We start from the raw sequence: 57,235 nt of genomic DNA, 5'->3' as shown, positions 1-57,235 counted from the left end.
CTCGGCGACGGAGTCGTCCCCGAGGGCGGGGAGCACGAGGCCCGCCTCGCGGTCGCGAACTGCCCCGAACGTGCGATCGACGTCCTCGGGGAGGCGTGAGATGACCGCGGACGACCGCTTCGGCAAGGACTTCCGGGACGAGCGGGCCAGTCGTCCGCTCGGCACGCGCAACGAGGTCGTCACCGGCCCGGTCTCCGACTGGGCGACCGACTTCTCCCACCTGGAACCGGAGTGGGCCGCCGACCCGTACCCGATCCAGGACGACCTGCGGCGGCGCTGCCCGGTCGCGCGGACCGAGCGGTTCGGCGGCGGCTGGCTGCCGACCCGCTACGAGGACGTGGCGGCGGTCGCCTACGACACCGAGCGGTTCACCTCCCGCTCGGTCGTCATGAGCAACTTCCGGCCGCCGCGCGAGGTGGAGCCGGTCGGCGTCACGCCGCCGATCTCGTCCGACCCGCCGTTCCACCACGACGCGCGCAAGCTGCTGCTGCCCGCGTTCAAGAAGTCGGCGGTGGCGCGGCTGGAGTCCGCGACCAGGGCGTACTGCCACGAGCTCATCGACTCCTTCGAGGGCCGCGAGACGGTGGACGCCGCGCAGGAGTACGCGCAGCACATCCCGATGCGGGTCATCGCCGACATGCTCGGCTTCCCGCCCGAGGACGGCCCCCGGTTCCGCGAGTTCGTCGAGAACACCCTCGAAGGAGTCAACCTCCCCCCGGACGAGCGCATCGCGCGCATGGACAAGCTGTTCGACTACCTCCTGGAGCAGATCCGCGACCACGTCGCGAACCCGCGCGACGACCTCACCACCTATCTGATCGAAGCCGAGTTGTACGGGCGCAAGCTCGACCCGTCCCACGTCTCGGGGACGATGGCGCTGCTGCTCATCGCCGGGATCGACACGACCTGGAGCGCGATCGGCGCCTCGCTGTGGCACCTGGCGAGGACGCCGGCGGACCGCGAGCGCCTCGCCGCCGACCGGTCGCTGCTGCCGACCGCGATGGAGGAGTTCCTGCGCGCCTTCGCGCCCGTCACGATGGCGCGCCTCGTGAGGGAGGACATGACCTGGCGCGGCGTCGAGATGAAGGCCGACGACTGGGTCCTGCTGTCGTTCCCCGCCGCCAACCGCGACCCGGCCCAGTTCGACCGCGCGGACGAGATCGTCATCGACCGCGAGGTGAACCGGCACGCCGCCTTCGGCCTCGGCATCCACCGCTGCGTCGGCTCGCACCTGGCCCGCATGGAGCTGCGCGTGGCGCTCGACGTCTGGCTGGAGCGCGTCCCGTCCTTCGCCCTGGCCGACCCGGCGGCGGTCACGTGGGCCGCCGGCCAGGTCCGCGGCCCCCGCACCCTCCCCGTCCGCATCACGTAAGGCGTTCGGCCAGCCGGGGGAGCAGGCGCAGGGCGTTCCCCCGGTCGACGGCGCGGTGGGCGCGCTCGTCCAGCACCGGGTCGCGGTCGAGGTCCCGGGTGTTCAGCGCGACCTCGCGGGCGGAGTTCGCGGGCCAGTCGGTGCCGAACAGGACGCGGTCGGCGCCGACGGCGGCGATCAGGGACGGTGCGGCGTACGGGGACACCGGCAGGGCCGTGTCGTAGTGGAAGCGGCGGAGCGCCGGACGCATCCGCGCCGGGAGCGGGCCGCCGTCCTCCCGGGCCGAGCGCTCGGCGCGTCCCGCCATGTACGGCAGGAACCCGCCGCCGTGCGACAGGACGACCGACACCCGCGGGTACCGGTCGAGGGTCCCGGCGGCGATGAGGTTGAGCGCGGTGCGGGTGGTGTCGAGCAGGTAGTCGGCGAGCCAGTCCCCGACGCCCGGCGCCTCGGGCAGGCCCTTGGGGGCGACCGGGTGGACGAACACGACCGCGCGGCGCTTGTCGAGCTCGGCCCAGAGCGGGTCGAACATCGGCTCCCCGAGGTAGTGCCCGGCGGCCGAGGTGTTGAGGAGGACTCCGTCCGCGCCCAGGTCGTCCAGCGCGTGGGCGAGCTGCCGCACGGCGAGGTCCGGGTGGAGCATCGCCACGTTGGCGAAGAAGCCGAACCTCGTGGGGTGCTCGCGCACCAGCTCGGCCAGCGACTCGTTGCACACCTGGACGCCCGAGGCGGCGATCCCCCGGTCCAGGAACACCTCGGCGGGCACCGGCGCGGACGCCACCCCGGCGGCGATGCCGTTGGCGTTCATCGTCCGCAGGGTGCTCGGCAGCGTCCACTGGGCCCAGGACGGTCCGCCGGTCGGCGGGAGGAGGCCCTGCTCGACCGCCCACTCCCGCATCCGGGGCGGGACGGCGTGATGGTGGGTGTCGATCCTGCCGCGCGGCCGCCGGGGGGCGGCGGCCGCCTCACCTGCCGGAACGGCGGCCGCGGCCATCGCCAGGCCGGCCACCTGCAGGGCGCGGCGGCGGGTCGTCTCGGGCATGCGCGTCTCCCTCACTCGTTCGATGCGCCGCCCACCAAGCTCTCTCATACGAGAAAGTCTCAAGTGGGACTATATCAGAGGCCCCTAAACTGGGGCCATGCTCGACGACCTGCTCGAACGGCTCCTGTCCGAGGACGGCGACCCCGCCGTCCGGCACGTGGGGCTCGGCATGCTGCTGGCCTCCGCGCACAACCGGAGCCGGGCGAGCATGAACGGCGAGCTGGGCCGGCTGGGGATCGACGTGCGCGAGTTCAGCATGCTGCTGGCGCTGGAGATGTACGGGCCGTCCAGCCAGCGGCGCCTCATCGACCTCACCGGCATCGACAAGTCCACGATGGTGCGCATCGTCGACGAGCTGGAGGACGGCGGCCTGGTCCGGCGCGAGCGCGCCCCGCAGGACCGCCGGGCCCACTCGATCAGCCTGACCCCGGACGGGACGCGGACGCTGGAGAGCGCCCGGCGCGCGGGGGCCGACGTGGGCGAACGGCTCTTCGGCCACCTGGACGGCGACGACCGGGACCGTCTCGTGGACCTGCTTCGCCGGATCGCCGAGCACGCGGACGAGGGCTGACCGGTCCCGGCACCGCACCGGCGCCGCGGGTGGGTGCGTGTCGTATACGAGGGCTGTGGCGCTGAGTAAGAGAGAGGTCACGCGGTATAGAAGCTCGCAGCGCCGTACAGGAGAGTGCACATGATCCTTATGCCGGGCCGGTCGTCATGAGCAGCGCGGACGAGGTCGTCGTCCACGAGACGCTGCCCGTACGCGTCCTGGTCGGGCCGGGTGCGAGCGATCTCGTCGCGGACGAGGTCGCGCGGATCGGGGCGGAGAGGGTGCTGCTGGTCGCGGCGCCGTCCGCCGCCGGGCCCGCCGACCGGATCGCCGGGGCGCTCGGAGGACGGCTCGCGGCGCGCTTCGACCGTCCGGCGCCGCACACCCCGGTCGCCGTGACGGCGCGCGCCATGGAGGACGCCGCGGGCGCGGACTGCGTCGTCGCGGTCGGCGGCGGCTCCGCGATCGGCCTCGCCAAGGCGGTGTCGGCGCGGACGGGGATGCCGCAGGTCGCCGTGCCCACCACCTATGCGGGCTCCGAGATGACGCCCGTGCTGGGCGAGACCGAGGACGGCGTGAAGACCACGCGCCGCGCCCCCGGCCTGGCTCCCGGCACGGTCGTCTACGACCCGCGCCTCACCCTGGGCATGCCGTCCGGCCTGACCCGGACCAGCGCGATGAACGCGCTCGCCCACGCCGTCGAGGCCCTGTGGGCGCCGGACGCCACGATGGTCACCGACGCGCTGGCGGCCGAGGCCGTCGCCGGCATTCTGGGCGCGCTGCCCGAGGTGCTGGACGACCCGACCGGAATGGAGGGGCGCGCGCGCCTCCAGTCGGCCGCGTGGCTGGCCGGGATCTGCCTGGCGCAGACCCGGATGGGGCTGCACCACCAGCTCGCGCACGTCCTCGGCGGCGCGTTCGGTCTCCCGCACGCCGAACTGCACACGATGCTGCTCGCGCACGTCATGGCGTTCAACCTGCCGTCGGCGCCCGCCGCCTCGGCCCGGCTCGCCCGGGTGGCCGGGCCGGACCCGGTCGCCGTCGTCGCCGCGCTGGCCCGTGCGCACCGGGGCCCGACGCGGCTGTCCGCTCTGGGCGTCCCCCGCGAACGGCTCCGCGAGATGGCCGGGCGGGTGGCGGCCGATCCCTACCCCAATCCCCGGCCGCCGGACGCCGACGCGGTCGCGGAACTGCTCGACGCGATGTGGTGAACGGCCCGGTCCGCGCAAGGACTTGATCACGATCGTGTCGTTCCGCTGCCGTGGTCCGGCCGTTGTCCTACGCTCACACCTCATGCGTGGACCATTGGTGCGAATCACGTCCGTCCTGCTTGCCGGGACGTCCCTGCTCGCCGCTCCCGCCGCGCACCCCGCGGCCATGGCCGCCGCCAAGGCAGGCGCCGCCAAGACCGACCTGGGCAAGGACCTCGACGCCATACTCGCCGACGGCCGCCTCGAAGGCGCGACCGTCGGCGCGGTGGTGCGGGACGCCCGGACGGGCGCCGTCCGCTACTCGCGCGGCGCGACGGCGCAGGTGATGCCCGCCTCGAACATGAAGCTCTACACGTCGGGCGCGGCGCTGTCGCTGCTCGGCCCCGGGTACCGGTTCCGCACCGGCGTGTACGCCCGTGGAGTGTCCGGCTCGACGGTCAGGGGCGACCTCTACCTCAGGGGGACCGGCGACCCGACGACGCGGGCCGCCGACTACGACCGGCTCGCCGCCCAGGTGGCGGCGCGGGGCGTCCGGCGCGTCGAGGGCGACCTGGTCGCGGACGACACCTGGTTCGACGCCGTCCGCACGCCCTCCCACTGGGACCCGACGGACCTGCAGTACTACTACGCCGCGCAGACGTCCGCGCTGACCGTCGCGCCCAACGCCGACTTCGACGCCGGGTCGGTCGAGGTGTCGGTGCGGCCGGGCGGCGCCGAGGGCGACCCGGTCGAGGCGGGGCTGTCCCCGGCCACCCGCACCGTCAAGATCGACAACAGGGCGGTCACGGGCGCGCCGGGGTCGCCGTCCACGCTGGCGGTGAACCGGGCCGTCGGCAGCGACACCATCGTGGTGAGCGGCTCCTACCCGGCGGGCGCCGCGCCCTACACGACCCTGCGGACGGTCGACAATCCCACCCTGTACGCGGCGGACGTGTTCCGGAGCGCGCTCCAGGCCCACGGCGTCGAGGTCGAGGGCGTCACCGAGCGCGGCAGGACACCGCGGGGCGCCGCCGCGCTCGCGGTCCGCTCCTCGATGCCGCTGTCGCGGCTGATGGTGCCGTTCCTCAAGCTCAGCAACAACATGGTCGCCGAGACCCTGGTCAAGGCCATCGGCCGGGAGAAGGCGGGCATGGGGAGCTGGGAGGCGGGGCTGCCGGTGATCGAGAGGTATGCCGGCCGCCAGGGCGTCCCCACCGGACGGCTGGAGATGGCCGACGGCTCCGGGCTGTCGCGCGAGAACCGCACCACCGCGCAGGACGTCAGCACCATCCTGAAGAAGGCGCAGAGCGCGCCCTGGTTCCCCGCCTGGTACCGGGCTCTGCCGGTCGCCGGGGACCCGGACCGCCTCGAAGGCGGCACGCTGCGGTCGCGGATGCAGGGCACCCCCGCCGCGGGCAACGTGCACGCCAAGACCGGCACGCTGACCGGCGCCTCCGCGCTGTCGGGCTACGTCACCGACCCGTCCGGGCGGCGGCTGGTCTTCTCGGTCGTGCTGAACGGCTACCAGGGCGCCGCGCCCAAGGACATCGAGGACAGGATCGCGGTCCGGCTGGCCGGGGGAGACCCCGCCGCCGTCCGGACGTTCCGCGTCTCCGGGAACTCCCCGCAGCTGGAGTGCTCCTGGATCGGGCGCTGCTGACCGCTGACCCTGCTGACCGCTGCCCCCGCTGACCGTCGGCGAGGCGCGTCCCGCTGACGGCGGAACGCGCCTCGCCGGCGCGGGTCATCCCTGGTCTCTGGGCACGTAGAGGCGGATGTCGTCGACGAACGCCTCACCCTCGTAGTAGTTCAGGTGCGGGTCGCCGATGATGAAGGAGTCGGGATAGGCCGAGCCCTTCGGCCAGCTGTGCTCGGTCGTGTACGTCCCGGCCGGGCCCTTGTGGACGAGCCTGCGGTCGAACCGGCCGTCGTACTCGCCGGGCGTCTGGTTGTAGTGCCAGATCGGGCGCCCGTTCTCCACGAAGTCGTGGTGGACGCGCAGCGTGGTCTGCCCGGTGTGCAGGAACGGGCCGCTCATCTCCAGCGTGTACCCGGTCCGGTCGCGCTCGATGGCGAACCGGTAGGCGGCCTTCGGCAGCAGTTCCGGCCGCAGCTCGGCGCTGGTCAGGTGCCCCTCGAACCGGCCGCCCGGCCCGTACCGCCGGTCCATGGACGCCTCTCCGCAGGCGGTCTTGGCGTAGTACTCGTTGCTGATGTTGTTGTTGGCGGTCTCGCGGAACAGGTCGCCGCGCGGGAACAGCGCGTTGACGCCGTTGAAGGTGCCCTCGAACGTCCGGTACATCTTCCGGGTCTTCGGGTTGCAGGTCGCGGCGTTCTTCCAGCGGGCGTCGTCGCTGTAGTAGCCGTCCATGATGACCTTGCGCCGGAAGTGGATGCCCGGGTTGCCGTGCGGCGCCGGGGTCGCGTAGTCGAGGATCGTCAGGTAGTAGAACCCGTTCTCCCGCGTCACGTCGGGGTACTGGCACCGCGACCTGCCGGGCAGGGCGCCCTGGAACGTCCACGGGTACCGGGTCTTGCACGGTTCCATGGTGTAGCCGTTGTGCCTGCCGTCGTAGTCGAACGTGCCGTTCCGCTTGCCGCCGAACTGGATGCCGCGCAGCGTCATCTCCACCCGGTAGTACCGGGGCAGCGGGCGGGTCGGCCGGATCAGGACCCCCGCGTCCCAGCTCGGCTCGGAGATCCGCCCGGCGGTCCGCCCGCCCGGCAGCGACACGGCCGACAGGCCGGGCCGGGAGTCGGGGCGCCCGTCGCGGTCCTTGTCGACGGCGGCGACCTCCGCCGTCAGCCACCCCCGCTCCCCGAAGGCGACGCGCTTGCGGAACACGTTGAGGGTCTTCATCTGCCGTTCGAACAGCGGCCCGCTGAGCCTCCGCCACGCCTCCCCGTCGTCGTCGAACGCGTCGACGTGCCACGGGCTGCGCGGCCCCTGCGGGTCCAGCCGCCACGGCGCGCCGTCGACGCGCAGCGGCCGGTCGAACCGCTCCCGGGCGACCAGCTTCCACTGGCCGCCCGCGGAGGCTCCGACCGGCCATCCCGCGGCCGCGATCGCGACGGCGGCCGCTCCCACGGCCACGCCCGCCACTTTCCTGCTCATCCTCAAGACGCACACCCTCCCCGTGGAGCGCGACCGCGCTCCGTCCCTGGACGTCGCAACGCACGGGGATTATATGAATACAGAGAGTGACGTTCGGGGAGGCTGGCCCTGAGCGGGTCAGCGCTGGGACAGGTAGCGCTCGGCGGTCTCACGCAGGCGCGCGTGGATCCCGTCGTAGGCGGAGACGCCCGGCAGAGCGGTCTTGGGGAGCTTCGCGAGCATCGTGTAGTTGGTGTCGACGACATTGCCGGCCGGGGCGAGCCCCGCCTGGCTGACGAGCTGGTACGCGTCCAGCTCGTCCAGGCCGAGCAGTGCGGACGTCCAGGTGACCAGGTCGTGCTGGCTGATCCGGAACGCGTCCTCCAGCGGGCGGGCCGAGCCGGTCGACATCAGGTGGAGGTCGTCCTCCAGGCGCGGCCACGCGGGCGCCGCGCCCTTGACCAGGTCCACGACCACGACGGTGTTCATGGCCGCCTCCACGGCGGTGCCGCAGACCTCGCCCTCGCCCTGGCGGCAGTGGCCGTCGCCGATCGAGATCATGCCGCCCGGGACGTTGACCGGGAAGTACGCCGTGGTGCCCGCGCGCATCTCCGGGGTGTCCATGTTGCCGCCGTGCGCCCCCGGGGTGATGCTCATGATCACCTCGTTCGCGGCCGGGGCCACGCCCACGGTGCCGTGCATGGGGTCGAGCGGCAGATCGATCTCCAGGTCGCTCGCGCGGGCCCGGAAGCGGCAGATCCCGCGTTCGGCGTCCACGTCGTACATCCACACCCGCTCCGGCAGGGCCGGGTGCAGCATCGCCGTCGTGTGCGTCGCGGTCAGCGCCCCGAAGTGCGGGAAGGTGGACGAGACCGCCCAGTCGCGGGCGGGGCGGATGTCCACGAAGTGCACCGCCACCGCGTCGCCGGGCTCGGCGCCCGCCACCGCGATGGGGCCGGTGACGGGGTTGAGGTAGGGGAAGGCGCACACCTGGCTCGGCAGGTCGTCCACCCCGCGGACCGCGCCGCCGAAGCAGTCCTCGGTCGTCAGCTCCACGACGGTGCCGGGCGCGACGGTGAGCGCCGCCTCCCGCCCGCCGAACGCGAAGCCGGGCTCGGCGTCCCCCATGGAGACCACGTCGAACGTCACTTCTCGTCCTCCTCTTCGATGCCGGCCAGCGCCGGACGGCGCTTCATGAGCAGCAGACCGACCAGCAGCACCACTCCGATGCCGAGCCACAGGAAGCCCAGCTCCTGCGCGGCGACCTTCGCGTTGACCACCACGTAGCCGAGGATGCCGAAGCCGATCACCGGTGCGATCAGGTGGCGCCACCAGTCCCGGCTGCCCGACCGGACGACGTAGTGGACGACGACCGAGACGTGCAGCACCAGGAACGCCGTCATGGCGCCGAAGTTGACGAGCGAGCTGAGCAGCGTGATGCCGTCCTCGCGCTGCTCCATGTAGAGGCCGAGGCCCAGCGACACGGCCGCGACCACGAGCGTCGCGTTGACCGGGACCTTCCGCCGGGGGTGCACCTTGGCGAGGAACTTCGGCAGCTGCCGGTCCCGCGCCATCGCGTACAGCAGCCGGGACGTCGCGGCCTGCGCCACCAGCGAGTTGGCGAAGCCCCACGCGATCGCGGTGGCGAGGGCGGTCAGCTTGGCCAGCCACGCGCCGCCGGCGACCCGCGCGGCGTCGTAGAAGGCGACGCCGTCCGCGTCCCCCTCCTTGATCAGCTTGTCCGGGTCGGTGACCAGCAGCGAGGCCACCCAGGTCTGGACGATGAACAGGACGCCGACCAGCAGCAGCGCGGCCACCATCGACCGCCCGATGGCGCGGGCGGACTCGCGGTTCTCCTCGGCCAGCGTGGAGATGCCGTCGAAGCCGAGGAAGCTCAGCACCGCGATCGACACGGCGCCGAACACCAGCCCCCACGAGAACGTCCCGCCGTTGTAGATCGGGGTGAGGCTCCCGCCGCCGTGGCCCTTGCCCTGGGCGAGCGCCACCAGGCCCACCACCAGGAAGATCGCCAGGATGACCAGCTCGGCGACCAGCATGATCCGGTTGATCCGCGCGGTCATCTCGATGCCGAAGAAGTTGACGACCGTGTTGAGCACGACGAACGCGATGAGCCAGAGCCACACCGGGACGCCCGGCACGAGCGAGTTCATCGCCACGCTGGCGATCAGGTACAGCAGGGACGGCACCAGCACGTAGTCGAGCAGGATCATCCAGCCGGACAGGAACCCGACCGGCGCCGTGATGCCCCGCCCGGCGTAGGTGTAGACCGACCCGGCCATCGGGAACGCCCGCGACATCTGCGCGTAGGAGCCGGCGGTGAACAGCATGGCCAGCATCCCGATCGCATAGGCGAGCGCGACCATGCCGCCCGACCCCTGGAAGACGCTGCCGAAGATGCCGAACGGCGCGATCGGCACCATGAAGATCAGTCCGTAGACCACCAGGTCCTTGAACGTGAGAGAGCGTCGCAGCTCCTGGGTGTACCCGTAGCGCTCGATGCCCTCGGGCTGCGCCGAGTCGACGGCCATGCTTCCTCCTCTGACCGCGCGGACGCGGGTGGATCCCGCTCAGCGGAGCCTAGAGGTAATCTTTTCAAATGGAAAGGTTTCGTCTGGTAAAGATCAGAGGCGCGTGACCACGGTGAGGTCCAGGCCGTCCGCCCTGGCCAGATAGCGTTCCGGCCGCGGCGGCCCGAGCGGCGCGGCCGCCCAGGCGTGCCGGGCGACGGGGTCGGCGCCCGCCAGCAGCCGCGCCGAGGCGGCCCTCCCATGCCGCACGCCCAGCATCCCCGCGGCGGCCAGGGCCGCCAGCAGGTGGACGCCGTCGTAGCAGCCCTCCGCGTAGACGTCGAGGACGGGCGCGACCTCGCCGAACGCCGAGCGGTACCGCTCGGCCAGCGCGATCTGCCGCTCGTCGCCCTGCCCCGCGAACGACCGCATCGCCGAGTACAGCTCCCCGGTGTCGTCGCCGCCGGAGGCGAGCAGGACGTTCTCCTCCAGGGCCCCCGACAGCCGGACGACCCGGGCCGACAGCCGCGAGGCGGCGAACACCCGGTTGAACACGACGAGGTCCCGGCCGACCAGGCTGAGCAGGATCGCCTCCGCGCCCGTGCGCGCCAGCGCGTCCACGATCTCCTCGAAGCGCGCCTCCGGGTCGTCGCCCGGCGCCCAGGGGAAGGGCACGAGCCGGTCGAGGACCACCTCGCCGCCGGCCGCGCGGACCAGCCGCGCTCCCGCCCGGTGCACCGAGCGCGGCCAGATGTAGTCGCTGCCCACCAGCGCCCACCGCCGCAGCCGCAGCCGCGAGCTCAGCCAGTCGAGGGCGGTGCCGAGCTGCCGCTCCGGCGAGTCGCCGAGCAGGACGACGCCCTCCCGCCGCGCCCCGCCCTCGTGCGGCGGCGTGAACACGTACGGCGCCCGCCCGGCGAGCGCCGCCTCCAGGCCCCGGTGAACGTCGCTCGTGTGGAAGCCGACGAACGCCTGGACGAGCCCGGTGTCGGCGAGGAACCGCGCCTCGCCCGCCACCGCTCCCGGCGAGCGTCCGGCGTCCACCGGCACCAGCTCGACGGCGCGTCCCGCCGCCCCGCCGGAGGCGTTGACCTCGGTCGCGGCCAGGCACGCGGCGCTCAGCCCGGACGGCCCGGTCAGCCCGAGCGGCCCCGACAGCGGCAGCAGCAGCCCGAGCCGCAGCACGGCGGGATCAGGGCCGGCGACCAGCACTTCCGTGCTGTCCCGCACCACCGAACGCATCACCGCCGAACCCTTCATGACCAGGTCATCTATGCTATCCGCTACGGGTGACCGGCAAGGGAGGCGACTTGGTGGCCGAGCAGCACGACGCGGTGGCGCGTACGGCGGCGAGCGATCTCGTCGACATCCTCACACGCACCCAGCGCAGTCTGGCCCGCGACCTGGGCGCCCGTCTAGAGCAGGAGGAGGGCGCGACGGTCGAGCAGTGGCGGGTGCTGCGCGCCCTGGCCGAGGCCGAGGACGTCTCGATGGGCGAGCTCGCGGTCATCGTCGAGATCCCGCACCCCACCCTGACCCGGCTCGTGGACGCCCTGGTCGACTCCGCCTGCCTCTACCGGTCCCACTCCAGCCGCGACCGCCGCCGGGTGTCGGTGCGCGTCTCCGACCTGGGCCGCGCCAAGCTGGAGCGGCTGGAGGCGCTGGCCCGCGCCCACGAGCAGGCCCTCGCCGAGCGGCACGGCCGCGACACGGTCCAGAACCTGTCGGCCCTCCTGTCCGACCTCTGGAAGGGCATCCGCTGACCCGGCGCCCGCCCGCGGGTGCGTGAAAGCTTTCATGACGCGGGTGACCGCGGACCGAGGCGCGTCTACGATGCGCATGGGAGCGCTCCCAATCCGGCCCTTCCCGCAACCGGAACGGAGAACGCGATGCGACACGACCGCGCACGCCGTGCCCTGACAGTCCTGCTGGCGGCCCTGCTCATGCCGGTGCTGGCGCCCGCCCTGTGGTCCGGCACGGCGTCGGCGCACGGATCGGTGATCGATCCGGCGTCCCGCAACTACGGCTGCTGGCTGCGCTGGGGCGGCGACTTCCAGAACCCCGCCATGCAGCAGAAGGACCCGATGTGCTGGCAGGCGTGGCAGGACAACCCCAACGCCATGTGGAACTGGAACGGGCTGTACCGCAACAACGTCGGCGGCGACCACCAGGCGGCGATCCCCGACGGGCAGCTGTGCAGCGGCGGCCGGACCGAGGGCGGGCGGTACCGGTCCATGGACGCCGTCGGCCCGTGGACGACCACGGACATCGGCACCACGTTCACGATCAACCTGTACGACCAGGCGAGCCACGGCGCCGACTACATCCGCGTCTACGTCACCCGCCAGGGGTACGACCCGCTGACCCGGCCGCTGCGGTGGAGCGACCTGGAGCTGGTCCGGGAGACCGGCCGGTACGCGCCGAGCAACAACTACGTGGTCGGCGATGTGAGCGCACCCGGCCGCAGCGGACGCCACGTCGTCTACACGATCTGGCAGGCGTCGCACATGGACCAGTCGTACTACATCTGCAGCGATGTGAACTTCGGCTGACCGCTCCCGCCCGCCGGACGCCGCCCGCCGGACGGACCGTGCCCCGTCCGGCGGGCGTGCCTACGCCCTTTTGGTGGCCGTTTGTCGGGGGTCGGCCGTAGGGTCGGGGCCATGTCGCGGCGGCGTTTCGATCAGGCCATGCAGCTCATGCGGACGAAGGAGCCGCGGGTCCGGGAGGACGCGTTCGACTTCCTGCGCGAGCACGCCGACGCCTACGTGGGCGAGCTGATCGAGGAGTTCGCGGCCGAGCGCGACGACCCCGGCCTGCGCTGCTGGCTGCTCGAACTGATCGCCGAGGCCCGGTCGCCGGAGGCCCTGGAGGTGTTCCGCGGCCAGCTCGAAAGCCAGGACGATTCACTGCGGTTCTGGGCGGTGCGCGGCCTGGAGATGCTCGACACCCGCGAGGCCGAGCAGGCGCTCGAAGAGGCGTACGCCAACGGCTGGGTCTTCTAGCGCCCCGACCCGGAACCGCCGGCGGCGCGGGAGCCGGTCGGCCCCCGCGCCCTCGCGTCACCCCAGGCGGGCCTCGATGGCCTCGATGATCCGCGGACGCATCTCCGCGGCGCCGATGACGGCGTCGACGGAGCCGACCTCGACCGCGCGCCGGATGTCGTGCACGCGGTCGAACTCCGCGGCCACCTCGCCGAGCTTCTCCGTGCGGACCGAGGCGCGCAGCTCGTCCAGCTCCGCGGTCAGCGTGGCGCGGGCGGGGCCCGTGGACGCCGCGACGCGGGTCTCCAGCTCCCGCACCCGCGGGTCGGCGGCGGTCCGGGCGTTGACGTCGGCGGCGAACACCGCCGCGGCGGCCGGCGCGCCGCCGAGCACCGACGCGAACGACCCCTCCAGCGCGAGCACGGTCATGTTCGGGTTCAGCGCCTTGGAGAACACCACGAACGCGCCGCCGTGGTACCGGGAGATCACGCAGAACACGATGGGCCCGCGGAAGTTGACGATCGCGCGGCCGATCTCGGCGCCGTACTCCAGCTGGAGCTGCCGCATCGACTCCGGCGAGCCGTCGAAGCCCGACAGGTTCGCCAGCACCACCAGCGGCCGGTTGCCGCTGGCCGCGTTGATCGCCCGGGCCGCCTTCTTGGACGACTTCGGGAACAGCGTGCCGGCGGTGTAGGCGTCCGGGCCGTCGGTGGGCGGGAAGCCGCGCCGCGGCACCGACTGCGACTCGATGCCGAGCAGGCACACCGGCATGCCGCCGAGGTGCACGTCCTGCACCACCGCGGTCTCCGCGTCGGCCATGCCCGCCCAGCGCTCCAGCACCGGGTGGTCCTGGTCGGACAGCGCCCGCATCACGGTCCGGATGTCGAACGGCTTCTTGCGGTCCGGGTTCGCCTCGGCGGAGAAGATCTCGCCGACGGTGGTGAAGTCGCTGCCCTCCAGGACGTGCGGGAAGGCGGAGACGTCGCGCTCGAAGGGGTCGCTCGTGCCGGCGCGGCGCGGTCCGGGCTCCCCGGGCGCGACGTAGGTGTGGTCGTAGTGCGACATCAGGACGTCCCGCGCGGCGATGAGGTTCGGCGCCCAGTACTGCGCCTGCCCGTTCGGGCCCATCACCCGGTCGTAGCCGCCGATGCCGAAGTTGTCCTCGGCCGACACGCCGCCGGAGAAGTCGAGCGCCTGCTTGCCGGTGAGCACCATCGCCGAGTCCGGCGTCATGACGAGCACGCCCTTGGTGTGCATGAGCATCGTCGCCTCGGCGTTCCAGTACGGCTGGGCGCCGACGTTGATGCCCGCGACGACGACGTTGATCTCGCCGCCGTCCTGGGTGAACTCGACGATCCGCTTGAGCGCCGCCGCCACCCAGTCCATGTTCTCCGTGCCCGACTCCATGGAGATCCGGGCGCCCGAGGACAGCGCGTACCACTCCAGCGGCACCCGCATCCGCTCGGCCAGGTCCAGCGCGGCGATCACTCGGCGGCACTCCGGTTCCGACAGCGCGCCGAGCGACTTCGTGGGGTCGCCGAGCAGCACGACCCGGGTGACGCCCTGCGGGTGCCGCCGGGTCCGCTTGGTGACGACGCCCGCGACGAGAGCCGCGGTGTTGCGCCCCTTCGGCCGGTCGACCGGCACGAGGACGTTGTCGTCGTCGAGGTCGTGCTCGACGAAGTCGCCGAGCAGGCCGGTCAGCTCGTACGGGTACACGGTGTTGCGGCTGCTCGCGCGGAGCACCTTCTGCCGGTAGCCGTCGAGCGGCTCGACCGGCTCGTCCGACGGCGCGCCGACGGTGAGCCGGGTGCCGCCGGTGGCGTCGAAGGAGATCCTGACGGCGACCTTCATCGGCTCGCCCGTCCGCGGGTCGCGCTGCCGCGCGATGAGCAGGACCTCCTCCAGCCCGGCGCCCGCGGCCGTCGGCAGCATGCGGTTGGCGATCCGCTGCAGTTCCGCGCGGGTGAGGTCGCTCACCGGCCAGACGTAGATCACGATGCGGTTGGTGGGGAACCGCTTCTTCGTCGGCCGCCGCGCCTGCGCCCGGCGGATCGAGTCCAGGCAGGTGGCGAGGGTGAACTCGGCCGTCGGCAGCGAGCGCAGCCTGCCGTCGCCGTCGCGCAGCGCCGTGAGGTCGCGCACCTGCGCGAACGCGACGAGCCGGTCGTCGGACGGGTTGTCGCGCGCCACGCACTGGAAGAGGTAGACCTCCTCGTCCGAGGACGGCAGCCGGGTGAGGTCGAACTTGTGCAGCCGCTCCATCTGCATGCGCTGCGCGATGAACGGGTGCAGGCCGCGGATCAGCCGCTCCTCCGCCATGCCCCCCACACCCCCCGGATCGCTCCGCTCCTCCGTCCCGCCGCCCTCGGCCGGGCGGAACGTGAAGTGGTGGTGCATCACGGCGCCGCTGCTGCCCGCGACGGTGGTGGTCAGCCGCCGGACCCGCGGCGGCAGCGGGTGCGCGTTGACGACCTCCTGGAGCGCGGCCGCCATCGCGTCGTGGTCCTCCGGCTGCCGCTCCCAGGACAGGTAGACGTCGGCGTCCACGTCGTCGCCGCCGTCCGCCAGCTCCGCGAGCCCGCGCAGCGCCGCGCCGAGGGAGTCGAAGCTCACCGCGGAGGAGGCCAGACACGAGCCGGCGCGCTCGGCGACCACGAACTCGCAGCCGCCGGCCTCCCGGGTGCGGACGCCGGTGAGGCCCTTGTTGCCGTAGTACCGCCGGGTGAGCACCTCCAGCATCACGGCGTTGTTCCGGTTGCCGCGCACGAGCCGCTGGCCGAGCACCCGCACCAGCGGTTCGGTGCTGCGCACCATCTCGGCGATGAGCTCGTCGCGCTCCGGCGCGTCCGGGTGCTCGTCCAGGTGCCGCAGGTTCCGGCGGACGCGGGCGTAGACCGCGGCGCGGTTGCGGCGCAGCAGCGGCTGGGCGAACCAGGCGAACACCACGCCGCACGCGAGGTCGTAGACCACCGGGAACCGGACCTGCGTCGCGGCGATCAGCCGCTCCAGCGCGAGGCCCGCGGACTCGCGCAGCGCGTCCTCCGGCGGGGGCTCGCCCAGCCACTCGCGGAGCAGCGCGGCGACCGCCGAGGCGTCGGCGGACGTGCGCTGCTGCGCGAGGAAGATCCGGAACACCGCCGCCTCGAGCTCGGGGGTGCGGTCGAGGTCGGTGACGCCGTAGTGGCCGAGCGCCTTGGCGAGCTTGGCCTGGAACGCCTCGGGCAGCCCGGCCCGCTCGACGTCGAGGCACTGCAGGTAGGTGTGGAAGTACTCGCGGGCGCTGTGCACGTGGCCGCCGTCGGTGCCGTCCCCGCCCGCCGGCCGGTCGCGGCCCAGCTCGGCGAGGTCGGCGAACACGTCGAAGAGCGCGATCTCCTCGGCCACCGGCCGGTGGCCGTCCGCGGCGGCGGCCCGGCGCGCGGCGAGGTAGTCGTCCAGGGCGCGGCGCTCGTCGTGCGGGTCGACGTCGAAGCCGAGCAGCAGGCCGCGCAGGTCCTCCAGGCCGCGCCGGGTGCGGTCCCGCGCCGGGGCGGCCCCGGGCGCGGCGGGCAGGTCGAGCGGGGCGGCCCCCGCCGCCGCGGTGTCGGCGGCCTCGGCCTCGTCGGCGAGCGGCTCCAGCCGCAGCAGCGGCGCACCGGTCTCCACCTGGCTGCCGACGGAGACGACGCACTCCTTCAGCCGCGCCTTGAACGGCGCCCGCAGCACCGTCTCCATCTTCATGCTCTCCAGCACCAGCACCGGCGCGCCCGCCTCGACCTCGGCGCCGACCTCCAGCGGGGTGGCGACGACGAGCGCGGGCGCGGGCGAGCGGACGACGCCGCCCTCGTCCCGGCTGACCCGGTGCGCCACGCCGTCCACCTCGACGAAGTGGATCGGCCCGTGGGTGCCGGTGAGCAGGCGGTACCGGACGCCGTTGACGGTGATCTGGCCGAGGTGCCGGTCGAAGCGCTCGAGTTCGACGTCGGCGGTGCGGACGTCGGCGCCCGCCTCGACGGCGACGCGGAACCGGTCCGCGCCGGTGCGGGCCACGCGCACCCGGTAGCTCGCGCCGCGGAGCTTGAGGTCCAGCGGCCGGCCGCTCTCGTGCCGCGCCTGGGGGCGCCCTCCGGACGCCGTCGACAGCAGCCGCTGCCGCTCGGCGCCCTCCGCCTCCTCGTAGGCCTCGATGGCGGCGGCCGCGAGCGCGACGGCGGAGTGCCGGTGCGAGACGAGCCCGCCCTCGGCGCGGACGCGGTCGATCCAGCCGGTGTCCGCGCTCGCCTCGACCACCTCGGGCCGGTCGAGCAGGTCGAGCACGAAGCTCTTGTTCGTCGCGCCGCCCTCGATGATGACCGTGGTCTCGGTCATCGCGCGGCGCAGCCGGCCGAGCGCCTCGTCCCGGTCGCGGCCGTAGGCGATGATCTTGGCGATCATCGAGTCGAAGTCGGCGGGGATCGCGTCGCCCTCGCTGACGCCGGTGTCGACCCGGATGCCCGGCCCGGCGGGCAGGTCCAGGCGGGCGATGCGGCCCGGCGAGGGGGCGAAGTCGCGGTCGGGGTCCTCGGCGTTCAGCCGGGCCTCGATCGCGTGCCCGCGCTCCACCGGCGGCGCGCCTTCGAGCCGGCCGCCGGAGGCCACGTGCAGCTGCGCCTTGACCAGGTCGAACCCGGTGGTGGACTCGGTGATCGGGTGCTCGACCTGCAGGCGGGTGTTGACCTCCAGGAACGCGAACATGCGGTCGCCGGGGTGGTAGAGGAACTCGACGGTCGCAGCGCCCCGGTACCCGACCGCGACGGCGAGCCGCTCGGCCGACGCCTTCAGCTCGGCGGTCTGCTCGGCGCCGAGCACCGGCGACGCCGACTCCTCGATGATCTTCTGGTTGCGGCGCTGCACCGAGCAGTCGCGCACGCCCAGCGCCCACGCCGTCCCGCCGTCGGCGATCACCTGCACCTCGACGTGCCGGGCGCCGGTGACCAGGCGCTCCAGGAACACGACGCCGCTGCCGAACGCCCGCGCCGCCTCCTGGCTGGTGCGCTCGTAGGCGTCCGCCAGCTCGGCCTCGCTCGTGATGACGCGGATGCCGCGCCCGCCGCCGCCCGCGGTCGCCTTCAGCATCAGCGGGTAGCCGATCTCCGCCGCCGCCGCGAGCGCGTCGTCCAGGGAGTCGACCGCGCCGCGGCTCCACGGCGCGACCGGCACGCCGACCTCCTCGGCGATCAGCTTCGCGCCGATCTTGTCGCCGAGCCGGCGCATGGCCTCCGGGCTCGGCCCGACGAAGGCGATGCCGATCCGCTCGCACAGCTCCGCGAACGCCGGGTCCTCGGCGACGAAGCCCCACCCGACCCACGCGGCGTCGGCGCCGGTCTCCACCAGCGCGCGCTCCAGGACCTCCAGGTCCAGGTACGGCCGGGCCGACGCGGGCCCGAGGTCGTAGGCCAGGTCCGCCTCCCGGACGAAGGTGGCCGTCCGGTCGACATCGGTGTACAGGGCGACGGTCTCGATCCGCGTCCCGCTCTCCGCGGCGATGTCCCGTACGGCGTGGATGAGGCGCATGGCGGCCTCACCCCGGTTCACGATGGCGACACGACTGAACACCCGACCGAGCCCTCCTGTTAGACGATTGCGGCGCCGGGACACGGCGCACCCGGACACTGTTCACCTTTCCGCCCAGAGGGCGGCGGCGCCATGCCGCCGACAACGCACGCTGCGCCGCTCCAGTTGTAGGAAACCTGCAAAAGCCGTCGCCTACGCTGCGCGGGCACCGAGCGGCGCACCGGCGCCGGAAGTGATCAGGATACGGATGCCCGCTCCGGTTCCCGGTGATGCCCGGAGCGGGCCGGACGGCCGCCGAAGCCGGACAGGACCGCCTCCAGCAGCGGCAGCGCGCGCCCAGCCCGCTTCGCACGGATGACCAGGTCCCAGGCGGGCTCGAACTTCTTCCAGCCCCCGGCGTAGGCGGCGTGCCTGGCCTTGCCGCGCAGGGTCGGCTTGGTCGCGGCGCCGCGCAGGATCGAGCCCCACCGGTAGAAGTCGCGGTAGGCGCGCCAGTAACCGTCCTCCAGTTGGCGGGCGGTCATCTTGGCGGGCTTGAAGACGACCGTACGGGTGTCGTACCGGTCCCAGTCGGAGTGCAGGAGCCGGTCGGCCTTGGCCATGCGGTCGTAGAGGCGAGTGCCCGGATAGGGGGTCAGGATGTGGAAGGTCGCGGTCTCGATGCCCTGGCCGACCGCCCACTCGACGGTGCGGTCGAACACCGCCGGGTCGTCCTCGTCCATCCCGAACACGAAGCTTCCGTTGACCATCACGCCGTTGTCGTGCAGGCGGCGGACCACCGCGCCGTAGTCGCGGTCGATGTTCTGCCATTTGCGCTGCTCGGTGAGGTTGCCGGCGTTGACGGTCTCGAAGCCGACGAACAGGCTCCGCAGCCCGGACTCGACGGCCTTCTCCAGGAGCCCGGGGTTCAGCACCGCCTTCACCGTCCCCGCCGCCTGCCAGAGCCGCCCCATCCCGCGCATGCCGTCGAACAGCGCGGACGCGAACCGGGCGTTGCCGAACAGGTGGTCGTCGAGGAAGTACAGGTGCCGCCCCGGCAGCCGGTCGATCTCGGCGAGCGCCGCGTCGACGGTCTGGGTGTAGAACGACTTGCCGCCCTCGAAGAACGCCTCCTTGTAGCAGAAGTCGCACACGTGCGGGCAGCCGCGCGACACCACGATCGAGTTCGGGACCAGGTAGCGCTCGCGGGCGATGAGGTCGCGGCGGACCGGCGGAAGCCCGGCGAGCGTCCGCTCGGCGGAGTCGTAGCGGGCCGCCGGGCGCCCGGCGCGCAGGTCGGCGAGGAAGCGGGGCCAGGTGTCCTCGCCCGGCCCGCAGAAGATCGTGTCGGCGTGCCGGGCCGCCTCGTCCGGGAGCGAGGTGACGTGCAGCCCGCCCAGGCAGACGTGCGCGCCCCGGGCGCGGTAGAGGTCGGCCAGCTCGTAGGCGCGCCGCGCCGAGGTGATGTAGACCTGGATCACCACGAGGTCGGGCTCGTCGGAGGTGTCGACCTGCTGGACGTGCTCGTCGGTCAGCGTCACCTCGTCGTCCGGGTCGAGGTAGGCGGCGAGCGTGGCCAGCCCGAGCGGCGGGAACAGCGAGTACTTGATCGGGCGGAAGAACGGCGACGTCGCCTCGGTCAGGGCCGGGAGGATCATCTTCACGCGCATGCCTCATTGGACGCCGCCCCGCCGCGCCGGTGGCGTCCGCCGTGTGCGGATCGTGTGGAGATCCCGTGCCCCCGGCCGTGCTCAGTCCCCGTGCCCCGGGCGTGCTCAGTTCGCGGTGCGGAGGTCGGGGAGCGGGCGCAGGCCGGGCGCCAGGGCGAGGGTGACGGCCACCGAGGCGGCGGCCATGATCGCCATCGCGGCCGCGGGGGACGTCGCCTGGGCCGCGCCGCCCGCCAGGGCCGCGCCCACCCCCTGCATCGTGAGCATCCCGGACGAGTGCAGGCCCAGGGCGTGCCCGTGCATGGCGACCGGTGTGAGCGCCATGAGGCGTTCCTGCAGCAGCAGCGTCGCGGCATAGCCGACGGAGGCCGAAAGGACGGCGGCCGCGGCGAGGGGGAGCGGCGGGTCGACGGCGAACAGCAGGTAGGGGACCGCCAGCAGGAGCCGCAGGACCGGGCCGAGACGCGCGCGCAGGTGCGGCGGGACGAACCGGCCCGTCACGGTGTCGCCCGCCAGCATGCCCACGGCGGCCATGGCGAGCAGGAGCCCCGCGTGGTGCGGGGAGTAGGAGACGAAGAGGGCCTCGCAGCCGACGATCAGACCGTTCGGCACCCACATCGCGAGGTAGGTGGCGCGGCGCGGCGCCGAGGACAGCAGCCGCACGTTGGTGCGCCAGGTCTGCGCCGGGCTCGGACGTCCGGCCGCCCGGGGCGGGCGGCGGCTCAGCCCGGCGACCGCCACGACGGCGGTGAGCAGGTAGAGCGCGGCGCCGGTGAGCAGGGTCCCCCGGGGCGAGAGCGCGACGACGAGGACGCCGCCGATGGCGAAGCCGCAGATCTGCATCGTCCCCACCGACATGTTCAGCACGGAGCGGCCGAGGAGGTAGCCCTCCTCGGGCAGGATCTCGCTCAGCAGGCCGTAGCGGACGCCGCTGCCGAGCGACGCGACCAGGCCGAGGCCCAGCACGATGGCGAACACCGCCGCCAGCGGGAGGCCGGGGACCGCCAGCACGGCCGTCCCCGTGCCGAAGAGCAGGGCGATGGAGGCGAGCGTCGCCCGCGGCGGCAGGCGGTCGGCGGCCGAGAGCAGGGTGAGCGCGCCCGCCATCTGGGCGAACGAGCCGCCGAACATGCTCAGCGCCGACAGCAGCGGCGACCGGGTCGAGTCGTACACCAGCGTGCCGAGCGCCAGGCCGCTGACCGTCTGGGCGGACGCCTGCACGGTGAAGGACGCGAAGAGGGGCGTGTACTCCGGAGTGCGGAAGAGGTCCCGATACGTGCGCATGATCGAAAGGGTCGGGCGCACCGCCGGGTCGCCGGTAATGTTTCGCACGGAGGCGAAACGTGGGCTGGTGGCTGGTCGACGCGGACACGCTCGCGAGCGGGCGGTTCGTGGTGTCGGCCCTCGCGGAGACCACCGCCTGCCTGAAGCTCCTGGAGAAGGGCGTCGCCGCGCACCCCGGGGAGCGGGCCTGGCTCGACGTCCACCTGCCCGCCTACCGGCGCACTCTCCGGCGCGACCCCGTCACCGCCGCGCTGCTGCACGCGGCCCTCGGCACCAGGACGAAGTGGAACGCCGACTTCCTGACGCCGCCGCACCCGGGCGCGGGCTCGCCGGCGTTCCACGAGGAGCTCGCCGCCGTCCGCCGGACCCCGCCCGAGCGGGCGCACGCCGACCTGGAGGTCTCGTTCGGGGGCCCGCTGCCCGCCGAGCTGCGGCGCCCCGACGTGCCCGAGCGGCTCGCCGGCCTGCTGGAGCGGGTGTGGACGCACGCCGTCGAGCCGGACTGGGAGCGCCGCCGCCGCGTCATCGAGGCCGACGCCGTCGCCCGCGCCGGGCAGCTGAGCCGCGGCGGATGGGCCGCCGCCCTGGACGACATGCGCTCGGGGATGCGCTGGCTCGGCGCCGGCCGCCTGCAGATCAACGTCCGCGACTACCCGCCGCGCGACATCTCCGGCTCCCGGCTCCTCTTCGTCCCGGTCACGCCGCGAACGGGCTGGGTGGCCTGGGAGGAGGCCGACCCCGCCCGCTACGCGATCGTCCACCCTTGCTCTGCGCCGCTCGCGGACGCGGCCGGCGCCGCCGTCCCCGAGGCGCTCGAACGCCTCCTCGGCGCGGGGCGCGCCCGCGTGCTCGTCCTGCTCGCCACGCCGCTGAGCACCACGCAGCTCGTGGCGCTCGCCGGGCAGGGGCTCGGATCGGTCGGCCGCCACCTCCGGGTGCTGTCCGACGCCCGCCTGATCGACCGCCGCCGCGCCGGACGCTCCGTCCTCTACTACCGGACGGCCACCGGCGCCGCCCTCGTGGACGGCGTTCAGGCCCCGGACGCCCCCGCCGGGCCGACCTCCGGGTGAGCCGTCCGGGCCCCCTCCTCGCCGAGCCGGGGGAGCCGCCGGCCGAGCCCGCCGGGCAGCCACCAGTTCCAGTCGCCGAACAGCCTCATCAGGGCCGGGACGAGCACCAGCCGCACCAGGGTCGCGTCCAGCGCGATCGCGGTCGCCAGCGAGAGCCCGAACTCCTTCAGCTCCAGGATCCCGGCGGTCAGGAAGCCGCCGAACACCGCCACCATGATCGCCGCCGCGGCCGCGATCGGGCGGGCCGTGTGCTCGACCCCGGCGGCGACGGCGGTCGCGTTGTCGTGGCCGTCCTCCCACGCCTCCTTCATGCGGCGGATGAGGAAGACCTCGTAGTCCATCGAGAGGCCGAACAGCAGCACGAACACGGTGATCGGCAGGTACACCTGGACGAACCCGGTGCTGTGGAAGCCGAGCAGGCCCTCGCCGTGGCCGTGCTGGAAGACCCAGACGGTGAGGCCGACCGAGGCGGCGGTGACGAGCAGGTTCATGGCCACGGCCTTGACCGGCAGCGCGACGCTCCGGAACACCACGAGCAGGAACAGCAGCGACAGGCCGAGCACGAGCGCCATCACGTAGGGGAGCTTTCCGGTGGTCTCCTCGGACAGGTCGACGAAGGTCGCGGTGGCGCCCCCCACCAGCACCTGCTGGTCAGGGGCGGCCTCGGGCGCGATGCCGCTCCGGATGTCCTTCACCAGCCGGGTGGCGGCGGGCGAGTCGATGGGCACCCGGGGGACGGCGTTGATCAGCACCCGTCCGGAACCGGGCAAGGACTCCACGTCGGCCACGCGCCGGTCCTGCCGTACGAGGGCCGCCACCCGCGCGGCCTGGCGCTGCCCGGCGGCGTCCAGCGCCGCGCCGTCCGGACCGGTGACCACGACCTGCACCGGCGACACCGCCCCGGCGGTGAAGGAGCGTTCGAGGACGGTCTGCGCCTTGGCGGTCGGCCGGCCCTCCAGGGACGCGGTGCCGAGGTCGATCCCGTACTTGACGCCCGGCACCGGGAGCGCGCAGACGACCAGGACGGCGGCGGCCGCCAGGCCGAACACGACCGGCCGGCGCATCACCAGCCGGGCCCACCGCGCCCACGGGCCGTGCTCGGCGCCCGCGCCGGACCGGGTGTCGGCCGGGCGCCACCGCTCGGGCAGCGACCAGGCGTCGACCCGCGGCCCGAGGACGGCGAGGACGGCGGGCAGCAGCGTCAGCGCGGCGGCGAGGGTGCACACCACCGAGATCAGCACGCCGGTGGAGATCTCCCGGAAGACCGGGGCCTCCATGACGAACAGCGAGCACACCGAGATCGCGACGACGACGCCGGAGAACAGCACGGTCCGCCCGGAGGTCGCGACGGCCGTCCCGGCGGCCTCCGCGACGGCCTCCGGCCGGCGCGGCCCGCCCCGCGTCACCCCGCGGCGGGCCAGCTCCTCCCTGAACCGGCTGACGATGAACATGGCGTAGTCGATGCCGATGCCCGTCCCGATCATCGTGACGATCGTCAGCAGGAAGGAGTCGAAGGAGAACCCGAACGTGAGCAGGTAGACGACGCCGAACGTGAGGACCAGCCCGGCCATGGACAGCACCAGCGGCAGCACCGCGGCCGCCACCGCCCCGAACGCCAGCACCATCACCGCGAGCGCGATCGGCATGCCGATCGCCTCGCCGCGCTCGGCGTCGGCCGTCCCCACCACCGTCTGGTCGTTGGTGATCGGCGAGTAGCCGGTCAGGTAGGCCGCCACCCCGTCGCCGGGGGCCGCCCTGTCGAGTGCGTCCTGGAGGTCGGCCGCCCTGGCGGGCCGCTCGCGGCCGTCGCCCTTGAGTCCGACGACGGCGATCGTGGCGCGCCCGTCGGGAGCCACCTGCCCTCTCGCCTGCGGGTCGAACGGGCCGATGACGGTGACCACGCCCTCCTCCCCGCGGGCCGCGCCGACCACCTTCTGGACGGCGGCCTTGCGCGCCGGGTCGTCGATCCGGCCGCGCGCGGCGTCGAAGACGATGACGTCCTGCTCGTCCCCCTGGCCGGCGAAGTACCGCTGGACGAGCCGGGAGGCCTCGGTGGACGGTGCGCCGTCCACCCCGTAGTCGGGTGACTTGAGCTGCTTGGTCAGGAGGGGGAAGCTCGCCCCGCAGGCGATCAGCACCACGATCCAGGTGGTGATCACCAGCCGGCGGTGCTCGGCCATGAGGGCGCCCCAGCGACGTCGTCCCATCAATCGCCTCTCAGGAGGGTTCGCACGGCCTCGACCGCGCCTGCCAGATCGAGCTCGGGGTCCATGACCAGGTGCAGCAGCAGCCCGTCCAGCAGCGCGGCGACCACCGTCGCCGTGCCGGACGCGGGCGCGCTCGCGGTGACGCCGCCGCGCTCCTGGTCGCGCCGGACCAGCTCGGTGAGCGCGGCCCGGAACTCCCGCGTCGCCGCGGCGATGGGCTCGCGCAGGGCCGGATCGCGCGAGGACTGGCGCGCGGTCTCCAGCAGCAGTCCCACGGACGGGTCCTCGAGACCGCCGCCCGCGAACCACGCGATCGTGCCCTCGAACATCTCCTGGACGCTGCTCGCCGTCGCGAGCGCCTCCACCGGCTCGGCGAGCGCCTGGAGCGTCGCCGTGACGGCGGCCTGCCGGAGCACGTCGTCCTTGCCCTGGAAGTGGTAGCTGATCACGCCGTGCGGCACCCCGGCCCGCGCCGCGATCGCCCGCATGGTGACCCGCCCCCACCCCAGTTCGGCGATCAGGGCGGCGGTCGCCTCCAGAATCGCCGCACGGGTGGCGGCGCCTTGCTCGGCACTCGTCGGCCGAACGCCTCGTCCATTCGCTTTGGCCACTTGGCCAAGGTACGCCCGACCGTTGCACAATGCAATAGAGGGGCAAGGAAAGTGCGCGGGCCCGCCGGCGCTCACCGGGCGGGCTCCTCGAAGCGTCCTCGCGCTTGCCCAGGGCTCCCTGGGCGTGGCATCCAGTGCAGACGACCTGCGGGGCGGGATCCAGTCCGCGGCGCCGGGGGTCGTCAGGAGGTCACTGGGCGGGTTCTTGGTCCTGGCTCTCGGCGGACCCGGCGGACTGAGCCGACCCGGCCGACTCGCCGGTGAGATGCTGGAAGGTCCCCGTGAGGTGCAGGAGCCGGTCGAGCTGCGGAGGACGGCCGCTCAGCACGAGGCCGACGCCCGCGGCGGCCGTCCGGCGGCGGACCATCAGCAGGGCCGCCAGGCCGGCCGAGTCGCACATGCCCATCCCGCCGCAGGCCAGCTCCAGGTCGCGGACGTCCGGGTGGTCCTCCATCTGCCTGCGGACGGTCGCCACCAGCGTGTCGGCGGTGTAGAAGTCCAGGTCACCCTCAATCTCGATCCGCAGCGCCCGCGGCCCGGGGAGGGTCGCGACGACACGCAGCGGAGTATCGGGAACAAAGGCGGTCATGCGGTCCTTTCTTCGGCGGAACCGCCCGGCGCGTCCGTTGCGGCGTCGGCGGCGTCCGGCACCGGCTGCCGGAGCGACTCACAGGCGCTGGAGAGCATGCCCGTGGCCCGGGGGTAGTCGACGAGTTGCTCCGCCAGCAGCTCCAGCCCTGGCAGGAGGCTCATCGCCGGCACGCCCCTTGCGGTGAGGATGCCCGCCGTCCACTCGATGAACCCGGTGAAGAGGCCGGGGTCGTCCACGTAGAGGGCGGTGGCGAGGAAGTCGACGATATGGGCGATGTCCTCGGCGGTGTGGCGGAGTTGCTCGTCGGTGTAGTCCGCCATCGCCGGGAAGCGGGCCGGGAGCTCGGCCATCACGTGCCGCACCAGCTTGCGCGAGGTCCGGCTGACCTGCGTGTACTCCTGGTCGGCCAGGTGCGGCAGGTCGTCGATGACCTGGTGCAGGGGCGGCGGCTTGGGCAGCGGCCCCTCCGCGAGCCGGTCGGCGGCGGCGCGGGCGTCGGGGGCCCAGCCGTCGGCGCCGAGCAGGGAGGCGTACCGGCCGTCGATCCCGTACGCGGCGCCGCCCACGAGGACGGGCGTACCGGTCGCCTGGCAGGCGGTGATGGCCGCGTGCGCGGCCGGCAGCCGGGTGGCGATCGAGGACGACAGCGCCACCACCGCCGGGTTCGCCCGGTGCACGTGGGAGATCAGGTGCGGGGTCGGGACCTGGGCGCCGAGGTAGTCGACCTGCCAGCCGCGCAGCCGCAGCACCTCGGCCAGGATCCGCGCGGGCAGGGCGTGCCACTCCCCGTCGATGCACGCGACCGCGACCCGGCCGCGCGGTTCGGCGCGGTGCCGCGCCATGGCCTCGCGGACGGCCGGGTGGTGCGCCAGCGCCGCGATCGTCCGCTCGTTGATCGCGGTCGCGGTGTGCTCCTGCGCGACCGTGAGCCGGTTCGCCGCCCACTCCCGGCCCACCCGGGCCTGGAGCGGGGCGATGACGTCCAGCAGGACGGTCTCGGCGTCGATCCCGTGGTCGAGCGCGGCGGTCACCGCGTCGGCGGCCGCGTACTCGTCGCCGGCGAGGACGGCGTCCCAGAGCGCGTCCGTCCAGCCGTCGAGCTCCGGGGGCGGCCCGTGGTGCTCTGCGGGCCTCGTCACGCGGTGAACCTCCCTGGTCCCTGCCCCCCTACGGCGCTGAGGTGGAAGCGCCGGGGAGCGGTGATGGCGACCACGGCCATGTCGTCGTGCTTGCCCGTGCCCACCCATTCGGCGGCGAGCATGTGCACCCGTTCGACGAGCGCTTCCGGAGGCATTCCCCCGCAGCGGGCGAGTTCACCGCTCAGCCGCTCGTCGCCGAACATCTCGTCGCCCAGCGGGCCGCCGAAGGCCTCGGTGATGCCGTCGGTGTAGAGCAGGCAGGTGTCGCCCGGCTCCAGCAGCACGGTCGCGGTCGTGGAGGAGATCTTGTCCAGCACGCCGATCAGCGACCCGCCCGTGTCGGGGGCCTCGACCTCGCCGCCGGCCCGCACGATCAGCGGGCGGGAATGGCCGGCGCTGGTCAGCCGCAGCCGCACGAGGTTGCCCTCGCGCCGGATCGACGCCAGCACGAGGGTGACGAATCGGGTGGACTCGCTGTTCAGCAGCGTCCCGTTCAGCAGTTCCAGCACGCGCTTGTGGTCGCCGGCCAGCGGAAGCAGGGCCTGCAGCGTGTTGCGGATCTTGCCGGTGAGCACGGCGGCCTCCAGGCCCTTGCCGCACACGTCCCCCAGCACGACCAGCGATTCCTGCTCGGCGCCGGAGCCGTCGGCGGCCGCCGGGTGCAGGTCGTAGAAGTCGCCTCCGACGCGCTCGCCGGCGCCCGCCGGCCGGTAGCGGGCCGCGAGCTCCACCTCCTCCAGCTCCCTGGTGCGCGGCGGCAGCAGGTCGCGCATCAGCGTGTCGGTGATGGACGCCTGCTCGGCGTACACGCGGGCGGCCGACATGGCCGCGCCGGCCCGCGCCGCGAACAGGCGCGCGATCGTCTCCTCGCCCTCGGAGAACGCGCGCCGCCCGCCCCGGCGGAGCAGCACCAGCGCTCCGGCGGGCATGCCCTGCCCCGGCAGCGCGGTGACCACCATCGCGCCGAGGTCGCCCAGGTCCGTGCGGACGATCCAGGAGGGTGCGGCGGTCGGGTCGAGCCAGCGCGACGGCACCGGCGGGAAGCCCTGCATCGCCTCCGCGAGCCCCGGCACCTCCGCGGGGTCGACGAGGAGCTGCTGGTGGTCCACCGCGCCGTCCGGGCCGCAGTAGGAGACGGGGTAGGCGCGCCCGGGACCGGGCGCGATCACCAGTGCGGCGTCGGCGAGGTATCGCGCCGCCAGCTGGACGGTCACCTCCATGCACCGTTCCAAGTTCAGCGACGCCAGCAACTGGCTGGACGCCTCCGCCAGGAAGGCCGTCCGCTCCCGCTCGTCGGCGAGTTCGCGTTCCAGCCGCCGGTGCGCGGTGACGTCGAACAGCCACCAGACCGTCCCCGGCGCGATGCCGGGCTGCGTGTCGGGGGCGCCCGTGCCCTCGTCGGGCACGCCGTGGGCCTCGAAGACGCGGTCGCCGATGGGGCCGTCGGCGAGGGGGCCGGGCCGCGAGGCGCCGGTCTGCGGCAGATCGTCCTCTGCCACTTCGGAGAGGGGGGTCTCGGTCAGGGAGTGGTGGGCCTCGGCCAGCCAGGCGGGCGCCGCGTCGTCCAGCCGTGCGCCCGGCAGCATGCCGAGCAGCAGGCGCGCCGCGTCGTTGAGCCGCATGACGGTGCCGGACGGGTCCACCGCGAGCGCGGGGTAGGGGCCGGGCCCCAGCGCCGGGTCGAGAACGCGCTGAGTGCCGTCTATGCCTTGGGTCAGTTCCATCACGTCGCAGCCTGCGGCGGGACCACTTCCTTCCTGCACTGAGCCGCTGAACGAGGATCGTGTCCTCGCCACCACCCTAACCACAACAAGACAGTTGCCGGAAGGCAAAGATTCGTGCGGGTTCCCCTTGCGGGCCTGGACAAGGCCGGTAAGCGCCGAGGTCAGCGGGTGTGGTCGGGGCCTCAGGAATGCCGTCCGCGTTCCGGGGTAGCCTCGCCTCAACAGGAGGTGGAATCAGGTGATGGACGCGGTACAAGACGGAAATCACACGTCGCTACGACGATGGCACGATCCTCACGACAGGCTCCGGATCGGCATCGAGGACCGCGATACCTGCCTTCTCGTCCGGGTGGAAGGTGAAATCGATTACCTTACGGCCGACGGCTTCCGGGAGCATGTTCTTTCTCACTGTTCCGCCACCTGGAGAATCGTCCTGGATCTGCAGGATGTGAAGTTCTGCGACTCCTCCGGGCTGGGTGCCCTGGTGGGCGTCTGGAAGGCCGTCACGGCCCAGCGCGGCCGGTTGGTCCTCAGCCGCCCGAGCCCGGTGTGCCACCGGATCCTCCAACGCACGGGCCTCGACGCGCACATGCTCATCAGCCCCACCCTCCGGCACGCGTTCGCGAACGTCGCCGGCGACCAGGCCAATGCGCAGCCTGCGCCATTGGTCCCCAACGCGCGCCAGGACGCCTCCTGAAAGCATCGGCCCGGCACGCACTCCGAGGCCCGGCCCATAGTTCGGAATGACGCGATCCGTCGCCCCGCACGGGCCTTGACGACTCCAGACTCCCTTCTGGCCCGATGGCCAGGCCATATCTCGATCGAGACACATCATTCTTGCGAAGAGCGCCCCATGCCCGGTCCCGGCGAACGGTGACGGCGTGAATCGCGGCCGCGGCGGCCGAATGCGCGGCCCGGTGGCGGCAGCGCACCGGCGGGCCCGGGGCGGCGCCCGGTGCGGCCGGGCCCCTTCGGATGGCGGGGCCCGGCCATGACGCGGGTCACTTCGGCGGCATCAGGACGCTGTCGATGATGTAGACGGTCGCGTTGGCGGTCTGGACGTTGCCGCAGACGACCTTCGCGTCCTCCCCGACGGTGAAGGACTCGCCTGAGCCGCTGCTCTTGAGCATGGCGCCGTTCAGCGTCTTGAAGTCGCCCGCCGCGAGCCCGCTCGGTGCGACCTGCCGGCCGACGACGTGGTACGTGAGGATGCCCGTCAGCGTCTTCTTGTCCGACAGGACCTTGTCGAGCGTCTCCTTCGGGATCTTCTTGAACGCGTCGTTGGTGGGCGCGAACACGGTGATGTTCTTCGACGAGTTGAGCGTGTCCACGAGGCCGGCCTTCTGCACGGCGCTGACCAGCGTGGACAGCACAGGGTTGTTGGAGGCGGCGGTCGCGACGGGGTCGGCGGCCATGCCTTGGAAGCTGCCCTTGCCGGACGCCGGGACGGCCGAGCAGGCGGGCCCGAACGGCCCCTCGGCGGCCGGCGCGCCGCTCATCGAGGTCTCCGGCGCGGACGACGCGGCCGGGGCCGCGGCGGCGTCGCCGTCGTCGTCGCCGGAGCAGGCCGTCGCGCCGATGGCGAGGGCGGCGGCCGCGAGGACGCCGGCGGCGATGCGGTTGCGGTGCATGGTGAACTCCTTTGTCGGAACTTTCGGTGGACCGGATGCGGTCCTGTGCAGGACGACGTGGGTCGCGGGCAGGGGAGGGGACGGGTCAGGTCACGGTGACCACCACCGAGTGCCATCCCGTGGCGCCGTCCGGGAACGGCGGGGCGCGGTGTCCGGGCTGAGTGCGGCCGGTCCCGTCGGTGGCGCGGCAGCGGAGCGTGTGGGAGCCCGGCTCGGCCTCCCACTCGGCGATCCACTGCCGCCACGTGTCCAGGCCGGGGACGGGGGCGAGGAGCGCCTCCCGCCAGGGCCCGTCGTCGACCTGCCATTCGACGGCGTCGACACCCCGGTGCTGGGCCCACGCGGTGCCCGCGACGGCGACCCGTCCCGCGCGCACACCGGCGAGCGGCTTCGGCACGTCGATGCGGGAGAACGTCTTGACCGGCGCGTCCTCGGCGTAGCCGCGCTCCGTCCAGTACGCGCGGTCGGCCGCGAAGCGCGTGATCTTGAGGTCGACGACCCACTTGGTGGCGGAGACGTAGCCGTACAGGCCGGGGACGACCATGCGGGCGGGAAAGCCATGGGCGATCGGCAGCGGCTCGCCGTTCATGCCGACGGCGATCATCGCGTCCCGGCCGTCGAGGACCGTCTCGATCGGGGTGGACAGCGTCATGCCGTCGGCCGAGCGGGAGAGGATCTGGTCGGCTCCGGAGCGGACACCGGCCCGGCGCAGCAGCGGCGCCAGCGGCGCGCCCAGCCAGCGGGCGTTGCCCGCGAGGTCCCCGCCGACCTGGTTGGACACGCACGACAGGGTGATGTCGCGTTCGATCAGCGCCTCGCGCAGCAGATCGTCGAACGACATCTCGACAGGGCGGGCGACCATGCCGTGGACGCGCAGCGTCCAGTCGCGCGGGTCGACCTGGGGCAGGGTGAGCGCGGTGTCGACGCGGTAGAACTCCCGGGCCGGCGTTCGGAACGGCGCCATCCCCGCCACCCGGACCCGCGCTCCCTGAGGCACCGGACGGGCCGGGCTCGCCGGTGGCGGCAGCCGCAGCTCCGCGCGGACGGAGGAGACGTCGCCGCGGCGCAGCAGCGCCCGCCCACCGGCACCGCCGGCCGCGGCGACGCCGATCACTCCGGCCCCGGTCAGCAGCACGCGCCGCCGATCCACCTCCGTCCCCGGGCCGGCGTTCTCGGGGCGGGCGGCGCGCACCAGCGCGGTCAGCGCGGCCATTCCCGCCAGAGCCCCGACGGCGGACGGCACCGCGTCGGCGGGCCCGGCGACCGGTCGGGTCAGCGCCGCGACGGCCCCGACGGCCCCGAACGCGCCGAGCCCGGCCAGGCCCCAGGCGAGCCGGCGTCGGCCCAGCAGCCCGACGACCAGGGCGGCCACGGTGACCCCGGCCCCGAGGCCGGCCAGCAGTACCGTCTTGTCGGCGCTGCCGAACCGGCGGATCGCGAAGTCCTTGAGCCATCCCGGGGTGAGGTCGATGAAGCCCGCGCCGACCGCGAGCAGCGGCGAGGACGACGCCCGTCCGAGCGCACCGGCCGCCAGCTCCGCGATCCCCAACGCCGCCGCGGCGGAGGCCAGGCCGCTCAGCGCGCCGGCGATCCACCGCAGGGGCCCGGTCGCTCGTTCGTCTGTCACAACCGGTGTTCGGGGCGGGACGGCAGGTGGATGGGTCGAATCTTCGTCGGAATCCGAACCCATCCATCCGGCCGTCCGCGCCGAATCAACAGTGTGGAGATGAGCGAACCGGGCATCGGGCCGCGCCCGGCGGGGACGGTCGGCGCGGAGCCGCCGGACCTGGCCGAGCTGCTCGGCCGCGTCGCCCGCGGCGACCAGGAAGCCTTCGGGGACGTGTACGACCGACTGTCCGGGCCCGTCTACGGGCTGGCGCTGCGGGTCGTCCGCGATCCCGCGCAGGCCGAGGAGATCGCCCAGGACGTCCTGGTCGAGCTGTGGCGCAAGGCCTCGCACTACCGCCCGGAACGCGGCAGCGCGACGTCATGGGCGCTGACCGTGGCCCACCGTCGGGCCGTCGACCGGGTCCGCTCCAGCCAGGCCGACCGGGACCGCGAGGAGCGCACCGCCGCGCCGGCGCCCGAGTACGACGAGGTCGCCGAGGAGGTCGGCGTCCGGCTGGAGCACCAGCAGGTGCGCCGCTGCATGCGGGGCCTGACCGAGACCCAGCGCGAATCGATCACGCTCGCCTACTACGGCGGCTACACCTACCGCGAGGTCTCCGAACTGCTCGGTGTCGGTCTCGCGGCCGTCAAGACCCGGATGCGCGACGGCCTGATCCGGTTGCGTGACTGCCTGGGAGTCCAGCCATGACCCGCGACCCGCATGACCACGACACGCACCGCCTCGCCGGCGCCTACGCGCTGGACGCGCTCTCCGGCACCGAGCGGCGCCGGTTCGAGCGCCACCTGCCCGGCTGCGCGGCCTGCGCCGACGAGGCCGCCGGATTCCGCGAGACCGCGACCCGGCTGGCGCTGGCCGCCGCGCGGCGCCCGCCGGACGAGCTGCGCGGACGGGTCATGGCGGAGATCGCCCGGACCCGGCAGTCGCCCCCGCCGCTCGCCCGCCGCCTGCCGTCCCCCCGCGCGGGCGGGCTGATCTGGCTGGCCGCCGCGGCGTGCCTGGTGCTGGCGCTGGTCGGCGCCGGCGCGGCATGGCGCATCCAGCGCTCCGCCGAATCCGAGCAGTCCCTGAACCGGCAGGTCGCCGCGGTGATGAGCGCGCCGGACGCGCACACCTCCACCGTCCGGACGCCGGACGCCGCCACCGTCACGGTCGTCTCGTCGCGCTCGCTCGGCAAGGCCGTCGTCACCACGGACCGGATGCCGCCCCTGCCGTCGGCCAAGACGTACCAGATGTGGTGGCTCGGCCGGGCCGCACCGCGCTCGGCCGGGACGATGAACCCGTCGGAATCGGATCGCCCGGTCGTCGCCTCGGGTCTCGGCGACGCCCGGCGCATCGGCGTGACGATCGAACCGGCCGGCGGCTCCCTCCGGCCGAGCGGCGCCCCGATCCTGACCCTCGGCGTCGGCTGAGGGCGAGACCGGCCCGCCGCCGGACGAGACGCTCTCCGGCGGCGGGTCCCCACTTTCCGGACAAGCCCGTCCGGGTGCGCGCCGCGCGTGCTAACTTGGCCATGTGACCAACTTGGCCGATCGACCAAATTCGCCGCGCGGCGACCGCCGGCGGCGGCAGCTGGTGGACGCCGGGGTCGCGCTGCTGGGCGACGAGGGGTGGCCGGGCGTCTCCACGCGCGCGGTGGCCGAGCGCGCCGGTACCAACCCCGGACTGATCCACTACCACTTCGGCGGGCTGGCCGGACTGCACGAGGCGGTCTTCCGCCAGGCCACGGACCTGATCGTCGGGCCGATGGTGGCCGAGCTGCTGGCGGCGCCGGACGAGCGCGCCGCGCTGGAGACGATGCGGAGCCTGCTGCCCCGAGCCCCGAGCGATGGGCCGGGGACCCGGCTGGCCGCCGAACTGATCGTGGGAGCGATGCGCGACCCCGCCCTGGGCGCCGTGCTGCGCGACGGACTCCGCCAGGCCCGCGTGCTGATCGCGGACCGCCTCCGGCTGCTGCACCCGGACTGGCCGCGGGCGCGGCTCGTCGGCGCGGCCACTCTGATCACCGGGGCGATCGACGGGGTGATGCTGCACCGCATGATCGACGGTGACCTCCCGGTCGCCGACGCCCTGTCCGCCGCCGAAGACCTGCTGGAAGGCCGGGAATGAGGGGTCCGCGAACCCGCCGCCCCGCGCCGCCGACCCCGTCTGGACCGAACCGTGAGGACCGAATCATGGAGATCGTTGACAGGCCCGCTCCGCCGACCGGACTGCGCCGCCTGCTGTGGCGGCTGCCCATCCGGCTCTACCGCATCGGGCTCGGGCCGCTGCTGGGGCGCCGCGTCATGCTGCTCACGCACACCGGCCGCGTCTCCGGCCTGCCGCGTCAGGTCGTCATCGAGGTCGTCCAGAAGGACGAGCACGGCTGCGTGGCCGCCTCCGGATTCGGGCCACGAGCGGACTGGTACCGCAACGTCATGGCGAACCCGGACGTCACCCTCCAGATCGGGGGGAAGCGCATCCAGGCGACCGCGGCCTCCATCCCGGCCGGCGAGGGCGGCGAGATCATGGCCCGCTACGCTCCCCGCCACCCGACCGCCGCGCGGCAGTTGTGCAAGCTCATGGGCTTCGCCGTCGACGGCAGCGTGGAGGACTACCGCGAGGTCGGCCGGCACATCCCCTTCGTACGGTTCACGTATCGGCCCGTGGCGCGGCGCCGCAGCACGGCGTAGGCCCGCAGGATCGCCGGGACGAGCGCGTACACGACGGTGGGCACGACCACGCCGGTCACCACCAGCGTTCGAAGCGGCAGCGAAAGCGATCCCAGCAGGGGGCCGAGCAGCAGCTGCGTGAGCATGATCATCAGGTACACGGCCAGCCAGGTGAACGCGGCGCGCAGGTGGATCGAGGGACCCGCGACGGCGGCGGACGTGGTGCGGAGCGACCTCGGTTCGGTGGGCCCGCTGTCCGGCGAGCCCCGGAAACTCCAACTCGTTAGTTGGAGTTTGCCACGGCCGGCGCCAGATTCCAACTCGTTAGTTGGAAATTGCGGTAGGCTCGGGTCATGGCATGGGACACCGCGAGGACGAGGCGGCTCATCCTGGACGCCGCGGTCGCCGAGTTCGCCGCCCACGGGCCCGAGGCGGCCCGCATGGACCGGATCGCCGCCACGGCCGGGGTGAACAAGGAGCGGATCTACTCCTACTTCGGCAACAAGCGGCAGATGTTCGCGATCGTGCTGACAACGGAGCTGGAGCGCCTGGCGGAGGCCGTGCCGCTGGACGAGCGCGCCGCCTCCGACCTGGGCGAGTACGCCGGGCAGGTCTTCGACTACCACCGCGAGCACCCGCACTTCGTCCGGCTGCTGCACTGGGAGGGCCTCCACACCGCCGACGACGAGCCCGTGGCGGCCGAGGCCGAGCGGACCGCGCACTACGCCGAGAAGATCGCCGCGCTGGCCAAGGCTCAGGAATCGGGGCGCCTGGACACCCGGCTCGCGCCCCGGGAGCTGCTGTACGCCGTCATCGTCCTGGCCGGCTGGTGGTTCGCGACCCCGCAACTCCGGCGGATGCTGATGCCCGACCTGGACGACGACCCGGACGGCCAGCGCGCCGCGCTCGTCCGCCTCGTGAAGGCCCTGATCGAACGGTCGGCCGGCGGTGGCGAGGCGGCCGGCGGACGCGGCACGTCCGAACCGTCACGGACGTAGCAGACCCCCGGCGAGCCCCACGGTCATGCGTCGGGCTCGACGAGGCCCGTCTGGTAGGCGGCGACGACCAGCTGGGCGCGGTCGCGGGCGCCCAGCTTCGCCATCGCGCGGCTGACGTGGGTGCGCGCGGTGGCCGGGCTGATGAACAGTGCGGCGCCGATCTCCTGGTTGCTCAGCCCCCGCCCGATCAGGGCCAGCACCTCCCGCTCGCGCTCGGTGAGCACCGAGAGCCGGTCCTGCGCGGCCTTGGAGGCCGTGTGCCGCGCGGTGAACCGGCCGATGAGCCGCCGGGTGATCCGCGGTGCGAGCAGGGCGTCCCCGGCCGCGACCACGCGGATGGCGTGCAGCAGCTCGGCCGGTCCGGCGTCCTTGAGCAGGAAGCCGCTGGCGCCGGCCTGCAGCGCCTCGAAGACGTAGGCGTCGGTGTCGTAGGTGGTGAGGATGAGGATCCGGACGCCCTCCAGCCCCCGCATCCTGGTGATCTGCGCCGTGGCCTGGATGCCGTCCAGGTTCGGCATGCGGATGTCCATGAGGACGACGTCGGGGCAGGTGGCGCGGGCCAGTTCGACGGCCCGGGCGCCGTCGGTCGCCTCCGCGACCACGGTGATGTCGTCCTCGACGTCGATGAGGAGCCGGAACCCGGACCGCACGAGCCCCTCGTCGTCGGCGAGCAGCACCTTGATGGGCGCCGCGGGCGCCGCGCTCACCGCGGCCGTCCGGCCGGCGCGAGGGGCAGCCGGGCCGTCACCTCGAAGCCTCCGCCCGGCGTGGGCCCGGCGTCGAACTCGCCGCCGAGCAGCCGGCAGCGCTCGCGCATGCCCAGGATCCCGCGGCCCGGCCCGCGCGAGCCGGTTCCGCCGGACGCGGAGCCGTTCCCGCCTCCAGTGCGGCGGCCCTCGTCGGTCACGCGGATCTCCAGCGCGTCGGTCCCCGGATTCAGTGCGACCGTCACCCGGGTGGGGCCGACGTGGCGGATCACGTTGGTGACCGACTCCTGAAGGATCCGGTAGGCGGCGCTTCCCACCGCGCCCGGCAGCGGCGCCGTGGGCGGGGACGCGTCCAGCGTGACGTCGAGCCCCGCCTCGCGCGCCTTCGCGGTGAGTTCGTCGATCTGGTCCAGGCCGGGTTGCGGTGCACGGCCGTCGTCGTCGTCACGGAGCACGCCGAGGATGGCCCGCATCTCCTGCAGCGCCCGGGAACTGGTCTCCTCGATGGCCCGCAGCGCCTCGCGCGCCTGCTCGGGCCGCTTGTCGAGCACGTGCGCGGTGACCCCGGACTGCACGTTGATGATCGCGACCGCGTGCGCGACGGTGTCGTGGACCTCGCGGGCGATCCGGAGGCGCTCGGCGTCGACCCGGGCCCGCGCCACCTCCTCGCGGGTCCGCTCGGCCAGTTCCGCGCGCTCCTGCGCCTCGGCCGCGATGACCCGCCGGGACCGGACGGACTCGCCGAGCGCCGCGCTCATGACCGAGGCGCCGATGCGGAAGAACACCCATCCGATGGCGGCCCGGGGCTCGATGTCGGCCGCCTGGTACAGCCAGACGGCGGCGAGCACGGCGATCCCCGTACCGGCGATCAGCAGGGAGCGGCGCCCGTCCCCGTAGGCCGCGAGCGTGTACAGGGAGACGAAGAGCCCGAGCCAGCCGGGCCCGTCGGGGAAGTCGACGGCGTAGTACGCGAGGCTGGCGAGCGCGGTGGCGGCGAACACCGGCACCGGCCACCGGCGGCGGACGACCAGGACCAGGCCGCTCACCGCCAGCAGCGCGTACCCGAGGTTCCCCAGGTCGGCGAGCGGGCGGGTCGCCCCTTCGGCGGCGACGCGGGCGACCGTCCCCTGCACCTGCATCACGGTGACGAAGAGCGCGAGCAGCGTGTCGTGCGTCGCCGCACGCAGGGAGAACGACCCGGTATGGCGTTCCATGACGCGATCGTACCGAGCCGGTGCGCGGGCGCCGCTGCGCTCAGCCGCGTGACCTGCTACTCCGTCCGGTGTAGCGCCGCCCGGACGGCGTACGCCCGATCGTGTAGGCGCGGCCGATCGTCGGCAGACGCGGCGGACGCCCCGCCGGCGCGACGATCGCCGCCATGAGCGATCATTCCTCCACTCCGCGGCCGGACGGCGCCCTCGCGGCGCTGGCCCGGTTCTGCCACCGGCGGCGCCGCCTGGTCCTGCTGGCCTGGATCTTCGGCGTGGCCGCCGTGGCCTTCGCCGGCTTCGGCTACGGCGCCGCCTCCGACAACGACTTCTCCGGCGGGGACTCCGGATCCGCCAAGGCGCAGGCACTGATCGAGCGGCACTTCCCCGAGCGGCAGGGCGACACGCTGACCCTCGCGATCAAGGCGTCGAAGGGGATCGACGACCCCGCCGCCCGGCGGCGGATCGAGAAGGTCGTCGCCGACCTCGACGCCTCGCCCCTGACCGGGCCGGTGACCTCGCCGTACCAGGACGCCGCCCAGGTGACGCCGGACCGCCGCATCGCCCGCATGACCATCCCGCTGACCGACAAGGAGGTGGAGAAGACCGCCGTCAAGCCCCTCGTGGACGAGGTCAAGGACGCCTCCGGCGACGGCGTGACGCTGGGGCTCGGCGGCGAGCGGGCGGAGAAGGCCGAGACGCCGCCGCAGGGGCCGACCGAGGGCGTGGGCATCCTCACCGCGGCGGTGATCCTGTTCGTCTCCTTCGGGTCCCTGGTCGCGATGGGCCTGCCGATCATGACGGCGCTGATGGCGATCCTCGGCGGCATCGCCCTGATCAGGCTGGTCGGATACCTCGTCCCCGCGCCGGACTTCACCGTGCTCGTCGCGGCGATGGTCGGGCTCGGCGTCGGCATCGACTACGCGCTGTTCATCGTGACCCGCTACAGGGAGGCGCGCCAGGACGGCGACGAGCCCGAGAGCGCCGCGGTCAGGGCCATCACCACCGCGGGCCACGCGGTGCTGTTCGCCGGCACGACCGTCGTGATCGCGCTGCTCGGCCTGGTGGTCATGGGGCAGCGGCTGATGACCGGCGTGGCCATCGCCGCGTCGGTGACCGTGCTGGTCACGATGGTCGCCGCGGTGACCCTGCTGCCGGCGCTGCTGGGCTTCACCGGCCACCGGATCGACTCGCTGCGGCTGCCGCGCCGCGCGCCCCGCCCGCGCTCCGCCGAGCGGCGCCCCCCGGCCGAGCGGTGGGCCGTGACGGTGCAGCGCCGGCCGCTGCTCGCGGCGGTCCTGGCGGGCGCCGGCCTGCTCGTGCTCGCGGCTCCCACGCTGTCGATGCGGCTGAGCCTGCCCGACGCCAGCGTCCAGCCGCGCGACCGGAGCAGCTACACCTCCTACGAGATCCTCTCCGAGGGCTTCGGCCCCGGCTACGGCGCGCCCCTGATCTTCGCCGCCCGGATCGGCTCGGCGGACGCCGATCTGCGTCCCGTCGTCGAGGCGGTCGGCAGGACCGGCGGCATCGCCTCCGTCACTCCGGCCCGGATCAGCGAGGACGGGCGGGCCGCCACGTTCATGGCCTTCCCGAAGACCGGGTCGCAGGACGAGGCGACCGCCGACCTGGTGCACGAGCTGCGCGACGACGTCCTGCCCAAGGCGCCCGGCGGCGCCGAGGTCCAGGTGGGCGGGCCCAACGCCGCCGCGATCGACGTCGCGGAGGACGTCGGCGCGCGCCTGCCCCTGATGGTCGCGGTCGTCCTCGCCCTGTCCCTGGTGCTGCTGATCGCGCTCGTCCGGTCGGTGACGATCGCGGTGCAGGCCGCGGTGATGAACCTGCTGTCGATCGGCGCCGCCTACGGCGTGCTGGTGGCGGTCGTCCAGTGGGGATGGCTCGGCTCGGCCCTGGGCTTCCCCACCGAGATGCCGATCACGACCTGGGTCCCGATGATGATGTTCCCGCTCCTGTTCGGCCTGTCCATGGACTACGAGGTGTTCCTGATCTCGCGGGTCCGGGAGGAGTACGAGCGCACCGGCGACACCCGGGCGGCCGTCACCCGCGGGCTGGCCCGCACCGCCAAGGTCATCACGGCCGCGGCCGCCATCATGATCGCCGTCTTCGGGACGTCCCTGCTCGGCTCCGACGTGTCGGTCAAGCAGATCGGCCTCGGCATGGCCGTCGCCGTCCTCATCGACGCCACCGTCGTCCGGATGATCCTCGTGCCCGCCGTGATGGAACTGTGCGGCAAGGCCAACTGGTGGATGCCCGGCCGCCGCCCCGCGGAGCCCGCCCTGGTCAAGGCCGCGGAGAAGGCCCGGGTCTGAGTGGTCGGCCCCGGGCGGCGCGGTGCGGGAGGCGGTCAGGTGGGGCGGATCAGGCCGCGGCGGGTGGCGGCGGCGACCGCGGCCGTGCGGGAGTCGACGCCGAGCTTGGCGTAGATGTGCACCAGGTGCGTCTTGATCGTGGTCTCGCTGAGGAACAGCCGCTTGCTGATCTGCCGGTTCGAGAGCCCCTCGGCGACCAGCCGCAGCACCTCCAGCTCGCGGGCGGTCAGCGTCGCGGTGGGCGAGCGCATCCGGCCGAGGAGGCGCGAGGCGACGCTCGGCGCGAGGGCGCTGTCGCCGGCGGCGGCCGACCGGATCGCGGTGAACAGCCTGTCCGGGGGCGCGTCCTTGAGCAGGTAGCCCGTGGCGCCGGCCTCGACGGCGGCGAGGATGTCGGAGTCGGTGTCGAACGTGGTGAGCACGAGGACGCGCGGCGCGTCCGGCCCGGCGGCGGTGATCTGGCGGGTGGCCTCGCTGCCGTGGATCCCGGTGCCGAGCTGCAGGTCCATGAGCACGACGTCGGGGGAGAGGCGGTGCGCCTCCTCGACGCCCTCCCGTCCCGTCGCGGCCTCGCCGACCAGCACGAAGTCGGGCTGGTCGGCGAGCATGGCGCGGATCCCGGAGCGCACCACGGGATGGTCGTCCACCAGCAGGATGCGGATCGGCCCGCTCACCGCCGCTCCTCGCCCTCGGGCAGCGGCAGGGTCGCGACCACGGCCGTCCCCTCCCGAGGGGCCGACTCGACGGTGAGCGCCCCGCCCAGGGCGCGGGCCCGGTCGCGCATCGTCCGCAGCCCGTAGCCGGTGCCCGGCCCGTCCTCCGGTGGACGCCCGCCGCCCGCCGCCGGGTCGAAGCCGCGGCCGTCGTCGTAGACGTCCAGCACCACCATGTCGTCAAGGTAGGTCAGGGTGACTCCGACGTTCTCGGCGCCGGAGTGCCTGGCGGCGTTCCCGAGGGCCCCTTGGGCGATGCGCAGCAGGGCCACCTCGTAGTCGACCGGGAGTTCGGCGGGGGACCCGGACACCTCGAAGCGGATGCGGGCCGCGGAACGGGCGGCGGCCGACTCGGTGAGACGGCGCAGCGCGTCCGGCAGGGACGACCGCTGGAGGGCGGGCGGGGCCAGCGCGCGTACGAAGTTGCGGGCCTCCTCGAGGTTCTCCGCGGCGGCCTGCTCGGCCTCCGCCAGCCGTCCGAGCGCGGCGCCCGGGTCGGTGTCGAGGTCGCGGCGGGCGGCGCGCAGCAGCAGGATGATGCTGGACATCCCCTGGGCGAGCGTGTCGTGGATCTCGCGGGCCAGGCGCTCGCGCTCGGTGAGCCGGGCCGCGTCGGCCTCCGCGCCGAGGAGTTTCTCGCGGGTGCGGACGAGGTCCTCGATGAGCCGGCGGCGCTGCTCGCTCTCCCGGTACAGGGCCCGGTAGGCGAGGGCCATGAGCGTGGCGACCGAGGCGCCGATGCTCGGGCCCAGCACCTCCGCCAGCGTGACCCCGCCGCCGTGCCAGGCCACGGCCGCGACCGCCGCGGCCGTCAGCAGCACGACGCCGGGCAGCGCGGCGGGCAGCGGCAGCAGGTGCAGGTAGAGGAAGAACAGCGGGAAGGCCAGCCAGACGAAGTCGGGTGAGGCCAGGGCCAGCCCCGCCCAGCCCGCGGTGAGCAGCGCGAGCCACAACCGGGCAGGGATCGGACGAGGCGTCCGGTGCCGTCCGGCCCAGACCACCCCGCCGGCATAGAGGACGCCGAGCGCGAACCCCCCGGCCGCCGCCCCCGCCTGCCCGTCGTGCAGCGTGCGCACCAGGGCGATCGCGAGCAGCACCAGGAAGGTGCCGTGCACTGCCCAGCCGAGCAGCCGCACCGCCGGCGAGAACGGATCGTTCGGCATTTCTCACTCAGCGTAGGCGACGGGTTCCCCTGGTCGCATCGATCGAAAGGTTGATGTCCGGCCGTCCGGAAGAAGGCGTTCCGCGCGTCCCGGCGCACGATGTGCCGGGACGGCCCCGCGGCGCACGCTGGGAGACGTCAATCCCAGATCACGTGGAACGGGGGCGCCGGTGTTCGTGGCACTGCGGGACCTGCGGTTCGCCAAGGGGCGGTTCGCGCTCATGGGGTCGGTCGTGCTGCTCATCACGCTGCTGGTGACCCTGCTGTCCGGGCTGACGGCCGGGCTGGCGCGCGACAGCGCCTCGGCCGTCGAGGACCTGCCCGCCGACCACATCGTCTTCGGCGGTGAGGCCACCTTCTCGGGGAGCCGGATCGGTACGGCGACGGCGAAGGGCTGGCAGGACGTCCCGGGGGTGAGGGCCGAGCCGCTCGGCATCTCGATGGGCCGGATGTCCTTCGGCCCGTCCGGTGAACGCGGCGCGCCTGCGGCGCTCTTCGGGGTCGCTCCGGGGAACCGGGCGCACCCGCCCGCGTCCGGGCAGATCGTGCTGTCGGAGGAGCTGGCCGAGAGCACCGGGCTGGCGCCCGGCGACAGGGTGCAGGTCTTCGGGCACGGGCTCACCGTGGCGGGTAAGGGCAGTGCTTCCTCTTACAGCCACACGCCGGTCGCCTGGATCGGGATCGACGACTGGCGCGCCCTGGAACCGTCCGGCGGCGACCGGGCCGCGACCGTCCTGCTGCTCCGCGAGACCGGCCATGCCGACCTGGACGCGGCCGACCGGCGGCTCGCCACCACCACCATCGCCCAGGGGGACGCCAAGTCCGCGATCCCGTCGTTCTCCTCCGAGAACGGGTCGCTGCAACTCATGCGGGGCTTCCTGTTCGCCATCTCGGCGCTGGTCATCGGCGCGTTCTTCACGGTCTGGACGATCCAGCGCCGCGGCGACGTGGCCGTGCTGAAGGCACTCGGCGCGAGCACCGGCTACCTGCTGCGCGACGCGCTCGCCCAGGCCGTCCTGGTGCTCCTGGCCGGGGCCGGGCTCGGCGGCGCCGTCGGAGGGCTGGCGGGGTTCGCCATCGGGGACCGGGTCCCGTTCGTGGTCTCGGCCGCCACCACCGTGCTGCCCGTCGCGGTGATGGTCGTCCTCGGGGCGGCGGGCGCCGCGCTGGCCATCCGCAAGATCACCTCTGTCGATCCGCTGACCGCGCTGGGAGCCGCACGATGAGCCTGGCCCTCACCGACGTCGTCCTGACCTATCCCGACGGGGACCGCACCCTCACCGCGCTCGACCACGTGAGCCTGGCGGTCGGGCCCGGCGAGTTCGCCGCGGTCGTCGGGCCGTCCGGATCCGGCAAGTCGAGCCTGCTGGCCGTCGCCGCGACGCTCATCGCCCCCGCCGCCGGGACGGTGCTGGTGGCGGGCCGGGAGACCACCGGGCTGCGTCCCGCCGAACGGACCCGGCTGCGCCGCGACCACATCGGCATCGTCTTCCAGCAGCCGAACCTCCCGGCCTCGCTGACGGCCCTCGACCAGTTGACGGTGATGGCGCACATGGCCGGCCGGTCGCCGCGGCGGGCCGCCGCCCGGGCCCGCGGACTCCTGGCCGCCGTGGACCTCGCCGGCATGGAGCACAAGCGGCCGCACCAGATGTCGGGCGGCGAGCGCCAGCGGGTCAACATCGCCCGCGCGCTGATGAACGGCCCGGAGGTGCTCCTCGTGGACGAGCCCACCAGCGCCCTCGACCACCACCGCGGCGAGCAGGTCGTCGAGCTGCTGGCCGGGCTCACCCGCGACCGGCGGCTGGCCACGGTCATGGTCACCCACGACCTGGCCCGGCTCACCGCCGCCGACCGCGTGTACTCCATGACCGACGGCCGGCTGTCCGAGGACGGCTCGGTCCCATCTCAGACCGCCGGACGGGCTCAGCCGCGATAGGCCTCCAAGAGGCGGAGCCAGATCTCGCTGATCGTGGGGTAGGACGGGACGGCGTGCCACAGGCGGGAGATCGGGACCTCGCCGGCGACCGCGACCGTGGCCGAGTGGAGCAGTTCGGCCACGCCCGCGCCGACGAAGGTGACGCCGAGGAGCGTCTCGCGGTCGAGGTCGACCACCGCGCGGGCGCGGCCCTGGTAGCCGTCGGCGTACAGCGAGGCCCCGGCCACGCCGCCGAAGTCGTAGTCGACCGCCCGCACCCGGTGCCCGGCCCGGGTCGCCTCCTCCAGGCTGAGCCCGACGGCCGCGGCCTCGGGATCGGTGAAGACGACCTGCGGCACCGCCCGCTCGTCCGCGGTCGCCACGCTGCGCCCCCACTCGGCGGTGTCGAGCGGACGTCCGGCGGCGCGGTCGGCGATCACCGTCCCGAAGATCCGCCCCTGGTACTTGCCCTGGTGGGTCAGCAGCGCGCGGCCGTTGACGTCGCCCGCCGCGTAGAGCCACCCGCCGGACACGCCGGCCGCCAGCCCGGTGGAGTCGACCTCGATCGACCGGCCCGGGGCCAGCCCGACCGTCTCCAGCCCGAGGTCGGCCGTCGCGGGGACCCGTCCGGTGGCGAACAAAACCTCGTCCGCGGTCACCGTCTCGCCGCCGTCCAGGGTGAGCACCACCGCTCCGTCGCGGCGGGCGGCGGTGACGGACGTGCCGAAGCGCAGGTCGACCCCGGCCGCGCGCAGGCCCTCGGCCACCAGCTCTCCCGCGAACGGCTCCATCCGGGGCAGCAGGCGCGACCCGCGCACCAGCTGCACCACCTCGCTGCCCAGCGCCCGCCAGGCCGTGGCCATCTCGCACGCCACCACGCCGCCGCCCACGACCGCGAGCCGCGGCGGAACCCGCTCGGAGGCGGTCGCCTCGCGGCTGGTCCAGGGACGGACCTCGGCCAGTCCAGGCAGGTCGGGCAGCGCGGCGCGGGTACCCGTGCACACCGCGACCGCGTGCCGGGCGGTCAGCACCCGCTGCCCGCCGTCCCGGGTCCGCACCACGACGCGTTTCGGCCCGTCCAGCCGCCCGTGGCCGCGCACCAGGACGAGCCCGGCCCCCTCCAGCCAGGAGACCTGGCCGTCGTCCTTCCAGTGCGAGGTGAACTCGTCCCGGCGGCTGAGGACCGCCGCCGCGTCCAGCGTCCCGCCGACCGCCTCGCGTGCGCCGGCCACCCGCCGCGCGTCCGCCAGCGCGGCGGCCGGGCGCAGCAGCGCCTTGCTGGGCATGCACGCCCAGTACGAGCACTCCCCGCCCACCAGCTCGCTCTCCACGACGGCCACGCTGAGCCCGCCGGCGTGCGCCCGCTCCGCCAGGTTCTCCCCGGTCGGCCCGGCCCCCACCACCACGACATCGAACTCGTCCATGCCCAGCCCTTCCGGTCAGCGCGGTCCTGTCCACGCGGATCTGCCGGAACCACACTAATGAGCGCATCGCCAGGTCGCGGACGCGCGAAGAGCCATCCCCGCACCGCCGCGGCGGCGAACCCGGCCAGGGGCGAACCCTTCAGGACATGCTGCCCGCGATCACCGCCTACGCTTAGCCGGACGTTCCGGGGTGCGGATACGACAGGGGAGTCCGTGAGCGCCGAAGGCAGTACCAAGGCCGTCGTCACCGCGCTGGGTGCGAACCTGGGCATCGCGGCCACCAAGTTCGTGGCGTTCGCGCTGACGGGGTCGTCGTCGATGCTGGCGGAGGCGATCCACTCGGTCGCCGACTCCAGCAACCAGGCGCTGCTGCTGATCGGCGGGAAGCGCGCGGAGCGGGACGCGACCGAGGAGCACCCGTTCGGCTACGGACGGGAGCGCTACATCTACGCCTTCCTGGTGGCGATCGTGCTGTTCAGCCTGGGCGGGTTGTTCGCCCTGTACGAGGCCTGGCACAAGATCGCCGATCCGCACCCGATCGAGGAGTGGCAGTGGGTGCCGATCGCCGTCCTGCTGGTCGCGATCGTCCTGGAAGGGGCGGCGCTGCGCACCGCGGTCCGCGAGTCGAACCGGAGCAGGGGGCGGGCGGGCTGGGTGCAGTTCGTCCGCCGCTCCAAGTCGCCGGAGCTGCCGGTCATCCTGCTGGAGGACACCGGGGCGCTGATCGGGCTGGTGTTCGCGCTCGCGGGCGTCGGGCTGACCCTCGTCACCGGTGACGGCGTCTGGGACGGGATCGGCACCGCCGCGATCGGCCTGCTGCTGGCGGCCATCGCGATCGTGCTGGCCACCGAGGTCAAGAGCCTGCTCATCGGGGAGTCGGCGACCCCGGAGCACGTGCGGCTGATCAGGCAGGCGATCGTGGAGGGCCGCGACGTCCCCGCCGTGATCCACATGCGCACCATGCACCTCGGGCCGGACGAGCTGCTGGTCGCCGCGAAGGTCGCCGTCGACCTCCAGGACGACGCGCGGGAGGTCGCCGACGCGATCAACGATGCCGAGGCCCGCATCCGCGCGGCGGTGCCGATCGCCCGGCTCGTCTACCTCGAGCCGGACGTGCTGCGGAAGGGGGGCTGAGGACGGTGGGGCGCAGGCCGCTCGGGCAGTTGGAGGCAGAGGTGCTCGCCGCGCTGGCCGGGCTCGGCGGGGCGGCCAGCACCGCCGAACTGGTGGAGCGGCTGGACGGCGACCCCGCCTACACGACGGTGAACACGATCCTGCACCGGCTCCACGAGAAGAAGCTGGTCTCGCGGACCCGGACGGGCCGGCACTACCGGTACCGGCTCGCCGTCGACGAGTCCGAGCTGGTGGCCGGGCGCATGCGCGACCACCTGCGGCACGCCAGCGACCCCGGCAACGTGCTGAACCGGTTCGCGCGGTCGCTCAGCGCCGAGGAGGCGCGCAAGCTGCGCGAGTTCCTCGACCGTCCGGAGGCCGGCGGGTGAACTGGTACACCTTCCTGCCCCTCGCCATCATGCTGACGCTGAGCGCCGTGCTGGCGAAGGCGCCGTCGCGGCTCCACCCGTCCTGGTCGGCGCGGCTGCTGGCGACCACCGGGGCGCTGACCGGCGTGGCCGCGCTCGGCACCGGCTTCTTCGTGGCCGTCAACTACGCGGCGACGCTGGCGCCGGCCGCCGCGGCGCACGTCCCCGAGTGGGCGCTGTTCGGAGACGACCGGCCGGTCCCGGACGCGGTGGGGATCCCGGCGGCCGTGCTGTCGGCGGCCGGGCTGGCGGCCGCGGGCAGGGCCGCCGCCCGGGGGGCGGCCGCGCTCCGCGCCGCGCGGGCGGACGCCCGCGAGCCGCTCGACACCGAGGTCCCGATCGCCGTCGCGGTCCCCGGCCGCCGCGGCGGGGTCCTGGTCTCCCGGGGCCTGCTGCGGAAGCTGACGGCCGAGGAGCTCCACGTCGTCTTCGAGCATGAGAGCTCCCACCTCAGGCACCGGCACCACCGCTACCTCGCCGCCGGGGCGCTGGCCTCGGCCGTCCTGCCGCCGCTGCGCCCCCTCGCCGCCCGGCTGCGGCTGGCCACGGAGCGCTGGGCGGACGAGGACGCCGCGGAGGCGACCGGCGACCGCGCCGCCGTCGCCCGGACGATCGCCAAGGTCGCCCTCGCGCAGCCGCGCGACCCCGGACCGCTGAGCGCGTTCGCCGAGTCCGGGGTCGTCGAACGGGTCGAGGCGCTGATGGGCACGCCCCCGGCCAAGAACACGGTCACCGGCCCGCTGCTGTTCATGGGCAACGGCGTCGTCACCGGGTCGCTGACCGCCGCGACCCTCCAGCTCGACCACGTCCTCGTGTCGTTCCTGCTGTCGGTGCTGGCGTTCCGCTGACGGGCCGCGCCACCCCTCAGAGCTCGAACTCGGCGGGGTCGAGGCCGACGGCGAAGCAGGCCTCGCGGACGGCGGCCTTCTCGCTCTGGTCGAAGTGCCCGTCCGCGCCGCCGATCACGATGCCGATCTGGATGACGGCGCGCGCCTCGGCCGGCCTCTTCTTGGTCTTGCCGATGTCCTGCAGCACCGCCACCTTCCCGAAGTCGAAGTCGGCGGTGAGCTTGGCCACGTAGTCGTTGAACCGCCGCTGCAGGTCGTCGGCCGGGAAGTTCTGCAGCACCTCGTTGGAGGCGATGAGGGACGCGGTGCGCTGCCGTTCGGACGGGTCCACGCTGCCGTCGGCGGCCGCGACGAGCGCGCACATCGCCATGCTCGCGTCACGGAACGCTCCGCTCTTGAGTTCGTTCTTCTTACTGAGCAGCTGCGTCTGCATGGTCTGGGTTGACTCGCGCAGCTTGTCCCAGAAAGGCATCGTCATCCTCCGCTCGTCGGCCGTCTCCACCGACCCTAGTCGAACTGCTACAAATGTAGTAGCAGACTCGGGGGAGGTGCCGGCCGCATGCCGGTGAAGGCGTCCGGAACGGGAGACGGCAGGCCGCCCTACGCGCTCGCGGCGGTCGCCGCACTGGTCGCGGTGGCGGTGACCTTGGACGTCCTGCTCGGCGGCCCGCTGCGGCACCTCGACGGGCGGATGTTCGCCGACGGGCTGCCACCGCGCGGCGGCGCCTGGCATCTCTGGTGGCGGACGGTCGTGAACGGCGGCCAGTACTGGCTCGTCGGCTCCCTCGCCGCGATCGCGTCCGTCGTCGCCGCGCGACGGCGGCGCAGCCCCGCCCTGCTGGTCAAGGCCGGAATCTGGCTGGTGGGCAGCGAACTCCTGGTGCGCGGAACGCAGGTCGCGCTGGCCCGGACCCCGCCGCGCACCGGCCACGACCTGCTGTTCGCCGACGGCGTCCTGTCCTATCCGTCCGGGCATGCCGCCAACGCGGCGGCGTGCCTGCTGTTCATCGCGGCCGTGACGGGCGCCTCCCGCGCCTGGACGGCCGCCGCCCACGCCATGGCGGCGGGTGTCGCGGTCGCCGTCGTCACGCTCGGGTACCACTGGCCGACCGACGCCGTCGCGGGCTGGGCGCTCGGCCTGCTCCTGGCCTGCCTCGGCCGCATCCTCGTCCTCCCGCGCCCGCCCCGGCGCGAGGGGGCCGTCCCGGTCTACGACACTTGTAGCAAATAGCGGCCGGGGTTTACGGGAAACGGTGTCCGGGGTCGGCCGCCATTAACGGGTTTCCCCGCCGACGGACGGGCGCGATGCCCGAGTTCGGGGTAAAAGGCTTCCGTTAGCCCGGCAAATGAGTTAAAGTGTCTCTCGGTGTGCCGGGAAGCCTGGTCGGCGAGACAGGATACGTCTCCGATCAGGAGGGTCTATGACTCCCCGGCACTTTCTCGTCCCGCCGGCTCCGCGGCGCAAAGGCGCTCCGAGCCGCGACGCGCCCCCCGTCTTCTTCCGGGTGTTCTGGGCGCACGCCTTCCTGGATAGCTGAGCTGGTCCCCTTCTTCGCTTGACGAAGCCTTTCCTCACGGTCGGGCGGCCGTAGCGGTGCGCCCTTCCGCAGTTCATGCCGTCTCGATGCGGAAGCGTGCATTCAATGGGCGAATTCGTCGATGTCGCGCTCGGTTTTCCGACCGCGCTTTTCAGTTTCTCTCTCCTGGTCGTGGCCGGGTACTGGACGCTCGTCCTGCTCGGCGGCCTCGGAGTGGACTTCCTCGGCGCCGGCGCCGATGCCGACACGGGGGCCGGCGCCGGCGCCGAGGACGGGTTCGCGGCCGAGCACCTCGCACCGCTCGGGCTGGGCGGGGTCCCGGCCACGGTCGTGCTGTCGGTGCTCGTCGGCCTTGCCTGGTTCGTCAGCCTGGCCGGTTCGGCGCTGCTGGACGGCGCCGTCCTCCGGGCGCTCGTCCTGCCCTTCGCCTTGGTCGTCGCCTGGATCGGGACGCGGGCGGCGGTCCTGCCGCTGCGGCGCGTCTTCCAGGGCCGGGCCGAGGCGTCGCTGCGCGACTTCGTCGGCCTGCCGTGCGTCATCCGCACCGGGCAGGTCGGGCCGGACTTCGGCCAGGCGGAGGTCACCGCCCCGGACGGTTCGTCCGCGATCGTCCAGGTGCGGCAGCACGCCATGGACGTGCCCGTGGCGGGCGCCGCGGCCGGCACCGGCCTCACCACCGGCAGCACCGCACTGATCTTCGATATCGATCCGGACGGCCGCTTCTTCTGGGTCATGCCGTACGACACGGCTCCCGGCCCCCGCTAGGACTCCCGGCCCCGCCCGGCCCCCCGCGTTCTCATCCCCTCTGGCAGACAGGGATCTCGATGGACACCATCACGATAGGAGCCGGTGTGCTCCTCGCTCTCGCGCTGCTCGTCGCCCTCGGCCTCGTGCTCATGGTGACCCGGTTGTTCCGCAAGGTCGACCAGGGCCGCGCGCTCATCATCTCCAAGCTCAAGAAGGTCGACGTCACCTTCACCGGCGCGATCGTCCTGCCCGTCCTGCACCGCGCCGAGCTCATGGACATCTCGGTCAAGACGATCGAGATCGAGCGGACCGGCCGGGACGGGCTGATCTGCCAGGACAACATCCGCGCCGACATCCGCATCACGTTCTTCGTCCGCGTCAACAAGACGGTCGAGGACGTGATCAAGGTGGCGCAGGCGATCGGCACCGAGCGCGCCAGCAACCAGGAGACGCTGCAGGAGCTGTTCGCCGCCAAGTTCTCCGAGGCCCTGAAGACCGTCGGCAAGCACCTGGACTTCGCCGACCTCTACACCCGCCGCAACGAGTTCCGCGACCACATCATCCGCGTCATCGGGACGGACCTGAACGGCTACAGCCTCGAGGACGCCGCCATCGACCACCTGGAGCAGACGCCCCTGCTCTCCCTGGACAGGTCGAACATCCTCGACGCCCAGGGCATCCGGAAGATCACCGAGCTGACCGCGATCGAGCACGTCCGCACCAACGAGCACGCCCGCAACGAGGAGAAGGAGATCACGCGCCAGAACGTGGAGGCGCGCGAGGCGATCCTGGAGCTGGAGCGCCGGCAGGCGGACGCCGAGCTGCGGCAGGAGCGCGAGGTCGAGACCGTCCGGGCCCGCGAGGCCGCCGAGATCGAGCGGGTCAAGGCCGAGGAGCGGCTGCGGGCGCAGGCCGCGCACCTGCGCACCGACGAGCAGCTCGGCGTCCAGAACGAGAACCGGGACCGCGAGGTGTCGGTCGCGGCGAAGAACAAGGAGCGGGTCCTCGCGATCGAGAGCGAGCGGATCGAGAAGGACCGCCTGCTGGAGGTCATCGCCCGCGAGCGCGAGACGCAGCTGACCCGCATCGCGGCCGACAAGGAGGTCGAGGCGGAGAAGCGGGAGATCGCGAACGTCGTCCGCGAGCGGATCGCGGTGGAGCGGACGGTCGCCGAGCAGGAGGAGGCCATCAAGCGGCTCCGCGCGGTCGAGGAGGCCGAGCGCGCCCGCCAGTCCGTGATCATCCACGCGGAGGCGGAGGCGCAGGAGAACCTGGTCAAGGACATCAAGGCCGCCGAGGCGGCGGAGGCGGCCGCCGCGCACCGCGCCCGCGAGGAGCTGACGCTGGCGCAGGCCCGGCAGGAGACCGCCGAGCTGGACGCGCAGGCGAAGATCAGGCTGGCCGAGGGGCTCCGCGCGGAGGCCGCCGCGGCCGGGCTCGCCGAGGTCCAGGTGCGCGAGCGCGACGCCGAGGCCATCGAGAAGGTCGGGCGCGCCGAGGCCGCGGTCGCGCGGGAGAAGGCGATGGCCGAGGCCGACCGGATCCGCGAGAGCCTGAAGGCCGAGGCCGAGGGGCTGACCGAGAAGGCCGGGGCAATGGCCGCGCTGGACGAGGCGTCCCGCCAGCACGAGGAGTACCGGCTGCGCCTGGAGGCGGAGAAGGACGTCCGGATGGCCGGCATCGAGGTGCAGCAGAAGGTCGCGGAGGCGCAGGCCACCGTCCTCGCCACCGGGCTGGAGCAGGCCGACATCAGCATCGTCGGCGGCGACTCGGTCTTCTTCGACCGCCTGGTCGGGTCGGTCGCCCTCGGCAAGAGCGTGGACGGCTTCGTCCAGAACTCCGAGGTCGCGCGGGCGGTGGCGGGTCCGTGGCTGGACGGCTCGGCGAGCTTCACCGAGGACCTGTCGCGCGTGCTCGGCGCGGTCGACACGGGCGGCGTGCGGGACCTGACCCTCTCGGCGCTCCTGCTGCGCCTGATCAAGTCGGGCGGCCCGGACACCGCCGGCCTCCAGGACCTCCTGGACACCGCGCGCCGCCTCGGCGTCGCCGACGCCCCGCTGCCGAAGGCCGCGCCGAACGGCACCGATCTCACCGTCGGCGCCGCGGCCCGCTGACACGCGCGGCGAGCCGCCGGACGGCGGCTCGCCGCAGGACGGACCGCTTGGACGAGGTCGGGGTTCGGCACGCGTTGCGGTAGACGAACGGGAGGCAGGTGGGCGTGGACATGACAGAGCCCGGCGCGGCCGGGAACCGGCACGCGGAGCCGGACCACGGCACGTACGAGGTGCTGCGCGCGCGGCTCGCCGGGCACGCCGGCGAGCTGGCGCGCCGCGCGGAGGCGCTCAACGCCCGGCGGCTGGAGGTCTTCGGGGGCTCGGACCTGCGGCTCGCGGGCACCGAGCGGATCCGCACGGCGCACAACAGCGTGCCCCGCGACGTGGTGGCGCTCGGCGGGGTGCTGCTGTTCGGCTGCAACGCCTTCCTCGGGCTGAAGCCCGAGACGACGGTCGACGACGTCTTCTCGCTGCACCGGTTCACGCGCGGAGAGGACGGCGTCCGGTTCGTCCAGACCGGGCCGGAGGCCGTGCTGGGCCTGCTGGACGACCCGCGCTTCCTGCGCGACTTCGCCGACATGTACCGGTACTACCGGCAGGCGCGGCTGCTCCAGCTGCGCCTGGTGGAGGGGCGGCTGCTCGCCGTCTTCCAGACCGGTCCACGCCTGTCGGACCTGCGCGTCCTGCGGTGGCGGACCGCGCCGGACGGCGGCGTCGCCTACGAGGACAACCAGGGCGAGCGCGACCACGCGTTCCCTCCCGCGCACGACGTCGACTGGGTGGAGGCCACACGGGACGACCACGTCGCCGGGCGGCACCCGCACATCTCGATCGAGGGCGAGGTGTTCGTCGAGACGATCGGCGGGACCCTCACCGTCAAGATCGAGGACAACACCGGGACCGGCGAGGGGATCTACTCCGAGCCGGTGGACGAGCCGCTCCAGTCGCTCGCGGACGCCGACGTCCTGCACGCGCGGGTCGGGGCGCTGATCCTGCTGCGGATCAGGCCGTACAACGAGTCCGCGTGGCGGCACCTGGTGTTCAACGTCCGCACCAAGGAGGTCGCGCGGCTCGACGGGATCGAGCAGGCGTGCCGCCGGCTGCCGGACGACCACGGGATCATCTTCCCCGGCGGCTACCACCTCGACACGGGCGCCGCGAAGACGTTCGACACCGACGTCGCGGGCCTGGAGTACGAGCGGGTCGTCCGCTCTCCCAACGGAGAGGACGTCCTGTACGTCTTCCACTCGCGGGAGGACGGCCGGTCGCTGCTGCTGCCCTACAACGTGATCCGCAAGCAGGTCGCGACGCCGATCACCTGCCACGGGTACTCGCTGTTCGACGACGGGACGCTCGTGGTCATGCGGGCGCTCTCCGACGAGCCGTCCCGCGTCCACCCGATGCAGATCTGGGCGACCCCGTTCGTGTCCGACGCGCACGCCGCCGCGCAGCCCGTCGGCACGGGCCCGCTGGAGCGGGTCGGCAACGCCGACCTCGTGCGCGGCGTCTCCGAGTGCCTGTCGATCACCCGGATGGCGGCGGAGACGTCGCCGTCCGGCCGGGTGTTCGAGGCGCTGATCGCCGCGTGCACGCGCGCGGCGGACCTGTACCCCTGGCTCGGCGACGACCGGCTCGGGGACCTCGCCGCGCCGCTCGCCGAAGTCCGCTCCACCGCGGGCCAGGTCCTGGACGAGTACGAGAAGGTCCGCGCGCTCACCGGGCAGGCGGCCGCCGCCGTCGCCGAGGCGGGCGAGCGGCTCGCCGCCCTGATCCGCCGCGCGCGGACCGAGGAACCGGAGAGCGCGGACGGCTGGGTCTCCCGCCTGGCGGAGTTCCGCCGCGCCCAGGGGCACCTGGAGACGCTCCGAGACCTCCGCTACGCCGACGGCGCCCGGATCGACGCGCTCTCGGAGGACGTCCGGGCGGAGCTGGACGAGGCCGCGCGGCAGGCCGTCGAGTACCTTCAGGGCGAGGACGCGTTCACCGGCTACCACGCCGAGGTCGAGCGCATCGCCGAGGCGGCGCGCGCCATCGGGACGGCCGCCGACGCCGCGCCGCTGGCCGCCCTCCTCGACGCCCAGAACGAGGGGCTGGACGTCGTCACCGAGGTCGTCGGCGACCTCGACGTCACCGACGCGACCGCGCGGACCGCGATCCTGGAGCGCGTCGGCGAGGTGCTCGGCGGCCTCAACCGGGCCCGCGCCGTCCTCGACGACCGCCGCCGCGAGCTGCTCGCCCGCGAGGGAGGCGCCGCGTTCGCCGCCGAACTCGGCCTGCTCGACCAGGCCATCGCCGGCGCCCTCGCCGCGGCGGCGACCCCCGAGGACTGCGACGCGCAGCTCGGCCGCCTGCTGCTCCGCCTGGAGACGCTCCAGGCCCGCTTCGCCGAGCCGGAGGAGTTCCTCGCCGAGCTGGAGACGAAGCGGACCGAGCTCAACGAGGCGTTCACCTCCCGCAAGCAGACGCTCCTGGACGAGCGCGCCCGCCGCGGCGACCGGCTCACCGAGTCGGCCGACCGGATCCTGTCCGGTGTGCGCCGCCGCGCCGCCGCGCTCGCGTCCCCCGCCGAGGTCACCGCCTACTTCACGACCGACGCCATGGTGCGCCGGCTGCGCGCGATCGCCGACGAGCTGCGCGCCCTGGGCGAGGCCGCCCGCGCCGAGGAGCTGGACGGCCGCCTCAACGCCGCCCGCCAGGAGGCCGGCCGCGCCCTGCGCGACCGCCTCGACCTGTACGGCGACGGCGGCGGGACGATCCGGCTCGGACGCCACCGGTTCGCGGTCAACACCCGTCCGATCGAGCTGACCCTCGTCCCGCACCGCGACACGGTCGCCTTCACGATCACCGGGACCGACTACCGCGCGCCCGTCCACGACGCGGACTTCGCCGCGACCCGCCCCTTCTGGAGCCAGAGCCTCGTCTCGGAGACGGCGGAGACCTACCGCGCCGAGTACCTGGCGGCGTCGCTCCTCGCCGCCGCCGACCCCGGCGACCTGCGCCGGGCCGCGGCCGACGGCCGCCTGCTCGCCCTCGTCCGGGAGACCGCCGCCGACCGCTACGACGAGGGGTACGAGCGGGGCGTCCACGACCACGACGCGGCACGCATCCTGGAGGCGCTCCTGCGCCTGCACACCGAGGCGGGCCTCCTGCGCTACCCGGGCGAGGCCCGCGCCGCCGCCCGGCTCTTCTGGACGCACGGTCCCGACGACGCCGAGCGCGCGACGTGGACGGTCCGCGCCCGGTCGCTCGTCCGCGCCCGCGAGGCGTTCGGACGTCCCGGCGCCCTCACCGGGCTGACCGAGGAACTCCGCTCGGCGATCGAGGCGTTCGCCGACCGCGACGCCATGCCCGCCCCCGACCCGCTCGCCGCCGAGTACCTGGTCGAGGAACTCGCCACCGCCCCGGACGGCTTCGTGACGAGCCAGGGCGCCCGCACCCTGCTGAAGGACTTCACCCAGGCGCTCGGCGACGTCCCCCTGGACGAGGACCTGCGCGGCGCGGGCACCCTCGCCGCACGCCGGCAGCTGGCCGAGGCGTGGCTCTCCGCCTACCTCGGGACGGGGGCGGACGGCGACCCGGCCGACCTGCCCGAGGCCGTGTCCATGCTCCTGTGCCCGTCCGCCCGGTACGACTCGCCGGCCGCGCTCGCGGCCACCATCGACGACCTGCTCGGCCGCCACCCGCGGATCACCGGCCGCCGGCTCGACCTGCGCCTGGACGAGCTCCTCACCAGGACGCACCGCTTCCGCACCGAGCGGGTCCCCGCCTTCCGCGCCTACCAGCGGAAGCGGAACGAGCTGGTCGCGGCGGAGGAGAAGCGCCTGGGAGTGGCCGGCCTCCGCCCCCGCACGATGAGCGCGTTCGTCCGCAACCGCCTCATCGACGAGGTCTACCTCCCCCTCATCGGCGACAACCTCGCCAAGCAGCTGGGCGCCGCCGGCGACGGCGAGCGCGCCGACCAGATGGGGCTGCTCCTGCTCGTCTCACCGCCCGGCTACGGCAAGACGACCCTGATGGAGTACGTCGCCGACCGCCTCGGCCTCGCCCTGGTGAAGGTGGACGGCCCGGCGCTCGGCCACGGCGTCACGTCCCTCGACCCGTCCAAGGCCCCCGACGCCACCGCCGCCCGCGAGGTCGAAAAGATCAACTTTGCGCTCGACATGGGCACCAACGTCCTGCTGTACCTCGACGACATCCAGCACACCTCGCCGGAACTCCTGCAGAAGTTCATCCCGCTTTGCGACGCCCAGCGCCGCATCGAGGGAGCCGAACGCACCTACGACCTGCGCGGCAAGCGCTTCGCCGTCTGCATGGCGGGCAACCCCTACACCGAGTCGGGCCGCCGCTTCCGCATCCCCGACATGCTCGCCAACCGCGCCGACGTGTGGAACCTCGGCGACGTCCTGTCCGGCAAGGACGAGCTGTTCGCGCTCAGCTACATCGAGAACGCCCTGACCTCGAACCCCGTCCTCGCGCCCCTTGGAGGCCGCGACCGCGGCGACATCGAACTGCTCGTCCGCCTGGCGGCGGGGGACCAGACCGTCCACCCCGACCGCCTGTCCCACCCGTACTCCCAAGCCGAACTGGACGACATCCTGTCCGTGCTCGCCAAGCTCCGCTACGCGCAGCAGGTGGTCCTGACGGTCAACCGCGTCTACATAGCCTCCGCCGCCCAGGACGACTCGTCCCGCACCGAACCGCCGTTCCGCCTCCAGGGCTCCTACCGCGACATGAACAAGCTCGCCGAACGCATCCTCCCGGTCATGGACGACACCGAACTGCAAGCGGTCATCGACGACCACTACCGGGCCGAGTCCCAGACCCTCACCTCGGACGCGGAGGCCAACCTCCTCAAACTCGCCGAACTCCAGGGCACCCTCACCCCGTCCGAGGCCGAGCGCTGGACCGAGATCAAAGCCGCCTACCGCCGCGCCCAGACCCTCGCGGGCGCCACCGACGACCCGTCCGTCGGCGCCCTCCTCCACCTGGCCGACAAACTCACCGCAATAGAGACCACCCTCCGCGACACCCGTTGAGGCGCCCGGTCGCGGCTCCTGATCAGGGAGTGGGCTCGCGATCCGCCCCGGACTCGGCGGCCGGTCCGTCGCCGCCTTCGGCGGGGGCGGGGCGTCGGAGGCGGGCGCGGGCCTTTCCGAACCAGGCCGGGACCTCGCGTTCCTCATCGAAGCCGCGTGCGACGACTATGTCGGTGGAGGAGTGCGCGAGGATCGACAGGGTGATGGTGACGCCGACGAGGTGGAAGATCTTCTCGCCGGCGGGGATGCCCGACTCCAGGACGAGCAGGCCGTAGACGACCGAGGCGAAGCCCTTGGGCCCGAACCACATCACCGCGGCCTGCTCCCGTGCGGTGAGTCCGGAGCGCAGGAACGACACCCAGATCGCCACCGGGCGCGCGACCACGAGGGCGAGGACGGCGAAGGCCCAGCCGGTCCAGCCGACGTCGCCGAGGAACGCGGGGGACAGCAGCGCGCCGAACACCAGCAGGGCGGCGAGTTTGAGCAGTTCGGCGACCAGCTCGCCGAACTGCTCGAACGTCTCGCGGTGGCGGTGCC

The 57,235-nt window shown here is 73.7% G+C and carries 48 protein-coding genes (2 of these 48 running past the window's edge); 25 read left to right on the top strand and 23 right to left on the bottom strand.

Features of this window, described 5'->3' with window-relative positions; all coding sequences use genetic code 11:
• Both K4S16_RS27105 and K4S16_RS27100 read left to right on the top strand, forming a co-directional pair.
• Positions 1-99, top strand: the 3' portion of a protein-coding gene (locus K4S16_RS27105) for a ferredoxin (RefSeq protein WP_149261850.1). It extends 102 nt beyond the left edge of the window; the window shows 99 of its 201 coding nt (coding positions 103-201); the start codon falls outside the window, past its left edge; the stop codon is at positions 97-99.
• Between the two features lies 1 nt (position 100).
• Positions 101-1,372 carry a cytochrome P450 gene (locus tag K4S16_RS27100; protein ID WP_149261849.1) on the top strand — a complete coding sequence of 424 codons (1,272 nt, stop codon included), beginning with the start codon at positions 101-103 and terminating at the stop codon, positions 1,370-1,372.
• Here K4S16_RS27100 and K4S16_RS27095 read toward each other — a convergent pair.
• Positions 1,365-2,414, bottom strand: a complete 1,050-nt coding sequence (locus K4S16_RS27095; RefSeq protein WP_160161050.1) for an amidohydrolase family protein — start codon at positions 2,412-2,414, stop codon at positions 1,365-1,367. The two genes, K4S16_RS27100 and K4S16_RS27095, sit on opposite strands and share 8 nt — an antisense overlap.
• 97 nt (positions 2,415-2,511) lie before the next feature.
• Here K4S16_RS27095 and K4S16_RS27090 point away from each other — a divergent pair, with 97 nt between their 5' ends.
• The 3 genes from K4S16_RS27090 to dacB all read left to right on the top strand — a co-directional run bounded on the left by K4S16_RS27090 (position 2,512) and on the right by dacB (position 5,814).
• Positions 2,512-2,985 (top strand): MarR family winged helix-turn-helix transcriptional regulator, encoded by a 474-nt coding sequence (locus K4S16_RS27090; protein ID WP_149261847.1) that lies wholly within the window; start codon positions 2,512-2,514, stop codon positions 2,983-2,985.
• A 146-nt stretch (positions 2,986-3,131) separates the two neighbouring features.
• Positions 3,132-4,175, top strand: a complete 1,044-nt coding sequence (locus tag K4S16_RS27085) for a maleylacetate reductase (protein WP_149261846.1) — start codon at positions 3,132-3,134, stop codon at positions 4,173-4,175.
• A gap of 97 nt (positions 4,176-4,272) precedes the next feature.
• Complete coding sequence (gene dacB, locus K4S16_RS27080) at positions 4,273-5,814, top strand: D-alanyl-D-alanine carboxypeptidase/D-alanyl-D-alanine-endopeptidase (RefSeq protein ID WP_235037102.1); 1,542 nt, start codon at positions 4,273-4,275, stop codon at positions 5,812-5,814.
• Between the two features lie 84 nt (positions 5,815-5,898).
• Here the strand turns inward: dacB and K4S16_RS27075 are convergent, their stop codons facing one another.
• The 4 genes from K4S16_RS27075 to K4S16_RS27060 form a co-directional block, all read right to left on the bottom strand.
• Positions 5,899-7,269 carry a hypothetical protein gene (locus K4S16_RS27075; RefSeq protein WP_149261844.1) on the bottom strand — a complete coding sequence of 457 codons (1,371 nt, stop codon included), beginning with the start codon at positions 7,267-7,269 and terminating at the stop codon, positions 5,899-5,901.
• Positions 7,270-7,386: 117 nt separating this feature from the next.
• The gene (locus K4S16_RS27070; protein ID WP_235037101.1) at positions 7,387-8,397 is read right to left on the bottom strand and encodes an acetamidase/formamidase family protein; all 1,011 of its coding nucleotides are present in this window, start codon (positions 8,395-8,397) and stop codon (positions 7,387-7,389) included.
• Positions 8,394-9,797: an APC family permease gene (locus K4S16_RS27065; RefSeq protein ID WP_149261843.1), complete on the bottom strand. Its 1,404-nt coding sequence runs from the start codon at positions 9,795-9,797 to the stop codon at positions 8,394-8,396. Before K4S16_RS27065 ends, K4S16_RS27070 begins: the two co-directional genes overlap by 4 nt.
• A 93-nt stretch (positions 9,798-9,890) precedes the next feature.
• The gene (locus K4S16_RS27060; protein ID WP_149261842.1) at positions 9,891-11,036 is read right to left on the bottom strand and encodes a substrate-binding domain-containing protein; all 1,146 of its coding nucleotides are present in this window, start codon (positions 11,034-11,036) and stop codon (positions 9,891-9,893) included.
• Between the two features lie 53 nt (positions 11,037-11,089).
• Here K4S16_RS27060 and K4S16_RS27055 point away from each other — a divergent pair, with 53 nt between their 5' ends.
• The 3 genes from K4S16_RS27055 (at position 11,090) to K4S16_RS27045 (ending at position 12,781) form a co-directional block, all read left to right on the top strand.
• Positions 11,090-11,539 carry a MarR family transcriptional regulator gene (locus K4S16_RS27055; RefSeq protein ID WP_200842146.1) on the top strand — a complete coding sequence of 150 codons (450 nt, stop codon included), beginning with the start codon at positions 11,090-11,092 and terminating at the stop codon, positions 11,537-11,539.
• A gap of 126 nt (positions 11,540-11,665) precedes the next feature.
• Positions 11,666-12,328, top strand: coding sequence for a lytic polysaccharide monooxygenase (locus K4S16_RS27050; RefSeq protein ID WP_149261841.1), 663 nt, complete (start codon positions 11,666-11,668; stop codon positions 12,326-12,328).
• Positions 12,329-12,439: 111 nt separating this feature from the next.
• Positions 12,440-12,781 carry a HEAT repeat domain-containing protein gene (locus tag K4S16_RS27045; protein ID WP_200842145.1) on the top strand — a complete coding sequence of 114 codons (342 nt, stop codon included), beginning with the start codon at positions 12,440-12,442 and terminating at the stop codon, positions 12,779-12,781.
• Between the two features lie 57 nt (positions 12,782-12,838).
• Here the strand turns inward: K4S16_RS27045 and K4S16_RS27040 are convergent, their stop codons facing one another.
• The 3 genes from K4S16_RS27040 to K4S16_RS27030 all read right to left on the bottom strand — a co-directional run bounded on the left by K4S16_RS27040 (position 12,839) and on the right by K4S16_RS27030 (position 21,228).
• On the bottom strand, positions 12,839-18,337 hold the full coding sequence (locus K4S16_RS27040) for a carboxyl transferase domain-containing protein (RefSeq protein ID WP_149261840.1): 5,499 nt from the start codon (positions 18,335-18,337) through the stop codon (positions 12,839-12,841).
• Between the two features lie 194 nt (positions 18,338-18,531).
• Entirely contained in the window at positions 18,532-19,944 is a 1,413-nt protein-coding gene (locus K4S16_RS27035; protein ID WP_149261839.1) for a radical SAM protein, read from the bottom strand.
• 105 nt (positions 19,945-20,049) lie between these two features.
• A complete protein-coding gene (locus K4S16_RS27030; protein ID WP_149261838.1) occupies positions 20,050-21,228 on the bottom strand; it encodes an MFS transporter in 1,179 nt (392 codons plus the stop codon).
• Between the two features lie 59 nt (positions 21,229-21,287).
• Here K4S16_RS27030 and K4S16_RS27025 point away from each other — a divergent pair, with 59 nt between their 5' ends.
• A complete protein-coding gene (locus K4S16_RS27025) occupies positions 21,288-22,298 on the top strand; it encodes a winged helix-turn-helix transcriptional regulator (RefSeq protein ID WP_149261837.1) in 1,011 nt (336 codons plus the stop codon).
• Here the strand turns inward: K4S16_RS27025 and K4S16_RS27020 are convergent.
• From K4S16_RS27020 to K4S16_RS27000, 5 genes are all read right to left on the bottom strand, one after another.
• Positions 22,259-24,505 (bottom strand): MMPL family transporter, encoded by a 2,247-nt coding sequence (locus K4S16_RS27020; protein ID WP_200842144.1) that lies wholly within the window; start codon positions 24,503-24,505, stop codon positions 22,259-22,261. The genes K4S16_RS27025 and K4S16_RS27020 overlap by 40 nt on opposite strands.
• Complete coding sequence (locus K4S16_RS27015; protein ID WP_149261836.1) at positions 24,505-25,116, bottom strand: TetR/AcrR family transcriptional regulator; 612 nt, start codon at positions 25,114-25,116, stop codon at positions 24,505-24,507. Before K4S16_RS27015 ends, K4S16_RS27020 begins: the two co-directional genes overlap by 1 nt.
• Before the next feature lie 190 nt (positions 25,117-25,306).
• Positions 25,307-25,705, bottom strand: coding sequence for an STAS domain-containing protein (locus K4S16_RS27010; protein WP_149261835.1), 399 nt, complete (start codon positions 25,703-25,705; stop codon positions 25,307-25,309).
• Positions 25,702-26,847, bottom strand: a complete 1,146-nt coding sequence (locus K4S16_RS27005; RefSeq protein WP_235037100.1) for a B12-binding domain-containing protein — start codon at positions 26,845-26,847, stop codon at positions 25,702-25,704. Before K4S16_RS27005 ends, K4S16_RS27010 begins: the two co-directional genes overlap by 4 nt.
• Positions 26,844-28,571, bottom strand: coding sequence for a PP2C family protein-serine/threonine phosphatase (locus K4S16_RS27000; protein WP_149261833.1), 1,728 nt, complete (start codon positions 28,569-28,571; stop codon positions 26,844-26,846). The genes K4S16_RS27005 and K4S16_RS27000 overlap by 4 nt, the downstream gene beginning before the upstream one ends.
• 241 nt (positions 28,572-28,812) lie before the next feature.
• Between K4S16_RS27000 and K4S16_RS26995 the strand changes: the two genes are divergently transcribed.
• Positions 28,813-29,268, top strand: coding sequence for an STAS domain-containing protein (locus K4S16_RS26995; protein WP_149261832.1), 456 nt, complete (start codon positions 28,813-28,815; stop codon positions 29,266-29,268).
• A gap of 304 nt (positions 29,269-29,572) precedes the next feature.
• On the opposite strand, the gene K4S16_RS26990 is transcribed toward K4S16_RS26995, so the two are convergent.
• Together K4S16_RS26990 and K4S16_RS26985 are read right to left on the bottom strand one after the other, a co-directional pair.
• Positions 29,573-30,202 (bottom strand): fasciclin domain-containing protein, encoded by a 630-nt coding sequence (locus K4S16_RS26990; RefSeq protein WP_149261831.1) that lies wholly within the window; start codon positions 30,200-30,202, stop codon positions 29,573-29,575.
• Positions 30,203-30,287: 85 nt separating this feature from the next.
• Positions 30,288-31,829, bottom strand: coding sequence for a molybdopterin-dependent oxidoreductase (locus K4S16_RS26985; RefSeq protein WP_235037099.1), 1,542 nt, complete (start codon positions 31,827-31,829; stop codon positions 30,288-30,290).
• 99 nt (positions 31,830-31,928) lie between these two features.
• Between K4S16_RS26985 and K4S16_RS26980 the strand changes: the two genes are divergently transcribed.
• The 4 genes from K4S16_RS26980 to K4S16_RS26965 all read left to right on the top strand — a co-directional run bounded on the left by K4S16_RS26980 (position 31,929) and on the right by K4S16_RS26965 (position 34,501).
• On the top strand, positions 31,929-32,519 hold the full coding sequence (locus K4S16_RS26980; RefSeq protein WP_149261829.1) for a sigma-70 family RNA polymerase sigma factor: 591 nt from the start codon (positions 31,929-31,931) through the stop codon (positions 32,517-32,519).
• Positions 32,516-33,241 carry an anti-sigma factor domain-containing protein gene (locus K4S16_RS26975; RefSeq protein WP_149261828.1) on the top strand — a complete coding sequence of 242 codons (726 nt, stop codon included), beginning with the start codon at positions 32,516-32,518 and terminating at the stop codon, positions 33,239-33,241. Before K4S16_RS26980 ends, K4S16_RS26975 begins: the two co-directional genes overlap by 4 nt.
• A gap of 103 nt (positions 33,242-33,344) precedes the next feature.
• On the top strand, positions 33,345-33,938 hold the full coding sequence (locus tag K4S16_RS26970; protein WP_149261827.1) for a TetR/AcrR family transcriptional regulator: 594 nt from the start codon (positions 33,345-33,347) through the stop codon (positions 33,936-33,938).
• A 65-nt stretch (positions 33,939-34,003) separates the two neighbouring features.
• The gene (locus tag K4S16_RS26965) at positions 34,004-34,501 is read left to right on the top strand and encodes a nitroreductase family deazaflavin-dependent oxidoreductase (RefSeq protein ID WP_149261826.1); all 498 of its coding nucleotides are present in this window, start codon (positions 34,004-34,006) and stop codon (positions 34,499-34,501) included.
• Here the strand turns inward: K4S16_RS26965 and K4S16_RS26960 are convergent.
• Positions 34,423-34,800 carry a hypothetical protein gene (locus K4S16_RS26960; RefSeq protein ID WP_200842143.1) on the bottom strand — a complete coding sequence of 126 codons (378 nt, stop codon included), beginning with the start codon at positions 34,798-34,800 and terminating at the stop codon, positions 34,423-34,425. The two genes, K4S16_RS26965 and K4S16_RS26960, sit on opposite strands and share 79 nt — an antisense overlap.
• A 33-nt stretch (positions 34,801-34,833) precedes the next feature.
• On the opposite strand from K4S16_RS26960, the gene K4S16_RS26955 reads away from it, so the two are divergent.
• On the top strand, positions 34,834-35,478 hold the full coding sequence (locus tag K4S16_RS26955; RefSeq protein WP_149261825.1) for a TetR family transcriptional regulator: 645 nt from the start codon (positions 34,834-34,836) through the stop codon (positions 35,476-35,478).
• Positions 35,479-35,501: 23 nt separating this feature from the next.
• On the opposite strand, the gene K4S16_RS26950 is transcribed toward K4S16_RS26955, so the two are convergent.
• Together K4S16_RS26950 and K4S16_RS26945 are read right to left on the bottom strand one after the other, a co-directional pair.
• Positions 35,502-36,185, bottom strand: coding sequence for a response regulator transcription factor (locus K4S16_RS26950; protein WP_149261824.1), 684 nt, complete (start codon positions 36,183-36,185; stop codon positions 35,502-35,504).
• Positions 36,182-37,399 (bottom strand): sensor histidine kinase, encoded by a 1,218-nt coding sequence (locus tag K4S16_RS26945; RefSeq protein WP_149261823.1) that lies wholly within the window; start codon positions 37,397-37,399, stop codon positions 36,182-36,184. Before K4S16_RS26945 ends, K4S16_RS26950 begins: the two co-directional genes overlap by 4 nt.
• 164 nt (positions 37,400-37,563) lie before the next feature.
• On the opposite strand from K4S16_RS26945, the gene K4S16_RS26940 reads away from it, so the two are divergent.
• A complete protein-coding gene (locus tag K4S16_RS26940; RefSeq protein ID WP_149261822.1) occupies positions 37,564-39,720 on the top strand; it encodes an MMPL family transporter in 2,157 nt (718 codons plus the stop codon).
• Positions 39,721-39,755: 35 nt separating this feature from the next.
• Here K4S16_RS26940 and K4S16_RS26935 read toward each other — a convergent pair whose 3' ends face one another.
• Both K4S16_RS26935 and K4S16_RS26930 read right to left on the bottom strand, forming a co-directional pair.
• The gene (locus K4S16_RS26935; protein ID WP_149261821.1) at positions 39,756-40,394 is read right to left on the bottom strand and encodes a response regulator transcription factor; all 639 of its coding nucleotides are present in this window, start codon (positions 40,392-40,394) and stop codon (positions 39,756-39,758) included.
• Positions 40,391-41,596: a sensor histidine kinase gene (locus tag K4S16_RS26930; protein ID WP_149261820.1), complete on the bottom strand. Its 1,206-nt coding sequence runs from the start codon at positions 41,594-41,596 to the stop codon at positions 40,391-40,393. The genes K4S16_RS26935 and K4S16_RS26930 overlap by 4 nt, the downstream gene beginning before the upstream one ends.
• Before the next feature lie 169 nt (positions 41,597-41,765).
• On the opposite strand from K4S16_RS26930, the gene K4S16_RS26925 reads away from it, so the two are divergent.
• The gene (locus tag K4S16_RS26925; protein WP_149261819.1) at positions 41,766-42,821 is read left to right on the top strand and encodes an ABC transporter permease; all 1,056 of its coding nucleotides are present in this window, start codon (positions 41,766-41,768) and stop codon (positions 42,819-42,821) included.
• Positions 42,818-43,531, top strand: a complete 714-nt coding sequence (locus K4S16_RS26920) for an ABC transporter ATP-binding protein (protein WP_149261818.1) — start codon at positions 42,818-42,820, stop codon at positions 43,529-43,531. The genes K4S16_RS26925 and K4S16_RS26920 overlap by 4 nt, the downstream gene beginning before the upstream one ends.
• Here K4S16_RS26920 and K4S16_RS26915 read toward each other — a convergent pair.
• On the bottom strand, positions 43,519-44,934 hold the full coding sequence (locus K4S16_RS26915; RefSeq protein WP_200842142.1) for an NAD(P)/FAD-dependent oxidoreductase: 1,416 nt from the start codon (positions 44,932-44,934) through the stop codon (positions 43,519-43,521). The two genes, K4S16_RS26920 and K4S16_RS26915, sit on opposite strands and share 13 nt — an antisense overlap.
• A 213-nt stretch (positions 44,935-45,147) precedes the next feature.
• On the opposite strand from K4S16_RS26915, the gene K4S16_RS26910 reads away from it, so the two are divergent.
• The 3 genes from K4S16_RS26910 to K4S16_RS26900 are packed head-to-tail and all read left to right on the top strand — an operon-like array spanning position 45,148 to position 47,323.
• Complete coding sequence (locus K4S16_RS26910; protein ID WP_149261817.1) at positions 45,148-46,068, top strand: cation diffusion facilitator family transporter; 921 nt, start codon at positions 45,148-45,150, stop codon at positions 46,066-46,068.
• A 5-nt stretch (positions 46,069-46,073) separates the two neighbouring features.
• Positions 46,074-46,436 carry a BlaI/MecI/CopY family transcriptional regulator gene (locus K4S16_RS26905; RefSeq protein WP_149261816.1) on the top strand — a complete coding sequence of 121 codons (363 nt, stop codon included), beginning with the start codon at positions 46,074-46,076 and terminating at the stop codon, positions 46,434-46,436.
• A complete protein-coding gene (locus K4S16_RS26900; RefSeq protein ID WP_149261815.1) occupies positions 46,433-47,323 on the top strand; it encodes a M56 family metallopeptidase in 891 nt (296 codons plus the stop codon). Before K4S16_RS26905 ends, K4S16_RS26900 begins: the two co-directional genes overlap by 4 nt.
• Positions 47,324-47,339: 16 nt before the next feature.
• Here K4S16_RS26900 and K4S16_RS26895 read toward each other — a convergent pair whose 3' ends face one another.
• Positions 47,340-47,795, bottom strand: coding sequence for a tellurite resistance TerB family protein (locus tag K4S16_RS26895; RefSeq protein ID WP_149262045.1), 456 nt, complete (start codon positions 47,793-47,795; stop codon positions 47,340-47,342).
• An 87-nt stretch (positions 47,796-47,882) separates the two neighbouring features.
• Here K4S16_RS26895 and K4S16_RS26890 point away from each other — a divergent pair, with 87 nt between their 5' ends.
• The 4 genes from K4S16_RS26890 to K4S16_RS26875 all read left to right on the top strand — a co-directional run bounded on the left by K4S16_RS26890 (position 47,883) and on the right by K4S16_RS26875 (position 56,698).
• The gene (locus K4S16_RS26890; RefSeq protein WP_149261814.1) at positions 47,883-48,554 is read left to right on the top strand and encodes a phosphatase PAP2 family protein; all 672 of its coding nucleotides are present in this window, start codon (positions 47,883-47,885) and stop codon (positions 48,552-48,554) included.
• 412 nt (positions 48,555-48,966) lie between these two features.
• The gene (locus K4S16_RS26885) at positions 48,967-49,626 is read left to right on the top strand and encodes a hypothetical protein (protein WP_149261813.1); all 660 of its coding nucleotides are present in this window, start codon (positions 48,967-48,969) and stop codon (positions 49,624-49,626) included.
• A gap of 59 nt (positions 49,627-49,685) precedes the next feature.
• On the top strand, positions 49,686-51,722 hold the full coding sequence (locus K4S16_RS26880; RefSeq protein ID WP_149261812.1) for a flotillin family protein: 2,037 nt from the start codon (positions 49,686-49,688) through the stop codon (positions 51,720-51,722).
• A gap of 110 nt (positions 51,723-51,832) precedes the next feature.
• Positions 51,833-56,698, top strand: coding sequence for a DNA repair ATPase (locus K4S16_RS26875; RefSeq protein ID WP_149261811.1), 4,866 nt, complete (start codon positions 51,833-51,835; stop codon positions 56,696-56,698).
• 22 nt (positions 56,699-56,720) lie between these two features.
• Here the strand turns inward: K4S16_RS26875 and K4S16_RS26870 are convergent, their stop codons facing one another.
• Positions 56,721-57,235 carry the end of a sodium:proton antiporter gene (locus tag K4S16_RS26870; protein ID WP_149261810.1) on the bottom strand. It continues 760 nt past the right edge of the window, so 515 of the gene's 1,275 nt are visible here — the last part of the coding sequence; its start codon lies beyond the right edge, outside the window; its stop codon occupies positions 56,721-56,723.

Origin of the sequence: Actinomadura sp. K4S16 (assembly GCF_008327685.1) — a bacterium.
Lineage (GTDB): Bacteria > Actinomycetota > Actinomycetes > Streptosporangiales > Streptosporangiaceae > Spirillospora.
The sequence above is the reverse complement of the archived record's forward strand: the minus strand, read 5'-3'. Positions and strand labels throughout refer to the sequence as shown.

Coding starts and splice junctions, on each gene's coding strand:
- K4S16_RS26965 (WP_149261826.1), top strand. CDS start 34,004: ATGGAGATCGTTGACAGGCCCGCTCCGCCGACCGGACTGCGCCGCCTG.
- K4S16_RS26955 (WP_149261825.1), top strand. CDS start 34,834: ATGGCATGGGACACCGCGAGGACGAGGCGGCTCATCCTGGACGCCGCG.
- K4S16_RS26975 (WP_149261828.1), top strand. CDS start 32,516: ATGACCCGCGACCCGCATGACCACGACACGCACCGCCTCGCCGGCGCC.
- K4S16_RS26915 (WP_200842142.1), bottom strand. CDS start 44,934: ATGGACGAGTTCGATGTCGTGGTGGTGGGGGCCGGGCCGACCGGGGAG.
- K4S16_RS27060 (WP_149261842.1), bottom strand. CDS start 11,036: ATGAAGGGTTCGGCGGTGATGCGTTCGGTGGTGCGGGACAGCACGGAA.
- K4S16_RS27035 (WP_149261839.1), bottom strand. CDS start 19,944: ATGCGCGTGAAGATGATCCTCCCGGCCCTGACCGAGGCGACGTCGCCG.
- K4S16_RS27100 (WP_149261849.1), top strand. CDS start 101: ATGACCGCGGACGACCGCTTCGGCAAGGACTTCCGGGACGAGCGGGCC.
- K4S16_RS27090 (WP_149261847.1), top strand. CDS start 2,512: ATGCTCGACGACCTGCTCGAACGGCTCCTGTCCGAGGACGGCGACCCC.
- K4S16_RS27010 (WP_149261835.1), bottom strand. CDS start 25,705: ATGACCGCCTTTGTTCCCGATACTCCGCTGCGTGTCGTCGCGACCCTC.
- K4S16_RS27065 (WP_149261843.1), bottom strand. CDS start 9,797: ATGGCCGTCGACTCGGCGCAGCCCGAGGGCATCGAGCGCTACGGGTAC.
- K4S16_RS26880 (WP_149261812.1), top strand. CDS start 49,686: ATGGACACCATCACGATAGGAGCCGGTGTGCTCCTCGCTCTCGCGCTG.
- K4S16_RS26920 (WP_149261818.1), top strand. CDS start 42,818: ATGAGCCTGGCCCTCACCGACGTCGTCCTGACCTATCCCGACGGGGAC.
- K4S16_RS27095 (WP_160161050.1), bottom strand. CDS start 2,414: ATGCCCGAGACGACCCGCCGCCGCGCCCTGCAGGTGGCCGGCCTGGCG.
- K4S16_RS26890 (WP_149261814.1), top strand. CDS start 47,883: ATGCCGGTGAAGGCGTCCGGAACGGGAGACGGCAGGCCGCCCTACGCG.
- K4S16_RS27085 (WP_149261846.1), top strand. CDS start 3,132: ATGAGCAGCGCGGACGAGGTCGTCGTCCACGAGACGCTGCCCGTACGC.
- K4S16_RS26895 (WP_149262045.1), bottom strand. CDS start 47,795: ATGCCTTTCTGGGACAAGCTGCGCGAGTCAACCCAGACCATGCAGACG.
- K4S16_RS26980 (WP_149261829.1), top strand. CDS start 31,929: ATGAGCGAACCGGGCATCGGGCCGCGCCCGGCGGGGACGGTCGGCGCG.
- K4S16_RS27075 (WP_149261844.1), bottom strand. CDS start 7,269: ATGAGCAGGAAAGTGGCGGGCGTGGCCGTGGGAGCGGCCGCCGTCGCG.
- K4S16_RS27000 (WP_149261833.1), bottom strand. CDS start 28,571: ATGGAACTGACCCAAGGCATAGACGGCACTCAGCGCGTTCTCGACCCG.
- K4S16_RS27030 (WP_149261838.1), bottom strand. CDS start 21,228: ATGCGCACGTATCGGGACCTCTTCCGCACTCCGGAGTACACGCCCCTC.
- K4S16_RS26875 (WP_149261811.1), top strand. CDS start 51,833: ATGACAGAGCCCGGCGCGGCCGGGAACCGGCACGCGGAGCCGGACCAC.
- K4S16_RS27045 (WP_200842145.1), top strand. CDS start 12,440: ATGTCGCGGCGGCGTTTCGATCAGGCCATGCAGCTCATGCGGACGAAG.
- K4S16_RS27020 (WP_200842144.1), bottom strand. CDS start 24,505: ATGGGACGACGTCGCTGGGGCGCCCTCATGGCCGAGCACCGCCGGCTG.
- K4S16_RS26930 (WP_149261820.1), bottom strand. CDS start 41,596: ATGCCGAACGATCCGTTCTCGCCGGCGGTGCGGCTGCTCGGCTGGGCA.
- K4S16_RS26885 (WP_149261813.1), top strand. CDS start 48,967: ATGGGCGAATTCGTCGATGTCGCGCTCGGTTTTCCGACCGCGCTTTTC.
- K4S16_RS26995 (WP_149261832.1), top strand. CDS start 28,813: ATGGACGCGGTACAAGACGGAAATCACACGTCGCTACGACGATGGCAC.
- K4S16_RS26990 (WP_149261831.1), bottom strand. CDS start 30,202: ATGCACCGCAACCGCATCGCCGCCGGCGTCCTCGCGGCCGCCGCCCTC.
- K4S16_RS26940 (WP_149261822.1), top strand. CDS start 37,564: ATGAGCGATCATTCCTCCACTCCGCGGCCGGACGGCGCCCTCGCGGCG.
- K4S16_RS26945 (WP_149261823.1), bottom strand. CDS start 37,399: ATGGAACGCCATACCGGGTCGTTCTCCCTGCGTGCGGCGACGCACGAC.
- K4S16_RS27050 (WP_149261841.1), top strand. CDS start 11,666: ATGCGACACGACCGCGCACGCCGTGCCCTGACAGTCCTGCTGGCGGCC.